Annotated in this window: 51 protein-coding genes and 1 pseudogene (2 of these 52 only partly in view); 31 read left to right on the forward strand and 21 right to left on the reverse strand. The window is 70.3% G+C overall.

Annotated features, from left to right (window positions below; translation table 11 throughout):
* Positions 1-720: the 5' portion of an MFS transporter gene (locus ACYVF7_RS24270; RefSeq protein WP_460344865.1), read on the reverse strand. It extends 498 nt beyond the left edge of the window; only the first 720 of its 1,218 coding nucleotides appear in the window; its start codon is at positions 718-720; the stop codon falls past the left edge of the window.
* 147 nt (positions 721-867) lie between these two features.
* Between ACYVF7_RS24270 and ACYVF7_RS24275 the strand changes: the two genes are divergently transcribed.
* The 3 genes from ACYVF7_RS24275 to ACYVF7_RS24285 all read left to right on the forward strand — a co-directional run bounded on the left by ACYVF7_RS24275 (position 868) and on the right by ACYVF7_RS24285 (position 3,425).
* On the forward strand, positions 868-1,323 hold the full coding sequence (locus ACYVF7_RS24275) for a MarR family winged helix-turn-helix transcriptional regulator (RefSeq protein WP_460344868.1): 456 nt from the start codon (positions 868-870) through the stop codon (positions 1,321-1,323).
* A 379-nt stretch (positions 1,324-1,702) separates the two neighbouring features.
* A complete protein-coding gene (locus ACYVF7_RS24280) occupies positions 1,703-2,362 on the forward strand; it encodes a hypothetical protein (RefSeq protein ID WP_460344871.1) in 660 nt (219 codons plus the stop codon).
* A gap of 127 nt (positions 2,363-2,489) precedes the next feature.
* Positions 2,490-3,425 (forward strand): hypothetical protein, encoded by a 936-nt coding sequence (locus tag ACYVF7_RS24285; RefSeq protein WP_460344874.1) that lies wholly within the window; start codon positions 2,490-2,492, stop codon positions 3,423-3,425.
* 56 nt (positions 3,426-3,481) lie between these two features.
* Here ACYVF7_RS24285 and ACYVF7_RS24290 read toward each other — a convergent pair whose 3' ends face one another.
* The 6 genes from ACYVF7_RS24290 to ACYVF7_RS24315 form a co-directional block, all read right to left on the reverse strand.
* Complete coding sequence (locus ACYVF7_RS24290; RefSeq protein ID WP_460344877.1) at positions 3,482-4,258, reverse strand: pectate lyase; 777 nt, start codon at positions 4,256-4,258, stop codon at positions 3,482-3,484.
* 348 nt (positions 4,259-4,606) lie between these two features.
* Positions 4,607-5,209: a class I SAM-dependent methyltransferase gene (locus ACYVF7_RS24295; RefSeq protein ID WP_460344880.1), complete on the reverse strand. Its 603-nt coding sequence runs from the start codon at positions 5,207-5,209 to the stop codon at positions 4,607-4,609.
* 99 nt (positions 5,210-5,308) lie between these two features.
* A complete protein-coding gene (locus ACYVF7_RS24300) occupies positions 5,309-5,533 on the reverse strand; it encodes a hypothetical protein (protein ID WP_460344883.1) in 225 nt (74 codons plus the stop codon).
* A gap of 181 nt (positions 5,534-5,714) precedes the next feature.
* Complete coding sequence (locus ACYVF7_RS24305) at positions 5,715-6,650, reverse strand: RNA polymerase sigma-70 factor (protein ID WP_460344886.1); 936 nt, start codon at positions 6,648-6,650, stop codon at positions 5,715-5,717.
* Positions 6,651-6,730: 80 nt separating this feature from the next.
* A complete protein-coding gene (gene qcrB / locus ACYVF7_RS24310; protein WP_460344889.1) occupies positions 6,731-8,101 on the reverse strand; it encodes a cytochrome bc1 complex cytochrome b subunit in 1,371 nt (456 codons plus the stop codon).
* Between the two features lie 114 nt (positions 8,102-8,215).
* Complete coding sequence (locus tag ACYVF7_RS24315; protein ID WP_460344892.1) at positions 8,216-8,806, reverse strand: TetR/AcrR family transcriptional regulator; 591 nt, start codon at positions 8,804-8,806, stop codon at positions 8,216-8,218.
* A 158-nt stretch (positions 8,807-8,964) separates the two neighbouring features.
* Between ACYVF7_RS24315 and ACYVF7_RS24320 the strand changes: the two genes are divergently transcribed.
* The 17 genes from ACYVF7_RS24320 to ACYVF7_RS24400 all read left to right on the forward strand — a co-directional run bounded on the left by ACYVF7_RS24320 (position 8,965) and on the right by ACYVF7_RS24400 (position 28,589).
* Positions 8,965-10,323, forward strand: a complete 1,359-nt coding sequence (locus ACYVF7_RS24320) for a carboxypeptidase regulatory-like domain-containing protein (RefSeq protein WP_460344895.1) — start codon at positions 8,965-8,967, stop codon at positions 10,321-10,323.
* A 24-nt stretch (positions 10,324-10,347) separates the two neighbouring features.
* Positions 10,348-11,016, forward strand: coding sequence for a nitroreductase (locus ACYVF7_RS24325; protein WP_460344898.1), 669 nt, complete (start codon positions 10,348-10,350; stop codon positions 11,014-11,016).
* A 53-nt stretch (positions 11,017-11,069) separates the two neighbouring features.
* Entirely contained in the window at positions 11,070-11,693 is a 624-nt protein-coding gene (locus ACYVF7_RS24330) for a TetR family transcriptional regulator (RefSeq protein ID WP_460344901.1), read from the forward strand.
* A gap of 119 nt (positions 11,694-11,812) precedes the next feature.
* Positions 11,813-13,369, forward strand: a complete 1,557-nt coding sequence (locus ACYVF7_RS24335; protein WP_460344904.1) for an ABC transporter substrate-binding protein — start codon at positions 11,813-11,815, stop codon at positions 13,367-13,369.
* A gap of 2 nt (positions 13,370-13,371) precedes the next feature.
* On the forward strand, positions 13,372-14,328 hold the full coding sequence (locus ACYVF7_RS24340; RefSeq protein WP_460344908.1) for an ABC transporter permease: 957 nt from the start codon (positions 13,372-13,374) through the stop codon (positions 14,326-14,328).
* On the forward strand, positions 14,325-15,191 hold the full coding sequence (locus ACYVF7_RS24345; RefSeq protein ID WP_460344911.1) for an ABC transporter permease: 867 nt from the start codon (positions 14,325-14,327) through the stop codon (positions 15,189-15,191). Before ACYVF7_RS24340 ends, ACYVF7_RS24345 begins: the two co-directional genes overlap by 4 nt.
* Positions 15,188-16,675 (forward strand): dipeptide ABC transporter ATP-binding protein, encoded by a 1,488-nt coding sequence (locus ACYVF7_RS24350; RefSeq protein WP_460344914.1) that lies wholly within the window; start codon positions 15,188-15,190, stop codon positions 16,673-16,675. Before ACYVF7_RS24345 ends, ACYVF7_RS24350 begins: the two co-directional genes overlap by 4 nt.
* A gap of 50 nt (positions 16,676-16,725) precedes the next feature.
* A complete protein-coding gene (locus ACYVF7_RS24355) occupies positions 16,726-17,169 on the forward strand; it encodes an oligopeptide/dipeptide ABC transporter ATP-binding protein (protein ID WP_460344917.1) in 444 nt (147 codons plus the stop codon).
* Positions 17,166-18,767, forward strand: coding sequence for an arylsulfatase (locus ACYVF7_RS24360; RefSeq protein ID WP_460344920.1), 1,602 nt, complete (start codon positions 17,166-17,168; stop codon positions 18,765-18,767). The genes ACYVF7_RS24355 and ACYVF7_RS24360 overlap by 4 nt, the downstream gene beginning before the upstream one ends.
* Before the next feature lie 23 nt (positions 18,768-18,790).
* On the forward strand, positions 18,791-21,232 hold the full coding sequence (locus ACYVF7_RS24365; protein WP_460344923.1) for a beta-glucosidase family protein: 2,442 nt from the start codon (positions 18,791-18,793) through the stop codon (positions 21,230-21,232).
* Complete coding sequence (locus tag ACYVF7_RS24370; RefSeq protein ID WP_460344925.1) at positions 21,229-22,677, forward strand: sulfatase-like hydrolase/transferase; 1,449 nt, start codon at positions 21,229-21,231, stop codon at positions 22,675-22,677. Before ACYVF7_RS24365 ends, ACYVF7_RS24370 begins: the two co-directional genes overlap by 4 nt.
* 35 nt (positions 22,678-22,712) lie before the next feature.
* Positions 22,713-23,606 carry a formylglycine-generating enzyme family protein gene (locus tag ACYVF7_RS24375; protein WP_460344928.1) on the forward strand — a complete coding sequence of 298 codons (894 nt, stop codon included), beginning with the start codon at positions 22,713-22,715 and terminating at the stop codon, positions 23,604-23,606.
* Between the two features lie 15 nt (positions 23,607-23,621).
* Positions 23,622-25,400: a sulfatase gene (locus tag ACYVF7_RS24380; RefSeq protein ID WP_460344931.1), complete on the forward strand. Its 1,779-nt coding sequence runs from the start codon at positions 23,622-23,624 to the stop codon at positions 25,398-25,400.
* A gap of 14 nt (positions 25,401-25,414) precedes the next feature.
* Entirely contained in the window at positions 25,415-26,515 is a 1,101-nt protein-coding gene (locus tag ACYVF7_RS24385) for a cupin domain-containing protein (protein WP_460344934.1), read from the forward strand.
* The gene (locus ACYVF7_RS24390) at positions 26,512-27,324 is read left to right on the forward strand and encodes a fumarylacetoacetate hydrolase family protein (protein ID WP_460344937.1); all 813 of its coding nucleotides are present in this window, start codon (positions 26,512-26,514) and stop codon (positions 27,322-27,324) included. The genes ACYVF7_RS24385 and ACYVF7_RS24390 overlap by 4 nt, the downstream gene beginning before the upstream one ends.
* On the forward strand, positions 27,321-27,908 hold the full coding sequence (locus ACYVF7_RS24395; RefSeq protein WP_460344940.1) for a maleylpyruvate isomerase N-terminal domain-containing protein: 588 nt from the start codon (positions 27,321-27,323) through the stop codon (positions 27,906-27,908). Before ACYVF7_RS24390 ends, ACYVF7_RS24395 begins: the two co-directional genes overlap by 4 nt.
* 60 nt (positions 27,909-27,968) lie before the next feature.
* A complete protein-coding gene (locus ACYVF7_RS24400; protein WP_460344943.1) occupies positions 27,969-28,589 on the forward strand; it encodes an L-threonylcarbamoyladenylate synthase in 621 nt (206 codons plus the stop codon).
* Positions 28,590-28,595: 6 nt separating this feature from the next.
* Here the strand turns inward: ACYVF7_RS24400 and ACYVF7_RS24405 are convergent, their stop codons facing one another.
* Positions 28,596-29,330, reverse strand: a complete 735-nt coding sequence (locus tag ACYVF7_RS24405) for an alpha/beta hydrolase (RefSeq protein ID WP_460344946.1) — start codon at positions 29,328-29,330, stop codon at positions 28,596-28,598.
* A gap of 162 nt (positions 29,331-29,492) precedes the next feature.
* Between ACYVF7_RS24405 and ACYVF7_RS24410 the strand changes: the two genes are divergently transcribed.
* The 3 genes from ACYVF7_RS24410 to ACYVF7_RS24420 are packed head-to-tail and all read left to right on the forward strand — an operon-like array spanning position 29,493 to position 33,097.
* Positions 29,493-30,608: a sugar ABC transporter substrate-binding protein gene (locus tag ACYVF7_RS24410; protein ID WP_460344949.1), complete on the forward strand. Its 1,116-nt coding sequence runs from the start codon at positions 29,493-29,495 to the stop codon at positions 30,606-30,608.
* Positions 30,605-32,086: a sugar ABC transporter ATP-binding protein gene (locus tag ACYVF7_RS24415; protein ID WP_460344952.1), complete on the forward strand. Its 1,482-nt coding sequence runs from the start codon at positions 30,605-30,607 to the stop codon at positions 32,084-32,086. Before ACYVF7_RS24410 ends, ACYVF7_RS24415 begins: the two co-directional genes overlap by 4 nt.
* Positions 32,087-32,089: 3 nt before the next feature.
* Positions 32,090-33,097 (forward strand): ABC transporter permease, encoded by a 1,008-nt coding sequence (locus tag ACYVF7_RS24420; protein ID WP_460344955.1) that lies wholly within the window; start codon positions 32,090-32,092, stop codon positions 33,095-33,097.
* Between the two features lie 88 nt (positions 33,098-33,185).
* On the opposite strand, the gene ACYVF7_RS24425 is transcribed toward ACYVF7_RS24420, so the two are convergent.
* The 7 genes from ACYVF7_RS24425 to ACYVF7_RS24455 all read right to left on the reverse strand — a co-directional run bounded on the left by ACYVF7_RS24425 (position 33,186) and on the right by ACYVF7_RS24455 (position 38,005).
* Positions 33,186-33,383 carry a hypothetical protein gene (locus tag ACYVF7_RS24425; RefSeq protein WP_460344958.1) on the reverse strand — a complete coding sequence of 66 codons (198 nt, stop codon included), beginning with the start codon at positions 33,381-33,383 and terminating at the stop codon, positions 33,186-33,188.
* A 140-nt stretch (positions 33,384-33,523) separates the two neighbouring features.
* Positions 33,524-34,381 (reverse strand): ABC transporter permease, encoded by an 858-nt coding sequence (locus ACYVF7_RS24430; RefSeq protein ID WP_460344961.1) that lies wholly within the window; start codon positions 34,379-34,381, stop codon positions 33,524-33,526.
* Positions 34,381-35,319 (reverse strand): ATP-binding cassette domain-containing protein, encoded by a 939-nt coding sequence (locus ACYVF7_RS24435; RefSeq protein ID WP_460344964.1) that lies wholly within the window; start codon positions 35,317-35,319, stop codon positions 34,381-34,383. The genes ACYVF7_RS24430 and ACYVF7_RS24435 overlap by 1 nt, the downstream gene beginning before the upstream one ends.
* Positions 35,316-35,744, reverse strand: coding sequence for a lasso peptide biosynthesis B2 protein (locus tag ACYVF7_RS24440; RefSeq protein ID WP_460344967.1), 429 nt, complete (start codon positions 35,742-35,744; stop codon positions 35,316-35,318). Before ACYVF7_RS24440 ends, ACYVF7_RS24435 begins: the two co-directional genes overlap by 4 nt.
* Entirely contained in the window at positions 35,741-36,028 is a 288-nt protein-coding gene (locus tag ACYVF7_RS24445) for a lasso peptide biosynthesis PqqD family chaperone (protein WP_460344970.1), read from the reverse strand. Before ACYVF7_RS24445 ends, ACYVF7_RS24440 begins: the two co-directional genes overlap by 4 nt.
* The gene (locus tag ACYVF7_RS24450) at positions 36,009-37,883 is read right to left on the reverse strand and encodes an asparagine synthase-related protein (protein WP_460344973.1); all 1,875 of its coding nucleotides are present in this window, start codon (positions 37,881-37,883) and stop codon (positions 36,009-36,011) included. The genes ACYVF7_RS24445 and ACYVF7_RS24450 overlap by 20 nt, the downstream gene beginning before the upstream one ends.
* Positions 37,883-38,005, reverse strand: coding sequence for a lasso RiPP family leader peptide-containing protein (locus ACYVF7_RS24455; protein ID WP_460344976.1), 123 nt, complete (start codon positions 38,003-38,005; stop codon positions 37,883-37,885). The genes ACYVF7_RS24450 and ACYVF7_RS24455 overlap by 1 nt, the downstream gene beginning before the upstream one ends.
* A gap of 451 nt (positions 38,006-38,456) precedes the next feature.
* Here ACYVF7_RS24455 and ACYVF7_RS24460 point away from each other — a divergent pair, with 451 nt between their 5' ends.
* Together ACYVF7_RS24460 and ACYVF7_RS24465 are read left to right on the forward strand one after the other, a co-directional pair.
* Positions 38,457-41,141, forward strand: a complete 2,685-nt coding sequence (locus ACYVF7_RS24460; protein ID WP_460344979.1) for a galactose-binding domain-containing protein — start codon at positions 38,457-38,459, stop codon at positions 41,139-41,141.
* Between the two features lie 209 nt (positions 41,142-41,350).
* Positions 41,351-41,670: pseudogene (locus ACYVF7_RS24465) on the forward strand (histone-like nucleoid-structuring protein Lsr2).
* Positions 41,671-41,762: 92 nt separating this feature from the next.
* On the opposite strand, the gene ACYVF7_RS24470 reads toward ACYVF7_RS24465, so the two are convergent.
* Positions 41,763-43,355: a purple acid phosphatase family protein gene (locus ACYVF7_RS24470; protein WP_460344982.1), complete on the reverse strand. Its 1,593-nt coding sequence runs from the start codon at positions 43,353-43,355 to the stop codon at positions 41,763-41,765.
* 138 nt (positions 43,356-43,493) lie between these two features.
* On the opposite strand from ACYVF7_RS24470, the gene ACYVF7_RS24475 reads away from it, so the two are divergent.
* Positions 43,494-43,727, forward strand: a complete 234-nt coding sequence (locus ACYVF7_RS24475) for an EF-hand domain-containing protein (protein ID WP_460344985.1) — start codon at positions 43,494-43,496, stop codon at positions 43,725-43,727.
* A gap of 8 nt (positions 43,728-43,735) precedes the next feature.
* Here the strand turns inward: ACYVF7_RS24475 and ACYVF7_RS24480 are convergent, their stop codons facing one another.
* Positions 43,736-45,172 (reverse strand): NF041680 family putative transposase, encoded by a 1,437-nt coding sequence (locus ACYVF7_RS24480; RefSeq protein WP_460339899.1) that lies wholly within the window; start codon positions 45,170-45,172, stop codon positions 43,736-43,738.
* 407 nt (positions 45,173-45,579) lie between these two features.
* Between ACYVF7_RS24480 and ACYVF7_RS24485 the strand changes: the two genes are divergently transcribed.
* The 3 genes from ACYVF7_RS24485 (at position 45,580) to ACYVF7_RS24495 (ending at position 49,773) form a co-directional block, all read left to right on the forward strand.
* The gene (locus tag ACYVF7_RS24485; RefSeq protein ID WP_460358084.1) at positions 45,580-46,959 is read left to right on the forward strand and encodes an RNA-guided endonuclease InsQ/TnpB family protein; all 1,380 of its coding nucleotides are present in this window, start codon (positions 45,580-45,582) and stop codon (positions 46,957-46,959) included.
* A gap of 130 nt (positions 46,960-47,089) precedes the next feature.
* On the forward strand, positions 47,090-48,688 hold the full coding sequence (locus ACYVF7_RS24490; protein ID WP_460344988.1) for a SpoIIE family protein phosphatase: 1,599 nt from the start codon (positions 47,090-47,092) through the stop codon (positions 48,686-48,688).
* The gene (locus tag ACYVF7_RS24495; protein ID WP_460344991.1) at positions 48,685-49,773 is read left to right on the forward strand and encodes a cobalamin B12-binding domain-containing protein; all 1,089 of its coding nucleotides are present in this window, start codon (positions 48,685-48,687) and stop codon (positions 49,771-49,773) included. Before ACYVF7_RS24490 ends, ACYVF7_RS24495 begins: the two co-directional genes overlap by 4 nt.
* Positions 49,774-49,878: 105 nt before the next feature.
* Here ACYVF7_RS24495 and ACYVF7_RS24500 read toward each other — a convergent pair whose 3' ends face one another.
* The 4 genes from ACYVF7_RS24500 to ACYVF7_RS24515 form a co-directional block, all read right to left on the reverse strand.
* The gene (locus ACYVF7_RS24500; protein WP_460344994.1) at positions 49,879-51,096 is read right to left on the reverse strand and encodes a serine hydrolase domain-containing protein; all 1,218 of its coding nucleotides are present in this window, start codon (positions 51,094-51,096) and stop codon (positions 49,879-49,881) included.
* An 86-nt stretch (positions 51,097-51,182) separates the two neighbouring features.
* Positions 51,183-52,838 (reverse strand): AMP-binding protein, encoded by a 1,656-nt coding sequence (locus ACYVF7_RS24505; protein WP_460344997.1) that lies wholly within the window; start codon positions 52,836-52,838, stop codon positions 51,183-51,185.
* Complete coding sequence (locus ACYVF7_RS24510; protein WP_460345000.1) at positions 52,835-53,317, reverse strand: cupin domain-containing protein; 483 nt, start codon at positions 53,315-53,317, stop codon at positions 52,835-52,837. Before ACYVF7_RS24510 ends, ACYVF7_RS24505 begins: the two co-directional genes overlap by 4 nt.
* Before the next feature lie 72 nt (positions 53,318-53,389).
* Complete coding sequence (locus ACYVF7_RS24515; RefSeq protein ID WP_460345003.1) at positions 53,390-54,298, reverse strand: acyl-CoA thioesterase; 909 nt, start codon at positions 54,296-54,298, stop codon at positions 53,390-53,392.
* Positions 54,299-54,389: 91 nt separating this feature from the next.
* On the opposite strand from ACYVF7_RS24515, the gene ACYVF7_RS24520 reads away from it, so the two are divergent.
* Positions 54,390-54,806: a RidA family protein gene (locus tag ACYVF7_RS24520; RefSeq protein WP_460345006.1), complete on the forward strand. Its 417-nt coding sequence runs from the start codon at positions 54,390-54,392 to the stop codon at positions 54,804-54,806.
* Positions 54,807-54,919: 113 nt separating this feature from the next.
* On the forward strand, positions 54,920-57,028 hold the 5' portion of the coding sequence (locus tag ACYVF7_RS24525) for a bifunctional salicylyl-CoA 5-hydroxylase/oxidoreductase (RefSeq protein WP_460345009.1). Its footprint extends 249 nt past the window's final position; 2,109 of the gene's 2,358 nt are visible here — the first part of the coding sequence; it begins with the start codon at positions 54,920-54,922; its stop codon lies off the right edge, out of view.

The following is a 57,028-nucleotide window of genomic DNA, read 5'->3' on the forward strand; positions in this document are numbered from 1 at the left end:
CAGCCAGGTCACGGAGGTGTCCGCGAATCCGGCGACGCGGGTCATCATCGGCGCGATGTAGGTGATGGCGGCGAACACGCCGCCGAAGCCGAGGACGGTCATCGCCATCGCCAGGAGCACCTGCGTGTTGCGGAAGGCGATCAGCTCGTGGCGCAGGCGGACTCCCTGCGGGCGGGGCTGCTCCGGTATGAGCCTGGCGATGCCTGCGAGCCCGACGACGCCGAGCGCCGCGACGATCAGGAACGTGACGCGCCAGCCGAAGTGCTGGCCCACCAGCGTCCCCATCGGCACGCCCACCACGTTCGCGACGGTCAGGCCGGTGAACATCAACGCGATGGCGCCCGCCTTCTTCTGCGGCGCGACCAGATCGGCCGCGACCACCGAGCCGATGCCGAAGAACGCCCCGTGCGCCAGTGAGGCGACGATGCGGCCGGCGAACATCACGCCGAAGGAGGGGGCGAGCGCGGAGATCAGATTGCCCACCGTGAAGAGCCCCATCAGCAGCATCAGCATGCGCTTACGGGGGACGCGGGTGCCCAGGACCGTCATCAGCGGCGCGCCGATGAGGACGCCGACGGCGTAACCGGTGACCAGCAGGCCTGCGGTCGGGATCGTGACCGAGTAGTCGGTGGCGACCTCGGGCAGCAGGCCCATGATCACGAACTCCGTCGTGCCGATCCCGAAGGCACCGATCGCCAGGGCCAGGAGTGCGAGGGGCATGGGTGACCTTCCAGCGGATGTTGCGTACACGTCTAACGCGCTCCGACAATAGTTGCACGAGCCGTTACTTGCAAACGCCTGATATTGCAGCCGTGTCCTATCATGGGCCGTGCGCGGATGCCCACGCTTGTCGCAGCAGGAGGACCCATGACCGCCACGGACGCCGGTCTCGCTCATGGCTGGTACGCCCTGTCCGCGCTGCAGCAGCGGATCGAGACGCACATCGAACGCGCGCTGGAGAGCGGCCACGGCCTGAGCGCGCGCGAGTACTCCCTGCTCGACGTCCTCAGCCACCAGCACAACGGGGAGGGCGGCCACCTGCGCATGCACCAGGTCGCCGACGCGGTGGTCCTCAGCCAGAGCGCGGCCACGCGGCTGGTCTCACGCCTCGAGGACCGAGGGCTCCTGTCCCGCTACCTGTGCCCGACCGACCGCCGCGGCATTTACACCGACGTCACCACGGCGGGCCTCGCCCTGCTCGCCGACGCCCGCCCGACGCACGACACGGCGCTCCGCGAGGCCCTCGACCGCGCGGCCGGCGATCCCCGGCTGCAGCCGCTCGTCGAGGCCGTCGAGGCACTGGACGGCCCAACGGCGCCCTGACGGAGCGGTTCCCGTCGTTCACCGGGAGAAAGCGCGCGGGCGCGGCGCATGAAATGAATTCGCGAATCATTCGGATGGTCTTACCGGCGAATTTCAGGTGCAGCGCACTAGCCGGTGCAGGTCAACGATTGGAACAATCGGACGCGTGAAGTCTGCGATGACGGCTGCGGAGTGGGCGGCCGTGCAGGTCTCTGCCGTGAGAGACGAGCCGGCGGCCCGCCTTGCCCTCGTCAAGCGCAGTTATAACGGCCCGTTCGGTCAGGCCCCACGCCATTTGCCGTATCGGCGGGCGGCGATGTCGTTCATGCGATGGCAGCTCCGGCGCGGCGTGTTGGAGCCGCCGCACGGTATTCGCCCTGGTAGCCCGTGGTGGCGTGCGGTGAACGAGCGGCTGCTGCGCGACGGTTGTGAGGCCGTGGCGATCAGCGGCCGGCTGCCGGGTCCGGTGTCCGCGCACACCGTCAATCACTGGATGTCGTTCGCGAACCACCCGACCGCCCGGCGCTGGTATCGGGCGCATAACGCGAGCGTGGTCGCCGCCTACCTCGAACATCGTGAGCTCGCCGAGGCCGAGAACGCCGCTGAGCGGTTCTTCATGAACGTCGTGCTCTGCCGGGTTCTTTTCACGCACGCACTCGTCGCCGCGCCCCGCCTGTCGCTCGGATGGCTTCGCTCCCTCGCACCCCTGCTGGGGGATCCCAGACTGGGGATGGCCGGGATCTTCCTGAGCTTGTCCCGCGTGCTGCCCGACGCGTATCCGCTCACCGGGGACGTCGGCTCCTACCTCGATCGCGAACTCGGGTTCGGCCGCATGCTGGACTACGGCGTGATCGTGCCCCGGCTCCAGCAGCTCTACGAGTGGTCCGCCCAGGAGCTCGACGCGCCCGGCCTGCTCGGGTGCATCCGCGACGGGAGCATGACCTACGCGTGGCCCTTCGAGGATCGCGGTGTCTGGCACCGGAGGCACTCCCTCACCGTACGGACGGTTCGATACGTGCTGCCGACGCGGCACTCTCGGCGGTTGACCGACAACACCTAGGTTCCTGACTCGCCTTGACCGAACGGTGATCAAATCCTTATCGGATCATTATTCGCCCCATTCATGATCACGATGTCCATTCCCGCCAGAAAGGGACATCGTGCGTACACCCCTACGCCGCGTCACAATGGCCGTCATCGCCGGTATGGCCATGTTCGGCGCGCTCATCCCCGTGGCCAGTGCGGCCACGCCGTCAACCGCCACCCGTCCGGCTCCGCCACGGACCCGCTGGGCGGTCAACCACTCCTCGACTCGAGCGGTGCGCTCGTACTGGACCCCGCGGCGCCTGGCCGCGGCAAGGCCCGCTCCGCTTCCCGCGCGTCCCCGCTCCGCGGGGATCACCGCTTCTCCCGGCGGAACGCCGCGCACCATCCACGCGAGCCGTCCCGCTCGCGCCGCAGGCGGGATACAGGCCAATGCCAGCGTATGGTCGACGGTCGGACGCCTGTTCTTCCACAACCCGGAGAACGGCGGCGACTACGTCTGCACCGCCAACGTCGTGACCAGCAACAACCAGGATGTGATCGCCACGGCGCGTCACTGCGTCATGGATATCAGCACCGGCGCCTGGTACAACAACTTCCAGTTCGCGCCGACCTACAACAAGGGCAACGCCCCGTACGGCTGGTGGACCTGGCGGTCGGCCGGCGTCCGTATCGACGACACCAGCCCCGGTGGTGACAACGCCTTCATCGTGCTCAACACCGGCGGTAACAGCGGCATGCACGTCCAGGGCGCGGTCGGCGGTTCGGGAATCGGCTTCAACTGGTCGACCAACAATTACGCGCACGCGATCGGCATCCCCGCGAGCGTCGACTACGCGGTGTGGTGCGAAGGCACGCCGGCCGACAGCTACAACGGCGGCGTGCACATCCCCAACTGCCAGGGCCTGAGCGGCGGAGCCAGCGGTGGCCCGTTCATCGTCAATTATCAATCCGACGGGTCGGCCGTACAGACCGCCAGCTTCTTCGGCAGCTGGGGCTCGGGCACCGACGGCAACTCCTACTTCGCCTACTACCGCGACGCCGCCTGGAACGTCTACAACGGCGCCCAGAACGCCTGAACCAACGTCGCGGCCCCGAATCTCCCGTTCGGGGCCGCGACGATCGATGAACCGTCTTACTGGTACGTGACGTCGGACTTGGTGACGTGGCAGTACGAGTCGCCCCACCCGTCCTTGAGATACGTGGGCTCGCTGCCCTTCGGTGCGCCCTTGTACTCGGCGCAGACATGCGCGCTCTTGCCGTTGATGAGCGTGATGTGGGTCAGGGTGGCCTGGTCACCCCAGTTGGTGTTGATGCCGACGACGTACTTGGCGCTGTCCAGGATGACGTTGTCGACGACCACCTGCCGCTTGTACGACGTGGAGCAGTTACCGCATGCCCGGTACAGCTTCCCGATCGTCTTCGCGTAGAAGTTCGAGATGTGCACGGTCCCGGAGCCGTTGTGCTGGAACACCTTGTCCGAGGCCGACTTGGCGCCGCCCCCGATGACATAGGAATCGCCGTTGGTGCCCTTGAAGGTGGCGGCGTCCTCGCCGACGTCCTCCCACCACACGTTCTGGATGGTGCACCGGCCCTCGCAGTGCACGCCGTCGCCGGCGGGGGAGCCGATGATGACGTTCTTCAGCGTCGCGCCGTCGGCCAGGTCGAACATCGCGGGCTGACTCTCGCCCTGGCCGCCGTCCCCGACGCAGCAGTAACGCTTCATTCCGCCGTCACGCGTCCCGCTGACCGAGATGGTCTTCGTCACCGTGACGTCGCCCGTCTTGGTCGGCCACGTGGGAACGGTCGCGGCCGACGCGGTCTGTGTCACGACGAACGCCGCCGTGACCGCCACGATGGCTACCCAGATCGCCGCGAACAAGCCGGCTCGCCGCCTGCTTCGTGGGTGCATCGCTGCCTCTCCTCTCTCGCTCGCGGCGCACGAGGTGCCACTCGTGCGCATGCGGACGATTGGATTGGGAAAGCGTTTTCCCGATTGCGGCAGAGCGTATGTGGCGTCGATGATCGACACAACGCGCAGGCCGGGGAACAATTACTGGATCACCGGGAACCGCCCGCATATCCGCATGCCCTGGTGAGCGGATTCCTCCAGCGCTCACGGGGTACGTCACCGCGTTTCGCCGCCGCCGTCCATCCGTGCGACGACCACCCCGGGCTTGAAAGTTTCAGGGCTTCGATCGGTCCGGTGCGGCGATCGCATATGTATCGCTCCCCATAACACTTTGCCGGCCGATCCTGCTCAGTCCCGCGGCTTGCGCCAGACGATGCTGTAGCGCCACAGGAGGTGCCGGCGGTACCGGGAACCGGGCAGGATCTCCGCGGCCAGCGCTCGCATTTCCGTGTACGTCACCGGCGGCGGCCACACGACGGGGGACGGGTGGTGCCAATGGCCTTTCAAGGCACGGTGGAAGGTGCCGACGACGACGGAGGCGAGGTCGCGCGGCAGGTCGCCGGGCATGGTGCCGCGTGCGAGGCCGACGACGGCCAGGACACCGCCGGGGCGCACCAGGTCGCGCATGCGGGTCAGCCCGGCGGCGGCGTCCACGTGGTGCAGGGTGGCCACCGACGCGACGACGTCGAACGAGGCGGGCTCGAAGGGATGGGTGAGGAAATCATCGCGGATGTAGTCGACGTCGTCCGGGTACTCACGGGCCTGGTCGAGGCTGGGCGCGTCGAGGTCGATGCCGGTGACGTGCGGCACGGTCCGCCGAAGCGCGCGGGCGAGCATGCCCTCGCCACAGCCGATATCGAGGGCGCGCTGGGCGCCATCGGGGACCGCGCCGAGAATGCGGGGGTGGTAATGGATGTTGTGGTTCCACCGCCTGCCGTTCTTCGCTGTCATGCGATCATCCTGCCGGACACGGCGACACGAGGTCCTGGTCATGATCGACAAGGGATGGACGGACGCGGAGTGGCCGCGGTGCCGCCACCGGTGGGCGCGTCAAACGCCCTGGTCACCGGGGCGTGAGTCGTCTTCCAGCGCCTGGATCGCGCCGAGCAGGCCGCGCAGGCCTGTTCTTTCGCGCTCGGTGTCGGCGGGGTCGAACAGCCAGTCGGCGACCGGTACGTCGGTCTCCGGGTCGCTGGTCTCGGTCACGGTCAGTTCCTCCTCGACCTCGATCTCCAGCTCGTACAAGACGCCGTCTTCGCCGTTCGGGGTGCTCATGATCGTCCTTTCGGCCGTGGGGTGCGGCTCCGCCGGGGCACCGTTCAGCACCGGTCGCCAGCTAAGACCGGACAGCCGCACCGCCTGTGACAGCCTTCGCGGAATTCGTTCGTCACAGATCGGGGCCCGCATTGCCGGACGCGGCGACGATGTGACCCTGACCTGGCCTTATCGGCGGCGGTCAGGCACGTTCGGAGCCGGACCCGGGGTCCGGCGACTCCGGCCGCGTGCGGGAGATCCCCGCGAGCTTGGCGGGGTTCATCACCCACATGATCTGGTCGATGCCCTGTTCCGACGCGCTGACCGTCAGCAACACGACGGCGGTGTCATCGCGTGAGACCAGCACGCCTGGCCGTCCGTTCGCTTCGACCCACGCGGTCGCCGTTCCAGGCCAGAACTTTGATGCCCATCCCGCGATGAACTTCGCGACCTGGGTTCGGCCGACCATGGGTCGCCGCGCGGCCTCGCGTGCGACTCCTCCGCCGTCGGAGTAGCTGACGACGTCGGCGGCGAAGAGCTCTTCCAACGCGGCCAGGTCACCGGTCTGGGCCGCCGCCAGGAAGGTCTCCAGCAGGCGCCGGTGCGCCCCGGAGCTCACCGGCGTGCGGCGCCCGGCGGCCAGATGTCTGCGCGCGCGGCTCACCAGCTGGCGGGTGTTGGCCTCGCTCAGCTGAAGGATCTCCGCGATCTGTCCGTAGGGGTAGTCGAAGGACTCTCGGAGCACGTACGCCGCGCGTTCGGTGGGTGAGAGTTTCTCCAGCAGGAACAGGACCGCCAGCTCCAGTTCCGCACCCAGCTCGGCTCCGGCCTGCGGATCGGCGCTGGTGTCCACGGGCTCGGGAAGCCACGGGCCGACGTAGGCCTCCCGCCGCTTGCGAGCCGACTGTGCGACGTTGATCGCGAGCCGGGTCGTGGTCGTCGCGAGGAACGCCGCCGGATCCAGGACGGCCGTGCGGTCGGTGGTCTGCCACCGCACCCAGGCCTCCTGCACGACGTCCTCGGCCTCGGCCGAACTGCCGAGCATCCGGTACGCGATCCCGAACAGACGCGGCCGCAACCCGACGAAGACCGAAGCAGCCTCATCCAGTGCGCCCGAGTCCCCCGACTGCGCGACCACGATCACCTCCCCACGGCGCCTCCGTTCGCCCAGCCTACAAAGGCCCTGTGATCGCACGACCCCCGGCACCGCCGGTGCGCTCAGCTCGTCGGATGGGGGGAGGACGTGCCGCCGGGAGCGAGTTCGGTCGATGGTCGGTCCGGAGGGCGTGTGACTTCTTCGAAGCCACCGCTGGGGAGTTGCCGGATCAGTCCGGTCTCAACACCATGCTCTGCCTCGTCGCGTTCCCGTTGCCGCAGTCCGAGGCAGAGTCGCCGGGTGACGACGAAGGCCAGCGGCGGCCCCGCGATCACGGCGACGCGGAAGAAGACGGTGAGCGCGGTCAGCGACAGATCGAAGTGCGTGGCGAACTGGTCGTTCGAGGCCGCCGCCCACAGGAGCCCGTAAAAGGTCACTCCGGAGGCGCCGAGCGCCGTCCGGTTCGCCGCATCGCGTGGGCGATCCAGCAGGTCGTGCGCGCGGCGGTCACCGGTGATCCGGCGCTCGATCACCGGATAGGCGGCCAGGAACGTGAAGAAGATCCCCGGGACGATGATCCCGGGGACGAGCACCGCGAGGGTGAGGGGGTGCCCGAACACCGTGGGTTCCCAGTTCGGCATGATCCGCAGGCCGCCGTCGAGGAAGCCCATGTACCAGCCGGGTACGGCGCCCGAGGTGATCGAACCGGGCTCGAAGGGGCCGTACAGCCAGATCGGGTTGATCTGTGCGACCGACCCGAGGAACACGAGGGTCGCGCAGGTGGCGGCGAAGAGCGCTCCGAGGGCGACCAGGCGAGTGCGGCGGCTGATGGGGCGCGGCAGCCGGTTCGGAAAACGGGTGTGTCCATGCCGCCGCACGAGCGCGTAGCGCAGCGCCAGCAGCGCGACGATGAGCACGCTGACGATGAGATGCGCTCCGTACAGGCGGGGGATGATCTTTTCGCCGGGGAAGTCGCCGCCGAACAGCCAGAGCGTCAGGTAGGTGCCGATCAGCGGAATCGACTGCATGACCCCCTGGATGAGGCCGAGGCTGCCGCCGGAAAGCTGGTCGTCGGGCAGCACCGTGCCGGTGACGCCGGCGCCCATCCCCAGCACCAGCAGCCCCACCCACGTCAGCCAGTTGAGCAGGCGGGGGCGACGGAACGCGCCGGTGAAGAACATGCGCAGCAACTGCAGCGTCACCGCGGCGATGAAGATGAGGGCGGCCCAGTGGTGGATCTGCCGCACCAGCAGGCCACCGCGAACGTCGAAGCTGAGATTCAGGGTCGAGGCGTACGCCTCGCTCATCCGGACGCCCCGCAGCGTCGGATACGCGCCGCCGTAGACGGTCCGCTTCATGCTGGGGTCGTAGAACCACATGAGGAAGCAGCCGGTGAGGAGCAGCACGATGAACGCGTACGCGGCGATCTCAGCGAACATGAACGACCAGTGGCTCCGGTCCGCTCCCCGTGCGTACCGCGACCTACGACTCATCGGTCCCCCAAATGTCAGCGTCGAACGGGACGTCACACATGAAGACCGATCCGCGCTCACATTTGTGACATCACTGACCCCGATGTGTCGCAGGTCATGCCGCCTGCCTCAAGGTCAGGAGGCGGGGACGGTGAGGCCGGTGGCCAGGTGGTCGAACGCCTGGCCGATGAGCAGTCGCAGGCCCTCGAGCCCCGTATCCGGAGACCAGGCGGTGAAGGCGACGCGGAAAACCGAGATCGTCGCTCCCGCGAGCAGCCGCGGATAGAGGCTGTCCGCCGGGCACCCGATGCGATCGGTGAGTGTGTCGACGAGTCTGGTCTCGACGCGGAAGGACGCGTCCACGATCTTCGTCCTCAACTCGGGACACGCGCTGAACAGCTGCTTGCGCGCGGGCCAGCCGGTCTGCGCGGCGAAGCTGGGCAGGGTGTCGTCCATCGCTCGGCGCAGGGCGGTGAGTGGTGGTTCGTGCGACGGCCGCGCGGCGACTCTCGAGGCGAACTCGTCACTGAGGCGCTGGTCCCAGGCGAAGACCGCCGCCTCCTTGCTCTCGAAGTAGTTGAAGAAGGTCCGGCGGGAGACCCGGGCGGCTTCGCAGATGTCGTTCACGGTGACCGCCGAGGGACCGTGCTCCAGGAAGAGCCGGATGGCGGCGGCGCGCAGGGCCTCGCGAGTCTCGGTCTTCTTACGCTCACGTAGCCCTGGCACCGCACCCTGCACGTTGATCGAGTCCTCTCGCCGCCGACGAGCGCCAGCGTACTCTCGGCAGAGTGGTTGCACCCGTGCATTAATGCATCAGTGCACAATTCGCTAAGCTCGCCCGTATGGCATCTGCGCATGCAAAGAGGACACCTGCCGGCGGGATCGTGCGAACACTCGTGATGGGGCTCTGGCTCCCCGCGATCTTCCTGGCCGGACTGCTCTGTTCCTTCCTGCCGGCCTTCCACCACCCGACGCCGCACCACATCAAGATCGCGGTCGCCGCTCCGCCGGCCGCGACGGCGCAGCTGCAGCAGCGACTCGACACCGCGGTCCCGGGCGGCTTCACCCTGCGGGCGGTCGACTCCGCCGCCGAGGCGCGCTCCGCCGTCCTGAACGGCGACGCGGTGGCGGCGTTCGCGCCGGCTCCGCACCATCCGCAGCTGTACGGCGCCAAGGCGGACGGTGTCGCCATGGAGACGATCGTTCACCAGGTCTTCACCGCCGCGGCCCAGAGCGCCGGCGCCACCCTCGACTTCCACGAACTGGTCCCGACCAGGCCGGGCGACACCATGGGCACCAGCCCGTTCTACCTGCTGATGGCCTGCACTCTCCCCGCCTACTTCCTGGTGGTCACCATGCAGCGCGCGGTGGGCTTCAGCCGTCGGGCGCATGTGGCCACGTTGGTCGGAGGCGGCGCCGCCGCCGCCCTCGCCTGTTACCTCACCGGCGCGTACGGGATGGACGCGATCCCGCACCATCCGCTCGCCCTGCTGTACCTGTTCATGCTGACGCAGTCCGTATCGCTGACGTCCTACGGACTCGTGTCCTTTCTCGGCCCGCTCTTCCCAGCGGCCTCCGTCACGCTGTTCATCATGCTCAGCGTGCCCTCCAGCGGCGGCACGGTCCCCGTCGACCTACTCCCGGACTTCTTCCGCTTCATCCATCCCGTCCTGCCGATGGGCAACGCCGCCGACGCCCTGCGCAACGTCGACTACCTGGGCGACCGGCAACTGGGCCGGCCCACCACGGTGCTCTGCGCGTGGATCGCGCTCGGTGCCGCTCTCATCGTGCTCGGGTACGTCAAGCACCTGCGCCGGCTCGTCCGCGAGGCGCGAGCCGGCGTGACGGAATATGTCCCGGTGCCTCCCGCGGAAGATCCCACCGCGGAACTCCCCGAGCCGGTCGCCCTCCCTCCGCGCCGGCACCATTTCGGCGAGCAGCCGCCGATGCTGACCGGGAGGGTCAGTGGTACTTTCGGAGAACCGCTGCCGGGCGTCACGATCACGGTCACCGATCCGCACGGCCGCCAACTCCTCCATACGCGTACGGACCGTAACGGCGAGTACGCGGCCACGGGCTTCCACGACGGTTTCGCCGTCGTCGTCGCCGGTGCCCCCGGCCGTCAGCCGGTCGCCACGCGCCTGCTGCTCAGCCCGGAAACACCTCTGAACCAGGACTTCGTCCTGATGCCGCACCAACCGGCCGTTCCAGGACATGCGAGCAGCCATCGAGCGACCACTTAGTTCCAAGTGATGGGTAGGTAGGCGATGTTGGACGTCTATGAGGCGGTAACGAGTCGACGGGCGGTTCGCGGATTCTCCGACAGGTATGTCCGGAGGGAGGTGCTGGAGCGCGTGCTGTCCGCCGCGGCCTGGTCGCCGTCCGGATCGAACCTCCAGCCATGGCACGCCTACGTGCTGACCGGTGGGCCGCTGGCCGAGCTCAAGAAGCGCGCCGGCGCGCGCGTCGCCGCAGGCGACCCTTGGGACGAGCGGGAGTACGAGATGTACCCGCCCGAACTGAAGTCCCCGTACCGCGAGCGCCGGTCCGCCTTCGGCCAGGAGCGCTACAGCGCACTCGGTATTCCCCGCGAGGACTGGGAGGCGCGCCAGAGGGCGGCCTCCGCGAACTGGGACTGCTTCGGCGCACCCGCCGCCCTGTTCTGCTACATCGACCGCGACCTGGGCCGGCCCCAATGGGCCGACGTCGGCATGTATCTACAAACCGTCATGCTGCTGCTCCGCGCCGAGGGGCTGCACAGTTGCCCTCAGATGGCGTGGTCGGTGTATCGCAAGACCGTCGCCGAGATCCTCTCACCCCCCGACGAGCTCATCCTCTTCTGCGGCATGTCGATCGGGTTCGAGGACGGCACGGAGGGTCACGTCCGTACGGGCCGGGCGCCGCTCGACGAGACGGTCACGTTCGTCGAGAGTTAGCACGCCCAGGCGCCCGGCCGCCGTACGGATGACCGTTGGCTACCTTTCTTCGTATGTCATCGAATGGTGCGTCCTCAACGTCCCGGGGGTATGCGAAGGGCCGTGCTCGTCGCCGGGAGATCCTCCTCGCCGCGCTCAACGCGTTCGCCGAGCAAGGCTTCCGGGCGACGTCGATGCGGGAGATCGCGGAGATGGTCGGGCTGAGCCAGGCCGGCCTGCTGCACCACTTCTCGTCAAAGGACGAGCTGCTGGAAGAGGTGCTGCGGCTACGGGATGAAGAGCAGGAGGCGTTCAACGAGCGGTTCGGGCGCCGCGACGGCCTGAACGCGGTCCGGTACCTGATCGACCTGGTCGAGCTGAACGCCCGCCAGGTCGAACTGGTCCGGCTCTACACGGTGCTGGCCGGGGAGTCGGTGGGGGCCGGGCATCCGGCGCGGCCGTACTTCCTCCAGCGGTACACCACGATCCGCGAACGCGTCGCGAGCCGCCTGCGGGACGCCCGCGACTGCGGGGAGATCCGGGCCGACGTCGACCTGTCGGCCGCGGCCTCGGTGCTCATCGCGGCGATGGACGGCCTGCAGATCCAGTGGCTGCACGACCCGGACGCGGTGGACATGAGGACGGCGTTCGCGGACTTCCTGGAGGCCTACCTGCGCGGACTGGCGCCGGAACCGTAAAAGTAACGAAGCGGTAACAAACTATTCACTTGATTGGTTTTCTCTGCCTACACTCCATCGCACCCACCTGACGTGGGCGGATGTGGCGCCGGCGACGGCGCAGGAAGGCAGGGCCACTCATGGAGTTCGGCTCGACAGGCCGGGAACTCTCCCGGCGGGCCGCGCTGCTCGGCATGGCCGGGGTCGGCGCGGCCGGTGTCGCCGGATGCCGGCTGGCGGTGGACGAGGCCCGCGGCGCCGTGGGCGGCGGTCCCCGCCGCGGCGGCACACTCGTCATGGGCGTGAACATCGACGCCAAACCCGCAGCCGTGCAGTCACAGGGACCCATCAGCATCGCCTGGCGCGGCCTCGTGTTCGAGCCGCTGACGTCGTACGACTCCGCGGGCGTGCCGCAGCCGGTGCTGGCCCGATCGTGGGAGCTCGGCGACGGCGGCCGTACGGTCACCCTGCACCTGCGGGACGACGTACGGTTCCACTCCGGACGGCCGATGACCGCGCAGGACGTGATCTTCTCCCTGCGCCGGACCACACAGCCGGTGGCGCAGTCGCAGGTCAAGCCGATCGCCCTGCTCATCGACGACATGAGCGCGCCGGACCCCCACACGGTGCGGCTCCGGCTGAAGCGGCCGGCCGCGAACCTGTTCGACCTCTTCCAGTACGCGATGATCGTGGACAGCGAGAGCGCGGCGGGCATCGCGAGCGGCCGGGCGATGATCGGCACCGGTCCGTTCGTGTGGAAGTCGTGGACGCCGGGGTCGCAGCTCACGCTGGTGCGCAACCCCGCGTACCGGGTGCCCGGGCGGCCGTACCTCGACCGCGTCGAGCAGCCGGTGTTCACGGACCCGACGGCGCTGGTGACCGCGGTGCGCGGCGGGCGCGCGCACGTGGTGTTCGGCATCACGCCGCTGGACGCCCGGGGGCTGTCGAAGGACGAGCGGTTCCACGTCAACCGGGGGATCTCGCTCGCGTACGTCTTCGGCCTGAACACCTCGACCCCGCCGTTCAACGACCCGCAGGTCCGGCGGGCGGTCGCGTACGCGATCGACCGCGAGCGCATCGTCAAGCAGGTCTTCGCCGGCTACGGCGACACGAGCAGCCTGTGGTGGAGCCGCAAGGAGCCGGGCTGGGACGCCGCGCAGGCCGCCGCGTACCGCTACGACCCGGCCCGCGCGAAGGCGATGCTCCGCCAGGCCGGGGTGGCGGGGACCCAGGTGACCATCGACGTGATCAACACCCTGGGGGTGATGAGCACGGCGCAGATCGTCCGCTACGACCTGGAGGCGGCGGGTCTGCGGGTGGCGACCAGGGTGTACGAGAACGTGGACTTCAGCAGTCGCCTGGTCAAGGGGGCGCTGGGGCAGGCGTACCTGAACAGCATCGGCATGGCGGACATGTCGGCGGCCACCATCGTCAGCGCCAGCCCGATGCTCACCCCCGGCCACAACCCGTCCCACTTCACCACGCCCGAGTACGGCGCCGCGGTCAACGCCGCGCTCACCGCCTCGGCCGCCGACCGCCCGGCGGCGGTGCGGCGGCTGGCCGCCTACATGGAGGACCAGGCGTTCATCCACTCGCTCGGCATGTCGAACTCGATCAGCGTGCAGTCCCAGCGTGTCCGGGGGCTCCGGTTCGACGTCGTGGGCAGCTTCCTCCTCGACAGCACTTACCTGGTGTGATCATGACGAGATTCCTGGTGCGCCGGCTTCCCTCGGCCCTGCTGGTGCTGTTCGCCACGTCGATCCTCGCGTTCGTTCTTCCCCGGCTGGCGCCGGGGGACCCGGCGGTGGCCGCCGCCGGCCCCGACGCCAGTGCGGCCGACATCGCCGCCATCCGCCGGGACCTCGGCCTCAACCGGCCGCTCGCCGAGCAGTACTTCCACTGGATGGGCGGCATCTTCACCGGTGACTTCGGGCGGTCGTACGCCACCGGCAGGCCGGTGACCGAGCTCATGGGCAGCCGGCTGGGCAGCACCATCCAGCTCGCCGTGCTGGCGGCCGTGTTCATGGTCGTGATCGGCATGGCGCTCGGAGTGGCCGCGGGCTCGGCCCGGCGCCGCTTCGCCAAGAGCGTGCTCGACGTGGCGTGTTCCGTGCTGCTCGCGGTGCCGCCGTTCCTCACCGGCCTGCTTCTGGTGCTGCTGCTCGGCGTGGCCTGGACCGTACTTCCGGTGAGCGGCGAGGTGTCGATGTTCACCGACCCGGAGATCGGCGTGCAGTACCTGCTGCTGCCCGCCTTCGCGCTGGCCCTGCCGCAGGCCGCGCAGATCGCCCGGCTGCTGCAGAGCGCGATGTGGCAGTCGCGGTCGGAGGAGTTCGTGCAGACCGCGATCGCCAAGGGCGCCTCGCCCCTCCGGGTGACGTTGCGGCACGTGCTCCGCAACTCCATGGCGAGCGCGCTGGTGAGCCTCGGGATGCGGATCGGCGAGCTGCTCGGCGGAGCCATCGTCATCGAGGCCATCTTCGCCCGCAGCGGCCTCGGCGCACTGGCCGTGACCAGCGTCAACCAGCGCGACTACCTGGTACTGCAGGCGATGATCCTGTTCGCGGTGGCCATCGCGGTGATCTTCCAGCTGCTCACCGAGATCGCGCTGTCCGTCCTCGATCCCCGAATCCGGTTGGAAGGCGCGACCGCATGACGACGACCATTCAGGCGGCACCACCGGTCGCCCAGGAGACGGTACGGGAGGGCTGGCGGCGCTACCTCACCGCGGTGCGCAGGCCGCGGGGCGCGTTCGCCCTGAGCCTGCTGGCCCTGCTCGTGCTGGCGGCCCTGCTCATACCGCTGTTCTCGCACGGCTACGACCAGCAGTCCTCCGACACCTTCCTGTCCCCGTCGTGGCGGCACCCGTTCGGCACGGACGAGCTCGGCCGCGACGTGTTCACCCGGACCCTGTACGGCCTCCGCTCCGACCTCGTGCTGCTGTTCGTCGGCGTGCCGGTCAGCATGGTGCTGGGCACCACGCTCGGCGTCCTCGGCGCCGTGTCCCGGACGGCCGGGATGTTCATGCAGCGGGTGTTCGACATCATCATCGGGTTCCCCAGCCTGATCCTCGGCATCGTGATCGTGCTGATCATGCAGCCCGGCCTCTGGGCCCTGCTGGTCACCATCGTGATCTACGGCCTGCCCGGGTTCGGGCGCCTGGCACGGGCGGCGATGCTGGCGCAGGAACGCCGAGAGTACGTGCAGGCCGCGCGGGTGCTCGGGATCTCGCGGCGGAAGGTGCTGGTCCGGCACATCCTGCCGAACTCCATTGACGCGATCATCGTGCACGCCGCGATCTCGATGGTGACCGCGGTCTTCCTGGAGACCGGGCTGTCGATCGTCGGCCTGGGCATCCAGCCGCCGCAACCCTCACTGGGCATGCTGCTCAACACCGGGGTCCGGTTCCTGTCGCTGGCACCGATGTACGTGCTCGGGCCGACCCTGGTCCTCATCCTGCTGGCCCTGTCGTTCAGCCTGCTCTCCGATGCCCTCAACGAGGCGGTGACGCGGAAATGACCGTGTTGGAAGTCAACGACCTGCGGGTCCAGTTCGGATCGACCGTCGCCGTCGACGGGGTGTCACTGCGGGTGGACCGTGGCCGGATCGTCGCCCTGGTCGGCGAGTCCGGTTCCGGCAAGTCGGTCACCGCCCGCACGATCATGCGGATGGTGCCGGAGCCCGGCCGGATCACCGGCGGGACGGTGCGGTTCGAGGGACGGGACCTGCTCACCCTGCGCGAGCGCGAGATGCGGTCGATCCGGGGCCAGCGGATCGCGATGGCGTTCCAGGACCCGCACGCGTCGCTGAACCCGGTCGCGACGGTCGGCGCCCAGGTCGCCGAGGCGCTCATCGTGCACGGCACGCCGCACCGGAAGGCCCGGGAGCACGCCGTGGAGCTCCTCGCGCTCGTCGGCATTCCGGACGCCGAACGCCGGGCCGGGGAGTACCCGCACCAGTTCTCCGGCGGTATGCGGCAGCGGGTGGTCATCGCGATGGCGCTGGCCCACGAGCCGGCGCTGCTCGTCGCCGACGAGCCCACCACGGCGCTGGACGTGACGGTCCAGGCGCAGATCCTGCGGCTGCTGGCCGAGCTGCGCGACCGGATCGGGGTCGCGGTGCTGCTGATCACCCACGACATGGGCGTGGTCGCCGAGCTGTGCGACGAGCTCGCGGTGATGTACGGCGGCCGGATCGTCGAGACCGGGACGGTCGCCGACGTGTTCGCCGCGCCGGCCCACCCGTACACGCGGGACCTGCTGCGGGCGATGCCCCGGCTGGACGACGTCGCCGGGCGGCGCCTGTTCGCGATCCCGGGGCAGCCGCCCGACCCGGCGACGCTGCCGCAGGGCTGCGCCTTCCACCCGCGTTGCGCCCGCGCCGAGGACACCTGCCGCACCACGCGGCCCGCCCTCACGTCCTTGGACGGCGGACGCGAGGCCGCGTGCTGGTTCCCCGTGACCGAGGACCAGGCCGCCGCCGAGCCCCTGGAAGCGACCGAGCGGGCCGTCGCCGCCGACCGGCCGCCGGTCCTGGAGATCGACGGCCTGCGCGTGAACGTCGGCAGTCGGCGCGGCCCGGTGTACGCCGTCGACGGCGTGAGCCTGCGGGTACGCGCCGGCGAGACGGTCGGCCTGGTGGGGGAGTCCGGCTGCGGCAAGTCCACCCTCGCCCGTACCGCGGTGGGCATCAACCGGGCCGCCGCCGGCACCATCACGATCCAGGGTCAGGACCCGGGCACGGCCTCCCATCGCGCCCTGCAGTACGTGTTCCAAGATCCCTACGCGTCCCTCAACCCCCGCCGCACCGTCCGGCAGGTGCTCGACGAGGCCCTGGAGGTGCGCGGCGTGCCGCCGGCCGAGCGCCGGGAGCAGTCGGTGAAGCTGCTGGAGCTGGTCGGGCTGGCCGAACGGCACCTCGACCGGTTCCCGCACGCCTTCTCCGGCGGTCAGCGGCAGCGCATCGCCGTCGCCCGGGCGCTCGCGGTCGAGCCGCCGGCCTGATCCTCGACGAGCCCGTCTCGGCCCTGGACGTCTCGATCCAGGCGCAGATCATGAACCTGCTGGCCGACCTGCGTGACCGGCTCGGCCTGGGCTACCTCTTCATCGCGCACGACCTGGCGGTGGTGCGCAACATCAGCGACCGCGTCGCGGTGATGTACCTCGGCAAGATCGTGGAGACCGGGCCGGCCGAGCGGCTGTACCGGGAGCCGCTGCATCCGTACACGGTGTCCCTGCTGTCGTCCTCTCCCTCGGTGGACGCGCCGAGGGAGAGGATCGTGCTCACCGGCGACCTGCCCAGCCCGAAGAACCCTCCGTCGGGCTGCCGGTTCCGTACGCGCTGCCCGATCGGCCCGCTGGCCCACCCCGACCGCACGATCTGCGTGGAGAAGGCGCCGGAGCTGCCGCCCGGCGCGGACGACCGGCACGGGGCGGCCTGCCACTTCCCGGGCGAAATGCACAAGAAGCTGCTCGCGGAAGGAGCGCTGGCCGGATGACCGATCGACCGGACATCGTGCTGATCCTCGCCGACGACCTCGGCTACTCCGACCTGGGGTGCTACGGCGGCGAGATCGAGACGCCCAACCTCGACGCGCTCGCCCGCGACGGCGTGCGCATGACCCACTTCACGACGACCGCCCGGTGCAGCCCGTCGCGGGCCTCGCTGCTGACGGGCCTGCACCCGCACCAGACCGGGATCGGCGTGCTGAACGGCGACGACGGGCCGGGCGGCTACCCGGGAAGCCTCAACGACCGGTGCCTGACCATGGCCGAGGTGCTCGGGGCGGCCGGATACGCCACGTGCATGAGCGGCAAGTGGCACCTCGCCCACGCGATGGACGAACCGTCGGATGCATGGCCCACCCGGAGGGGGTTCCAGCGGTTCTACGGCACTCCCGGCGGGGGCGGAAACTACTTCGCGCCGTTCCGGCTCACCCGGGGGGAGCAGGACGTCTCGGAAGAGGCGCGCACCGACCCGGACTTCTACTACACCGACGCCATCACCGACGCCGCGGTCGACTTCGTCCGGACGACCCCATCGGAACGGTCGCTGTTCTGCTACGTGGCCTACACCGCGCCGCACTTCCCGCTGCACGCGCGGGAGAGCGACATCGAGCGCTGCGCCGGCCGGTACCGCGAGGGCTGGGACGTGGTGCGGGCGCGCCGCGTGGCGAAGATGCGGGACCTGGGGATCCTCCCCGAGGACGTCGCGCCGAGCCCGCGCGACCCGGAGGTCCCGGCGTGGGAGGACGTCGAGCACCTCGCGTGGGAGCAGCGGCGGATGGAGGTCTACGCCGCGCAGGTCGAGTGCATGGACCGCGGGATCGGCCGGATCGTCGAGGCGCTGCGCGCCGCCGGGAGGCTGGAGAACACCCTGCTGGTCTTCCTGTCCGACAACGGCGGCTGCGCCGAGGAGTTCCCGGTCGGGCTCGGCAGCGAGTACGCCGCGCGCGGGTTCAAGGCCGTGCCCGCCGCCACCGGTGACGGCCGCGAGATCTACGTGGGTAGCCGGCCGGACCGTATGCCGGGCGGCGAGGACGTCTACATGATGTACGGGCGGGGCTGGGCGAACGTCTCGAACACGCCGTTCCGCATGTTCAAGCGGTGGGCGCACGAAGGGGGCATCGCCGACCCGTTCATCGCGCACTGGCCGCGTGGGCTCGGCGAGCGCGCGGGCGAGATCGTCCACACGCCGCACTACCTGCCCGACTTCATGCCGACGGTGCTCGAGGTGACCGGGGCCTCCTACCCCGACTCGTTCCCCGGCCGGTCACCGCTGCCGCTGGAGGGGCACAGCATGTTCGGCTCCTGGCACGGCACGCCGGATCCGGGGGAGCGGTACCAGTTCTACGAGCACATCGGCAACGCCGCCGTACGCCGCGGGCGATGGAAGCTCGTCCGCGAATACCCCGGCGACTGGGAGCTGTACGACCTCGACGCGGACCCGGTCGAAGGCGCCGACCGCGCCGCCGACCACCCGGACCTGGTGCGCGAGCTCGCCTACGCGTGGGCCGAGTGGGCGCATCGCTGCGGAGTCGTACCACGGGAACGGATCCTCGAGCTCACGCGCTGGGGCATCGCCGCCCGCGTCTGACGATCACCACCGAAAGGAATTCGATGCTGGACGCCCTTGTCGCCGAGCTCGACCTGGAACAGAAGGTAAGGCTGCTCACCGGGGGGACCTTCTGGGGCACACACGCCGAGCCGGCGGTGGGACTCCGCTCGATGCTCATGTCCGACGGCCCGTCCGGGGTACGCGGTGAGCACTGGGACGAACGCGACCCGTCGCTGAGCCTGCCGTCGGCCTCGGCGCTGGCGGCCACCTGGGACGTCGCCTTCGCGGAGCGGTACGGCGCGGTGCTGGCGGCGCAGGCGCGCGCCAAGGGCGTGCACGCCGTGCTCGGGCCCACGATCAACCTGCACCGCAGCCCGCTCGGCGGCCGGCACTTCGAGTGCTTCTCCGAGGACCCCCTGCTGTCCGGCGCGCTGGCCGTCGGGTTCGTGCGCGGTGTGCAGCGATACGGCGTCGCCGCGGTGCCCAAGCACTATGTGGCCAACGAGTCCGAGACCGACCGGTACACCGCCGACGTGCGCGCGGACGAGCGCACCCTTCGCGAGATCTACCTCGCGCCGTTCGAGATGGCCGTGCGCGAGGGCGGGGCCTGGGCGGTCATGTCGGCCTACAACTCGGTCAACGGCACCACGATGAGCGAGAACGACCTGCTGCGCGACCCGCTCTCGACCGAGTGGGGCTTCGCCGGCCCGGTGGTCTCGGACTGGACGGCCGTGCACAGCACCGAGGCCAGCGCGCTCGCCGGACAGGACCTGGCGATGCCCGGCCCGAACGGTCCGTGGGGCGCCGCCCTGGTCGAGGCGGTACGAGCGGGGCGCGTGCCGGAGGCGGTCATCGACGAGAAGGTACGCCGCATCCTGTGGCTCGCCGCCAAGGTCGGCGCGCTGGGCGAGGTGACCGCCGCCTCGATGACACCGCCCTCGGACGACGGGTTCGCGCGAGAGGCGGCCGCGGACGGCATGGTGCTGGTGCGCAACCAGGGCGAGCTGCCCTGGCCCTCGGCGGGCCCGGGGTCGATCGCGGTGATCGGGCAGGCGGCCGAGGTCGCGCGCACCCAGGGCGGCGGCAGCGCCCGGGTGGTGCCGCTCGCGGTCGTGCCGCCGCTGCGAGGACTGCGGGAGGCACTGCCCGAGGCCGAGATCCGGTACGAGCGCGGCACGGTCATCACCGACGGCCCCCTGCCGCTGCCCCTGCACACGCTGACCAACCCGGTCACCGGCGAGCCCGGCGTACGAGCCCGCTTCCTCGACGCGGACGGCAACGAACTCCTCGCCGAGGACCGCGGCTCGACCGATCTCCTCTGGTTCGGCGGCGGCCCGCCGGAATCTACGACGCTGGAGCTCAGCACGCGGTACCGGCCCGAGGCGACCGGGCGCACGCACCTCGGCGTCGCCTCTGTCGGCCGCAGCACCATCTTCGTCGACGGCGCCGTCGTGCTGGAAGCCGACCTGACCGGCGGGGACACGATCATGGGGGCCGGGCTGTTCGCCCCGCCTTCGACCTCGGCGCCCGTGCACCTCACGGCGGACCGGCCGGTCCTGCTCCGCGTCGTGCACGACCTGACCTCCCGCGTCGGCGGCCGTACCTCGTCGGTGTCGCTGTCGTTCGGCGTCGAGGTGCGCGCCGACGACGAGGACGCCGAGATCGCCCGCGCCGTCGAGGCCGCGCGCACGGCCGAGGTCGCGGTGGTGGTCGTGGGCACCACCGCCAAAGTCGAGAGCGAGGGCGTCGACCGTACCTCGCTGGTGCTGCCCGGCCGGCAGGACGAGCTCGTGCGCGCGGTCGCCGCCGTCAACCCGCGGACCGTGGTGGTGGTCAACTCCGGCGCTCCGGTGCTGATGCCGTGGCGGGACCAGGTCGCGGCGATCCTGCTCACCTGGTTCCCCGGGCAGGACTTCGGGCACGCGCTCGCGGACGTCCTCCTCGGCGTCGCCGAACCCGGCGGCCGGCTGCCCACCACCTGGCCCGCCGCCGAGGCCGACGTGCCCGTGCTGTCCACCCGTCCCGTGGACGGCGGGCTCGACTACGCCGAGGGCGTGCACGTCGGTCACCGGGGCTGGCTGCGGGCCGGCCGCGAGCCCGCGTATCCCTTCGGCCACGGCCTGGGCTACACGACCTGGCGCTTCGACGATCTCGTGGTGCCCGAGTCGGTCGACGCGGGCGAGCCGCTGCCGGTGACCGTGCGGGTCACCAACACCGGGGACCGTGCCGGCAAGCAGGTGGTGCAGGTCTACCTCTCCCGGCCGGAGAGCGAGATCGACCGGCCGATGCGCTGGCTGGCCGGGTTCGCCGTGGTACGGGCCGAGGCGGGGGAGACCGTCGAGGCGGACGTCGAGGTCGGCGCGCGTGCGCTGGCGCACTGGGACGGCGCGTGGCACTACGAGTCCGGCGCGTTCCTGGTGCATGCCGGAGCCTCGAACACGGATCTGCCGCTGACCGGAAAGGTGGAGACGCTGCGGGTCCCCGACCGGAAGGATGCGAAATGAGCGCCGGGCGGCCGAACGTCGTCGTCTTCGTACCCGACCAGCTGCGGGCCGACGCGGTGGGCGCCTTCGGCAACCCGCACGTCCGGACGCCGAACATCGACCGCCTCGCCGCTCGTGGCGCCCGCTGCACCAACGCCTTCGTGCAGCATCCGGTCTGCTCGCCGAGCCGCGCGTCGTTCCTCACCGGCTGGTACCCGCACGTGGCCGGCCACCGCACGCTCACGAACCTGCTGCGCGCGGACGAGCCGAACTTCCTCAAGACCTTCCGGGACAACGGCTACCACGTCACCTGGGTGGGGGAGCGCGGCGACACCTTCGCGCCCGGCGGGACCGAGGCCAGCGTCGACGAGTACGGCTTCGCCGTCGAGCCGGCCGGCATGCGCTGGGCGAAGGACCTCGAGTACGAGAGCGACCTCGCCGCGCGCACCTTCTACGCGGGGCGGGTCGAGGACGCCGTCGACTTCGACGAGGCCGCGATCCGCACCGCCGAGGCCTGGCTGGCCGCCGCCCCGCGGGAGCCGTGGCTGCTGTTCGTCCCGCTGCTCGCGCCGCACGTGCCGTTCAAGGCGGCGGAGCCGTGGTTCTCGATGTACGACCGCGACGCGATGCCGGACCCGGTCCCCCCGGCCGACGGCCCGGAGCCGTCCTTCCACCAGCCCCTGCGCGACGCCTATGGCCTCGAACGCGCGACGCCGGAGCACTGGCGGGAGATCACCGCGACGTACTACGGCATGGTGTCCCGGATGGACGCCCACCTCGGCCGCGTCCTGGACGCGGTCGAGCGGGCCGGGCACGCCGACGACACGATCACCGCCTTCTTCGCCGACCACGGCGAATACCTCGGCGACTACGGCCTCATCGAGAAGTGGCCGACCTCGATGACCGCGAACATCACCCGGGATCCGCTGATCCTGGCCGGGCCGGGCATCCCCGCCGGCGAGGTGGTCGAGGACATGGTCGAGTTGATCGACGTGTTCCCGACCCTGCTCGACGTGTGCGAGGTGCCCGTCGACACGCACCGGCACTTCGGCCGGAGCCTCGTTCCCCGGCTGCGCGGCGAGGGCGCGCCGCACCGCGAGTACGCCTTCAGCGAGGGCGGCTTCACGCTCGAAGAGGAGGCACAGCTGGAGCGTCCCGGCTTCCCGTACGACCGCAAGGGCGACCTGCAGCACGCGGACCCGCGGCTCGTCGGCAAGGCGACCGCCGTCCGGGACCGCTCGTGGACGTACGTGCACCGGCTGTACGACGCGCCGGAGCTCTACGACCGGATCGCCGACCCGGACGAGCGGATCAACCTGGCCGGACGGCCGGAGTTCGCGCAGGTCGAGGAGCGGATGCGGAGCGAGCTGCTGCGCCGGCTCATCGAGACGGCCGACGTCGTGCCGCTCGCCCCGGACCCTCGCCGGCCGAAGGTCGACCTGCCCACGCCGGGGGCGGAACGATGACGGCTAATGTCCAGAGGGGAGTGGAAGGAGCCCTTATGGACCACTGTTGTGCCCCGTCCCGGCCAGATGACGGAACCGCGCCCGTCCCCACCGCGGTCTCCAGCGGCGGAGGCGATCTCGGCGAGTTGATCGTGCTGCCGGGTGGAACGTTCCGCATGGGCACCGACGACAAGGACGGGTTCCCCGAAGATCATGAGGGGCCGGTCCGCGAGGTGGTCGTGGCGGCATTCGCGATCGACCCGTACTGCGTGTCCAACGCCCGGTTCGCCGAGTTCGTCGAGGCGACCGGGTACCGCACGGACGCCGAACGGTTCGGCTGGAGCTACGTGTTCGCCAAGTTCCTGCCCGGCCAGGTGCGCAAGACCGCGCCCCGGCCGCCGCAGACCCCCTGGTGGTGTGGTGTGCCCGGTGCGTACTGGCGGCATCCGGAAGGGCCGGACAGCGATTTGGACGGCAGGTCGGACCATCCCGTGGTCCACATCTCCTGGCGCGACGCGAACGCCTACTGCCAGTGGGCGGGCGGCCGGCTGCCCACCGAGGCCGAATGGGAGTACGCCGCGCGCGGCGGGCTGGACCAGGCCCGCTACCCCTGGGGCGACGAACTCACCCCGGGCGGCGAACACCGCTGCAACATCTGGCAGGGCCGCTTCCCCGTGCACAACACCACCGAGGACGGCTACGCGGGCACCGCACCGGTGGACGCGTACCAGCCCAACGGCTACGGGCTCTACAACACCTCGGGCAACGTCTGGGAGTGGTGCGCGGACCCGTTCGCCGAAGGCATGTCGGAACGGTCCATGCGGGGCGGCTCGTACCTCTGCCACGAGTCGTACTGCAACCGCTACCGCGTCGCCGCCCGCACCGCCAACACACCCGACAGCTCCGGCGGCAACCTCGGTTTCCGCTGTGCCGCCGACGTCCAGCTCTGAAGGAGGGCGAGACCCATGAAGGCGATCATGGTGATGTTCGACAGCCTGAACCGCCAGATGCTCCCGCCCTACGGCGCCGACTGGGTGCACGCGCCGAACTTCAGCCGCCTGGCCGAGCGGACGGCGACGTTCGACAACTGCTACGCCGGCAGCATGCCGTGCATGCCCGCCCGCCGCGAGCTGCACACCGGCCGGTACAACTTCCTGCACCGCAGCTGGGGGCCGCTGGAGCCGTTCGACGACTCCGCGCCCGAGATCCTCGGCGACAACGGGGTCTACACCCACCTGGTCACCGATCACCAGCACTACTGGGAGGACGGCGGCGGCACCTATCACAACCGGTTCAGCACCTATGAGTTCTTCCGCGGTCAGGAAGGCGATCGCTGGAAGGGCCACGTCGCCGACCCCGAGCTGCCCCCGATGCTCAAGCGCCGGATGCTCCCCTACGTCCGGCAGGACTGGATCAACCGCCAGTACCTCGCCGACGAGGTCGACCATCCGCAGACCCGCACCTTCGACGCGGGGCTGGAGTTCATCCGCACCAACCACGGCGACGACGACTGGTTCCTGCAGATCGAGACCTTCGACCCGCACGAGCCGTTCTTCAGCTACGAACGGCACAAGAAGCACTACCCGCACGACTACGACGGCCCGCTGTTCGACTGGCCCGACTACCAGCAGGTGCTGGAGACGCCCGAACAGGTGCAGCACCTGCGCTACGAGTACACCGCGCTGCTGTCCATGTGCGACCACTCGCTCGGCCGCGTGCTGGACACCATGGACGAGCTCGGGCTCTGGGACGACACGCTGCTGATCGTGTGCACCGACCACGGGTTCCTGCTCGGCGAGCACGGCTGGTGGGGCAAGAACGTCGCCCCGTGGTTCGACGAGACCATCCATACGCCCCTGTTCATCTGGGACCCCCGCAGCGGCGTCCGGGACGAACGACGCGAATCCCTGGTGCAGACGATCGACCTCGCGCCGACGCTGCTGGAGTTCTTCGGCTTGAATCCGCCACCGGACATGCAGGGCGTACCGCTGCGCGAAACGGTCGCGGCGGACACGCCGGTACGCGAGGTGGGGCTGTTCGGCGCGTTCGGCGGCCACGTCAGCGTCACCGACGGCCGGTACGTCTACATGCGATCGTGCGCCGCACCGGACAACCGGCCGCTCGTCGAGCACACCCTGATGCCCACCCACATGCGAGGCCGCTTCCGCCCGGAGGAGCTTCGCGGCGCCGAGCTGGCCGGACCACTGCCGTTCACCAAGGGCGTGCCGGTGCTCAGGACCGCGGGGCACGCCATGGCCAACCCGTACGCCTTCGGCACCCTGCTGTTCGACCTGGCCGAGGACCCGGACCAGGAGCACCCGCTCGCCGACGACGAGCTCGAACTCCGCATGGCCGGCCTGCTCGTGGAGCAACTGCGGGCGAGCGACGCGCCGCCCGAGCAGTACGAGCGCCTCGGTCTGCCGGAGAGCGGCCCGGTCACCCCGGACCATCTCCTGGTGCGCGCCCAGTGGGAGCAAGTGCGGGCAAGCCGGCAGGGCCCGGCCCGCGCGGAGGAGTTCGCCTGTCCCGACGGCCTCGAGATCCCGCTGGGCCGACTGCTCGCCGACGAGGACTCGGCCGCGGCCCTGCGCCGTCAGGTGCCGGACCTGGTCGACGGCCCGCTCGTCGGCATCGCCGGTCACCTGACCCTGCTGCAGATCGCCGCGTTCGCCATCGGCCTGCTGCCCCGCGACCGCCTGCACGCCGTCGCCGACGAACTCGCGGGTCTTCGTTCCCCACTGTGAAGGAGTTGTCCGTCATGCCAGTCGATGGATCGCCGGTGACGATCGTCGCGACCGACGCCGACGACCAGCCCACCCGTACCCCCGATCTGGAAGAGCTGTACCGCGGGTTCGAATCCGAGCTGCTCATCCCCCTGTGGACCGAGATCGGCGACCTCATGCCGTTGTCGCCGCGGTCGAAGGCGGTTCCGCACCTGTGGCGCTGGAGCAGGCTGCTGCCCATGGCCGAGCAGGCCGGGCGGCTCGTGCCGGTGGGACGCGGCGGCGAGCGGCGGGCGATCGCCCTGGCCAACCCGGGCCTGGACGGTCGGCCGTTCGCCACGCCGACGCTGTGGGCGGCGATCCAGTACCTCAACCCGGGTGAGGACGCCCCTGTGCACCGCCACACCCAGAACGCGTTCCGGTTCGTCGTCGAGGGAGAAGGGGTGTGGACGGTCGTCGACGGCGACCCGGTGGCGATGCGCCGGGGCGACTTCCTGCCGCAGGCGGGCTGGCACTGGCACGGCCACCACAACGTCACCGACCGGCCCATGGCGTGGATCGACGGGCTCGACATCCCCTTCCAGCACCTCGTCGACGCCACGTTCTTCGAGTTCGGGCCCGACGAGGTCGAGACCCGCGAGGCACCGGACCGGTCGCGCTCGGAGCGGCTGTGGGGGCATCCGGGGCTGCGGCCCCTGACCCACCTCCGGCCCACCCCGGCGACGCCGCTGCTCGCCTACCGGTGGGAGCACACCGACCGGGCGCTGGCCGAGCAACTGGCGCTGGAGGCGGAAGGCGATCGGGTCACCGTGGAGCCGGGCCACGCCGCCGTGCGCTACACCAATCCCACCACCGGCGGCGACGTCATGCCGACGCTGCGCGCCGAGTTCCACCGGCTGGCACCCGGCACCGAGACCGCCGCCTCCCAGGAGGTGGGCTCGTCGGTCTACCAGGTGTTCGACGGCACCGGCCAGGTCACCGTCGGCGACGAGACCTGGACCGTCGAGCGCGGCGACCTGTTCGCGGTGCCGTCGTGGCAGCCGCTGACGCTGGCCACGGAGGGCGGCCTGGACCTGTTCCGCTTCAGTGACACCCCGATCTTCGAGCGTCTGCACCTTCAGGAGACCACGCAGTGAAACTCGCGACCATCCGCACCGGCGACGGCACCCGCGCCGCCCGCCTCACCGCCGACGGCTACGTCGACCTGGGCTGTTCCGACGTCGGCGATCTGCTCGCCCGTACGGACCGGCCCACTGCGGGGGGCACGGTGTACGCCGACGCCGAACTGGCACCCGTCGTGCCGCGGCCCGGGAAAGTGCTGTGCGTGGGGCTCAACTACCGTACGCACATCCTGGAGATGGGCCGCGACCTGCCCGAACACCCCACGCTGTTCGCCAAGTTCGCCGAGGCGCTGATCGGCGCCCGCGACGACATCCAGCTCGCGCCCGAGTCGTCCGCGGTGGACTGGGAGGCCGAGCTGGCGGTGGTGATCGGCGCGACGGTACGGCGAGCGTCCGCCGAGGAGGCGGAGCGGGCCATCGCCGGATTCACCGTGATGAACGACGTCACCATGCGGGACTGGCAGTTCCGTACGAAGGAATGGCTGCAGGGCAAGACGTTCGAGGGCACCACACCGCTCGGGCCGGTGCTCGTCACCCCCGACGAGCTGCCCGGCGGCGTACGGCCCCGTCTGTCGATCACCTGCCGCGTCGACGGCGAGATCATGCAGAAGGCCGACACCGGCGACCTGGTGTTCGACCCGGTCGACCTGGTCCGCTACGCCTCCACGATCCTCACGCTGCGGCCCGGGGACGTCATCGCCACCGGCACGCCCGGCGGTGTCGGCCACGCCCGCAAGCCGCCCCGTTACCTGTCCGACGGCACCACCGTGGTCACCGAGATCGAGGGCATCGGACGCCTGGAGAACACGGCGAGGACGCCGTGAGCTCCCGGGCCTGGATGGACCTGGGCACCGAGCTGTTCCTCGGCGTCGTCGACCGGCTGACCGACGACGAGCTGTCCGCGCCGACCGGGCTGCCCGGGTGGACGCGGCGGCACGTCGTCGCCCACGTCCACGGCAACGCCGAGGCGCTGCGCCGCCTGCTCGACTGGGCCGCGACCGGGGCGGAGAACCGGATGTACGCCGGTCCCGCGCAGCGCGACGCCGAGATCGGCGCCATGGCGGCGCTGCCGGCCGGCGAGCTGCGCGTGCTCGTCCACCGGTCCGCCCGGGCCCTGGCGGCGGACATGGACGCCCTGCCGGAGGCGGCCTGGCGCCGCACGGTGATCACCGCCCAGGGGCGTACGGTCCCCGCGAGCGAGATCCCCTGGATGCGGGCGCGGGAGGTCGCGGTGCACGCCGTCGACCTGGACGATGGCGTGGGCTTCGCCGACCTGCCCGACGGTCTGGCCGCCGCCCTGGCCGCCGACGCCGTGGCCAGGCACGCGTCTCGCGGGTCGGCCGCGGACCTGGCCGCGTGGCTGACCGGGCGCTCCGCCGAGGCGCCCGCGCTCGGTTCCTGGCTGTGACCTTGGGAAGTGGCGGGTTTCGGGTGGTCGACCTGCGGCTTCGCCCCCTAAGCTTCGCAAATGGCCAGGTACTTCGACGTGCATCCGGACAACCCGCAACCTCGGGTGCTCCGCCAGGTGGTCGACATCCTTCGCGCGGACGGGCTGATCGTGTACCCGACCGATTCGTGCTTCGCGCTCGGGTGCCGTCTGGGCAACAAGGAGGGCATCGACCGGATCAGAGAGATCCGCCGCCTCGACAGCGGCCACCACTTCACCCTGGTCTGTAAGGACTTCGCGCAGCTCGGCCAGTTCGTTCAGGTCAGCAACGCGCTGTTCCGCTCGATCAAGGCGGCGACCCCCGGCAGCTACACCTTCATCCTGCCGGCGACGAGGGAGGTGCCGCGGCGGCTGCTGCACCCCAAGAAGAAGACCGTCGGCGTCCGGATCCCCGATCACGCCGTCACCCAGGCCCTGCTGGCCGAACTCGGCGAGCCGCTGCTGTCGAGCACCCTGCTCCTGCCCGACGAGGCCGAACCGATGACGCAGGGCTGGGACATCAAGGAGAGACTCGACCACGCGGTGGACGCCGTCATCGACTCCGGCGAGTGCGGTGCCGTGCCGACGACGGTGATCGACTTCTCCCAGGACGAGCCCGAGATCGTCCGCAGAGGCGCGGGAGATCCGGCCTTCTTCGAGTGACGGCGCTCATGCCCGGTCCGCTCGGATCAGGGCCGCGAAGTCACGGAGGACGTCGTCCCGTGCCCGGAGGGCGGCCGGTATCGCGTGCACGAACTCGAGAAAGCCGTGGACGGTCGCGGGCACGCTGATCTCCGTCGTCGGCACACCGGCCGTCCGCAGGCGGTCGGCGTAGGCGACGCCCTCGTCGCGCAGCGGGTCGTACTCGGCCGTCACCACGACGGCCGGGGGGAGACCGGTGAGGTCCGGCGCGTGCAGCGGCGCGGCGAACGGCAGCGTCCTGGTGGCCGGATCGGGCAGGTACGCCTCGATGAACCAGCGCATCGCGTCGGCGGTGAGGTAGTGGTCGTCGGCGAACGTCGTGTACGACTCCGTGCTCATGGTCGGATCCGTGACCGGATAGACGAGCAGCTGGGCGTGGAGCGGGATCGCGGCGTCGCGCGCGCGTAGCGTCACGGCCGCGGCGAGGTTCCCGCCGGCGCTGTCTCCCGCGACGGCCAGCCGGGCGCGGTCGATGCCCCGGGGCCGAGCTCCGGGATAGGCGTCCCCCCGCCGAGCCGATCGATGAGCCGTCTGACGTCGGGGGCAAGTGCCATCACGCGTCTCCCGTCCGTGGCGCAAGTGTGGGCTAGAAGTTAACAGCGCTGCTGTTAACTCATCAAGGTCGTCCTCATCGTTCTTGCGCTGCCGCCCATACGCGACGGCATCCCGTAGATGATCAAGGATTTCCCGCTCTAAATGCACTTTCGTCAGTTGCGGTAGGGCCTGAAGCGGGTGCCGTCATTCTCCCGATGGACGCGATCCTGTTACGAGATCTTCTCAACGTTGGGGTTTGTGTGTTAATTATCTAGGCCAGTGGTGAGTAGTGAACATCAAAACCTGTGATCCTGTGCAGGAGGTCCCGCCATGCCCCCCATCTCCTCCGACGTCTCCCGCCGGCGACTTCTCCGGACCGGAGCGCTCGGCCTCACCGGTCTCGCGGCGGCACCGATGCTCGGCGCCTGCTCGACGGCGGGTGGATCCGCCTCGAGCAAGACGGTCGCCTGGGAGACCGGGTACCTCTCGTTCTTCTTCTTCGTGGTGCTCCAGGAGACGGTGAAGCGCGAGTCGAACAAGCACGGCCTCACCTTCGTCGGCAAGAACGCCAACGGCGACTCCTCGGCCCAGGTCAACGACTGGAACAGCCTCTTCCTGCAAAAGCCCCGATACCTCATCTCGGACGCCCTGGACTCGGAGGTCCTCGTCCCCCTCACCAGGACGGCGAACACCAAGAAGATCCCCATCGGCATGGTGGACACGCCGCTGACGGGCGGCGACGTCGACATCTCCGTGACGTTCGACAACCGCCAGTCCGGCGTCATGGCCGCGGAGAAGACCGCCGAACTGCTTAAGGCGAAGAACGGCTCCCCGAAGGGCACCGTGCTCAACGCCTACGGCAGCCTGACGGCCGTCGCCCTCCGCGACCGCAAGGAAGGGTTCGAGTCGACGCTCAGGGCCAAGTACCCCGAGATCAAGATCGTCTCTCGTCCGCAGAACAACGACCACGCGCAGGCGCTCTCGGTCGTGAACACGACCCTTCGCGAGTATCCGGCCCTCGACGCGATCCACGTGCCCACCGACATCTTCCTGCCGGACGCGCAGAAGGCGATGCAGTCGCAGGGCCGGCTGTTCCCCGTCGGCCATGCCAAGCACATCATCCTGACCAGCATCGACGGCTCGCCGAACGCCCACGAGTGGATCCGGAGCGGCCAGCTCGACGCCGACATCTCCCAGGATCCGATCGCGTACGTGCAGATCTGCATGGAGATGCTGGAGAAGTACGCGGTCAAGGGCAAGGACGTGCCGGTGGGGCCGTACGAGAACAAGAACTACTTCTGGGAGAAGGCGACGGTCGCCAAGAGCAAGTCCGGCCCGCTCATGACGATCCCGCCCTACTACGTCACGAAGGAGAACTCCCAGGACCCCCGCCACTGGGCCAACATCGTCACCGACCAGTGGAAGCTCAAGGAGACCCAGTCGTGACGATCACTCCGCTGCTGGTCGCGGACGGCGTCACCAAGGTCTACGGCGCCTCGCGCGCGCTCGACGACGTCACCGTGACCATCAACCGGGGGGCGATCCACGGCCTGCTGGGCAAGAACGGCGCGGGCAAGTCCACCCTGGCGGGCATCACCGCCGGGGTGGTCCGGCCCGACCACGGCACGCTGACGTTCGACGGCCGGGACGTCACGCACGAGTCCGCCGCGGCGCGGCAGAAGCACGGGATCCGCCTGCTCGACCAGCACTCCGAGGTGCTCGCCGACCTCACCGTGACGGAGAACCTCCTGCTCGGAGCGCTGCCGCGGCGACGAGGGCTGATCGACTGGCGTACCGCCGTCGCGAGCGCGGACGAGATCCTCGACGAACACGATCTGCGCATCCCGCCCCGTCGCCTCGCCGGTGACCTGTCGCTCAGCGAGCGACGCCGGCTCAGCATCGTGAAGGCGCTGATCGGCAACGGGCAGCTGGTCATCCTCGACGAGCCGACCACGGGGCTGACGATCGGCGAGCGCCGTGACCTCATGCGGTGGGTGCGGAGTCTCGCCGACCAGGGCCGCACGTTCGTCTACATCTCCCATCACAACGACGAGGTGCGCCAGCTCTGCACCGAGTACACCGTCCTGCGGGACGGCAGGGTGGTCGCGGACGGCACGATGGAGAACCTCACCGCCGCGCGGCTCTCCACACTGGTCAGCGGCGAGGACGTCACCGAGTTCCACCGCCGTCGCCGTCAGGGCGCCGACGACCTGCTCAGCATCCGGGGCCTGCGGTACGGCGCCTGCGGGCCGATCGACCTCACCGTCCGCGCCGGAGAGATCGTCGGCCTGGTGGGCCTGCCGGGGTCGGGAGCGCAGGAGCTGCTGCGGGTGCTGGCCGGGCTGACGCCGGCCACGGGCGGCGAGGTACGGATGGGCGGGCGCGCCGTCGACCTGAGCCGGCCGCGATCCTGCCTCGACGCGGGGATCGCCTACCTCACCGACGACCGGATCGGCGAGGGGGTGGCGGCCCAGATGTCCATCGCCGACAACATCCACCTCGGCCACTGGCCACGCGGCCGGTACCGGTTCCTGGACACCGGCCGCATGGCCGTGCGGTCCGACCGGATCCGGCAGGCGATGTCGGTGCGGATGGCGGGGCCGCGGCAGGAGATCCGCCAGCTCAGCGGCGGCAACCAGCAGAAGGTGCTCATCGGCCGCCTGCTGACGCGTGAGCCCAAGGTGCTCGTGCTGGACGAGCCGACCGTGGGCGTCGACGTCGCCGCCAAGGAGGAGATCCACCGCCTCGTCGACCAGGCGACCGAGGACGGTGTCGCCGTGCTCGTACGGGCGTACGACCCAGACGAGACGGCGCGCCTCGTGGACCGCGCCGTTCTTTTCTCCGGCGGATCGATCACCGGAGAGCTCGTCGGCGACGACCTGACCCTGTCCGCCGTCGCGACCGCACAGCATGTTGGAGAGTGACCGATGACCCAGACCGTGGACGCCAAGGAAGCGGTGAGCGTGCGGCGGCGCGCCGATTTCGACCCTCTCAAGTTCGGCCTCGACAACATCGTCTGGGCGTTGATCATCGTCTTCAGCCTGGTGACCGGGCTGTTCAACGCGTTCTTCCTGACCACCGCCAACCTCCAGAACGTCCTGATCCAGGCGACGCCGCTCGGCCTGCTCGTCCTGGCCGTGTCCTTCGCGCTGCTGATCGGCGAGATCGACCTGTCGGTCACGGGCAACTTGGCGTTCAGCGGCATGATCGGCGCGCTGCTCATCCAGCACCTGCACATCCCGGGGATCCTGGCGATCCTGTGCGTCATCGCGACCGGCGCGGTCATCGGCCTCGTCAACGGCGTCTTCGTCGCCCTGCTGCGGATGAACTCGCTGATCACCACGCTCGCGATGGGCCTGTTCCTGCAGGGTGCGGTGCTCGGGCTGACGAAGGCGCGGACCCTCGTCATCAACGACGCGACCTACACCTACCTCGGCAGCGCCACGGTCGGCGGCTGGCCGCTCATGCCGATCGCCCTGCTCCTGGCCTTCGCCGCGGTCGCCGTCGTGCTGCGGAGCACACAGTGGGGCCGCAACCTGTACGCCACCGGCGGCAGCCTCAAGGCGTCGATCGTCGCGGGGATCGCGGTCCGCCGGATCCGGCTCAGCGCCTTCCTCGCCGCCGGAGCGCTCGGCGGCGTCGCCGGCTTCCTGTCCTCGACGTATCTCGGCGGGGTCAACGTCACGGTCGGCAACAGCCTTCTGCTGTACGCGGTGGCGGCCCCGGTCATCGGCGGCGTCTCGCTCACCGGCGGCCGGGCGCGCGTCTCGGGGATGCTGGGCGGCGCGTTGCTGATCAGCGTCATCCAGGTGGGACTGCAGCTCGTCAACGTGTCGGCGTACTACATCCAGATGATCGGCGGCGCGATGATCCTCATCGCCATCGCGGTCGACGCTCTCCGCGTACGCCGCTCTGAGCAGGGTCGCTCCGTCTGACGGCGGTCACGGGCCAGGCGACCCGCCGGCCGGGCACGCGACGGAGGCGTGCCCGGCCGGTTCCGTCATGGGATTCGGCGGGGAGATGTCACTTGCTGGGCTCGGGGGTCTTGCACGAGATCTTGGGGTTGACTCCCGTGTAGTTGAGGGGGCCGGCGATGATCGTGACGAGGAGCGTGCCCGCCTGGGAGCAGTTCTTCGGCCCGCTGCTGTAGTAGTGACGTTGCCCGGCGGCGATGGCACCGATGATGAGCCACAGGATGACCACGGCCGTGGTGATTCTCATCGTTACTCCAACGACTACGCCGACCGCGATCGGCACCGATGGGAATCGGGTCGGCCACACGTCGGCGGATGGCGAATGGGACGCCGGGCTTGTACCCAGATATTGGTCGAATAGGGCTGTCCTGCCGCTGCGCTCGGCTTTTACGCGGTACGGGAGAAACGGCGGGCGGCCTGCGTCAGGGCGATGAGGCCGACGACGGCGATGACCGCCAGCTCGGCGACGATCGGGGGATGCCAGGGGAGGGTGGACGGCATGGCCGCGTTGGCGGGCAGGTACGCCTGGATGGTGCGGCGCAGCACGTCGGTCATGTAGAGGAGCGGGTTGATGATCATCAGGGTGAGGAGCCAGCCGGGCACCCGGGTGGTCGGGAACAACATGCCGGACAGGAAGGTCATCGGGAGCACGATGGCGCCGGCCGTGGCGTAGAAGGTGTCCCTGTCGGTGATGGTGACGGCGAGCAGCGCGGTGAGCGCCGTCAGGACCAGGGACAGCACGGCCATTTCGAAGATCAGTGTGGCGAGCAGGAGAGGGTCGTAGGGGACTCCGGCGACGGGCGCTAGGACGAGGACGGCGGTGCCCTGGCCGATGGCGATGGTCGCGGCGCCCAGGCACTTGCCGAGCAGCAGGGTGGTGCGGTGGACGGGGGCGACGAGCATCTCGCGCAGGAAGCCGCCCTCGCGGTCGCGGACGATGGAGCCGGCGGAGCCGACGGCGGCGATCTGGACGGCCAGGAGCAGGACGCCGGGGAACAGGAACGTTCGGTAGTCGCCGCGGCCGGTGTGGCGGACGAGGCTGCTCAGCCCGGTACCGATGATGAGGAGATACAGCACCGGCTGCAGCAGGGTGAGCGTCAGGTGGACGCGGTTGCGGACGTATCGGGTCGTCTCGCGCCGCCACAGGGCGAGGGCGGCGCGTAGTTCGGTGACCGGCGACCAGCCGGCGTCGTCGACGGCGTGGTCGCCGGTCGCTCTGGGTGCGATGCGCGGGTATCCGGGCATCAGCGGTCCGCCCTGGTGACGGCGTGGCCGGTGTAGTGCAGGAAGACGTCGTCGAGGCTGGGGTGGATGACCTCGATGGAGGCGATGGGGACGCTCAGGGCGGCGCAGAGCCGGGGGACGGCGGTGTCGGCGCCCCGCAGGCGCAGGTGCAGCCCGTCGGCTCGCAGGGCGGCGGCCAGGCCCAGCTCGCGCGCCAGCGCGGCTTGGGCGAGCGTGTCGTCGCTGGTCCGCAGGTGGACGTGGTCGGTGCTGAGGGCCGCCTTGAGGGCGGTGGGCGTGTCACAGACGACGATGCGGCCGTGATCGATGATCGCCATCCGGTCGCAGTGTTCGGCCTCTTCCAGGTAGTGCGTCGTCAGGAAGATCGTGATCGGTTCCTGCCGGCGTAGGCGGCGCAGGTGGTCCCACACGCGGGTCCGCGCATGCGGGTCGAGGCCGAGGGTGGGCTCGTCGAGGAACAGGACGCGGGGCCGGTGCAGCAGGCCGCGGGCGATCTCCAGGCGGCGTGTCATCCCGCCGGAGAAGGTGGCCGGGCGGGTCCGGCGGTGGGCGGCCAGCCCGACCAGGTCCAGCATCTCGGTGATGCGGGCCCGCGCGGTCACGCGTGGCATCCCGTACAGGGTGGCGTGGACGCTCAGGTTCTCCTCGGCGGTCAGGTCGTCGTCGACCGTGGGCTCCTGGAAGACCACCCCGATCCGGCGGCGCACGGCCGCGGGGTGAGTGAGGACGTCCGCGCCCGCGACAAGGGCGCACCCGGCGGTCGGGCGGGCCATGGTGGTCAGCATCGCGATCGTGGTCGACTTGCCCGCTCCGTTGGGGCCGAGGAAGGCGAACATCTCCCCGGTCCGTACGGTCAGGTCCACGCCGTCCACCGCGGTCAGGTCGCCGTAGACCTTGGTCAGCCCCCGGGTGACGATCGCCTCCCGCACCGGTGTCATGAAGGTGCGGAGGTCGTCGGCGGAACGGTGATGGTGGGGGTGTGGTAGCCCGGCGGGTAGGGCTCGTCGATCGGATGGCCGTCGGCCTCGACCCAGGCGTGCGCGAAGAAGGGGTGGAGGCGTACGCCGGTGCGCCAGGTGGGCCAGGTGCCGCGCAGACGGCACAGCAGGGCGGTGGCGATGGAGCGGGGCAGGCAGCCCTCGCCGGCGCAGGACAGGCTCACCGCGATGACGGCGTCACGGGCGGCCTTGGCCTGGGCGGCGGTGGCCGGACGGGCGCCGCGCCGGGCCACGGCGAGGACGGCGCGGATGCGGGCGGGAGGCCGGCGGGCGATCACCTGGGCGGCGGCGACCGCGAGCAGCGCGGCGGGGCGGTGCCGCCAGGACAGCCGAGGCCGCCTTTCGTGGACGTAGGAGACGCTCATCGCCGCTCCAGCAGCCCGGCGCGGGTCAGGTGGGCGATCAGCTCGCTGGTGTCGGTGTCCGCGCGGGCGGCGGCGTCGGGGTAGGCGGCCGCCAGGCGTTCGGCGACCTCGGCCGGGTCCGACCCCTCCAGCAGCCCGGCGACGATCAGGTGGGCGGTGGGATTGAGGTGGTAGTAGCGGCCGGTGCGTTCGTCGAGCAGCACCGCCCCGTTCCGCCCGCCGCCATCGCCCGGCTCGGGGCCGGCAGGGGTGAGCGTGACGTGGTCAGGTAGGCGCATCTTCATGGACCGGTCCTCCTTTCCGCCGGCCGACGGCCGGGCCGGTGCCCGTGTTCTCGGCACCGGCGGACTGGGCGCGCAGCCAGTTCTCGACGGCGACGAAGGTGATGAGGGGGAGTGCCGGCCGCCCGGTCTCGGCCGGGGTCCGGGTACAGACGTCGCGGAGGGCCTCGGGGTCGGCCAGGCCGTACTCGGCCAGAAGTGACCCGTCGGCCAGGGCGAGCACCTGGTCGCGGTGCGCGCGCAGGCCCTCGTAGAAATCGGCGGAGAAGTCGGCCTTGGTGGTGCGCGTCAGGCATTCGGGCGGCATATATGGGCGCATGGCGGCCACGGTGAGGGCTTTGTAGACGCCGGGGACCCCGCGGTGGTCCAACCTGACGGCCAGGGCCGCGCTCATGACGTGGTCGTCCAGGAAGGGGACGTGCGTGGCGGCGCCGACCCGGCAGGTGAGGTCCCGCAACGCGGCGTAGGTCGGCGCGGTCCTGCGCACGTTGGAGATGGTCTGGTGCTGGGCGCGCTCGGCCGCGTAAGGGTGGGCATCGGTGCCACGTAGCCGTCGCGTGACCGCGTCGACCGCGGCCGGACCGGCCCAGGCGGGCAGCCGCAGCGGCATCTCCCAGCCGAAGTCCGGGTGGTGTGTCGGCGGCTCCGGCGCGGTCAGCAGCTGGATCTGGTCGGCCAGCCACTCCGCGTAGGTGCGGCGGTCGGCCAGCGCGCGGAGACACGACCGGAGCGGCCAGCGCTCCCGGGCGCGGCCGGCGCGCAGGCGCGGCCACAGCGCGGCCGGCCTGGCATGGGCGAGATCGTGCAGATGGCAGTGCGGAACGACGGTGAGCTCATCTCCGCCGTGACCGGTCAGGTGGACGCGGGCACCGTGTGCGGCCAGGAGGGCGGCCGTGCCGATCTTGCACGCCAGGGGGTGCAGCGGGAACATCGGCTCGTCCAGGCCGCGCACCGGAGTCGCCACCTCCGCGAACCAGCGGGCCGGCTCACCCGGCCGGGTTCTCACGTGCTCGCCGCGCAGATGCCGCAGCGCGCGCCGGGCCCATGCGGCGTCGTCATGGGCGGGGTCGCCGACCCCTCTGGCGAAGGTGACCAGCCGGCCGTCACGGCGGCGTACGGCGGCGTCGGCCAGAAAGCTCAGCGGGGTCGAGTCCAGCCCACCGGACAGGTCACAGGCCACCACCCCGCCCGGGGCGACCCGCGCGTTCACGGCCTCTTCCAGAGCCGCGGCGAACGCCGGTGCTCCCCGGCCGAGCGGCACCTCCGGCTCGGGCGGAACCCACCAGGCCCTCAGCCGGAGCCCGTCCGGGTCGAGGTGGGCGGCACTGCCCGGCGGGACCGCGCCCACCCCTTCCCACAGCGGCATGGCCAGGGGAGCGGGGACCAGGCCCAGGAGCCGGACGGCCAGCGCCTCCACGTCGACACGCGCTCCCGTCAGCGCGGCGAGCACGCTCGCCCGGTCGCCGGCCACCACCGCGCCGCCCAGGCGGGTGAAGAAGACCCGCCGCACGCCCGAGGCGGTGCCCTGCACCCGCACCCGGTCGCCCACGACGGCGACCAGATGGAAGCTTCCGGGCAGGCGCGCGGCGACGACGTCGGCGTCTTCGAGGCAGAAGATCCGCGCCGCCACGTTCTCCAGCCACGTGGCGGTGACCGGCGTGTCGCCGATCACCGCCAGCCGGACCCGGCCGGCCTGGGCGCGGACCACGGTGTGGTCCACCCCGCCGGGCGAGGCGGTCACGAGGCACGGCCGACCGGACGCGTAGTCCAGAACCGTCCCGCCTCCCAGCAGCCGCCTCACGCCGGCGCCCGCAGCGCTGTCGGGCAGCACCACGAACCAGGTGACAGCGGCATCCATCAACTGCGGCCGCCGTAGTCGTCCATGCCGCTCGCGTAGCCGCCGCGTGTCACGACACCGAACACGCCGAGTTCGGTCACCCGCGGGGGCTCATACGCCGTTGGCTTCGTAATGCGGTCCATGAATGTTCCCCTCCTTTCGTTGGTCCCATCGTTTGTGCGCCCGTCGTCCTACCCGCGAGCAGCAGACATCAACTTTTAGTAGGGTAAAGGTTACGGTTGGTAAATAAAGCGGATAATCCGTCTATAAATTGATTTACAGCGCAATTTGCTCGCCAAAGTGGCGGAGCGCCCCATCGCCCGGCGTGGCCGCGAGCGGTCCGGGTGAACGCCGAGATCGCGCGTCGGGGTCTTGACCTCGGCTTCCGTCTCCTCCTAGTCTCCGGCTACAAACATCGGATGTATCGGGCGGTATGGAGGTCGAACCATGCGCTGAGACGCCGGGCCTCCGCCACCCGTCGCCGCGACGACATCGTCTTGACAACTGCTGCACTGTGCCGCCCAACGGCGCCGACAGGGCAGGCGCTCACTCCAGAACCGACCGATTGACGCAGGCCGCACCGTGGGAGATCCGATGTCCGTACCCGCACGCTTGGCCTCCGGCCTCGCCCTCACTCTGCTGACAGGCGCACTGGGTGTGGTCGCCACCTCGTCCGCGGAGGCCGCGCCGGCCCGGACGCTGCTGTACGCGGCTCCGGGCGGATCCGGACAGGCGTGCACCCGGGCACGGCCCTGCTCCGTGCCCGGCGCGCAGGAACGCGAGCGGCAGGTCCTCGGCACCGCCAAGGGCACGGGCGGGGACGTCGTCGTGCTGCTGGCCGACGGCACGTACCGGCTCACCGCGCCGCTCCGGTTCGGGCCGGACGACTCGGGCCGCAACGGGCACCGGGCGATCTGGGCCGCCGCGCCCGGCGCCCACCCGGTGCTGAGCGGAGCGACCCAGGTGCGAGGCTGGCGCCTGACCGACCCGGCGAAGCGCGTCTGGTCCGCTCCGGTGCCCACCGATCTCGAGACACGTCAGATCTACGTCGACGGCCGCGAGGCGCCGATCGCGCAGACCACCCCCGCTGAGCAGGGGGTCACGTTCGCCGCCGCCGACGGCGGCTACACCACCTCACCGGACTGGGCCGCCGGATTGCAGGGTCAGATCGGCGCCGCCGCCATGGCCCGGGTCGAATTCGTCTACACCGCGGGCAACGGGGACTGGACCCAGTCGCGCTGCCGCGTCGCCTCGGCCGACGGCGCCACCGTGCGGATGCAGCAGCCCTGCTGGCGGAACATCACCGCCCGCCCCGTGTTCACCCAGGCCTCCGGAAGCCTGCCCAACATGAAACCGGGTACCGCGCCGACCCGGATGGAGAACGCCTACCCGTTCCTGCACCCCGGACAGTGGTATCTCGACGCGGAGCGGCACGTGCTGGACTACGTCCCGCTGCCGGGCCAGGACATGGCCCGTCTGGACGTCGAGGCGCCCCGGCTGACCTCGCTGGTCACCGGCACTGGCACGCTCGACCGGCCGGTCCACGACATCACGTTCACCGGTCTGCGGTTCGCGTACGCCACGTGGAACGAGCCGAGTTCGGCCGCCGGGTTCGCCGACGTGCAGGACAACCTACGGCTCACCGGCGATGACCCCGCCCACCCGCAGGGCACCTGCACCTTCGGGAACCCGCCGGGGAGTTGCCCGTTCGGCTCGCTGACCCGGGAGCCGGGCGGCGTCCAGTGGCATGCCGCGCAGGACGTGACCTTCGCGGGAAACAGCTTCACCGGCCTGGGCGCGGCAGGCCTGGTGTTCGAGTACGGAAGCCGGCACAACACGGTCCAGGGCAACGTGTTCAGCGGGATAGCGGGCAACGGCGTGATCCTCGGTGACACCGCCGACCCGCACCCGTCCGACGTGGGCGCGGACGACCGGGAGATCAACGAGTACAACACCATCGACGACAACCTGATCGAGCACGTCGGCACCGACTACCCGAGCGCCGCGGCCATCACGCTGTTCTTCGGCCGGCACACGTCGGTGACGCACAACGACATCCGGGACGTGCCGTATACCGGGATCAGCGCGGGCGTCATCCAGGGGCACGTGGACAACGTCGATCATCCGGACAACACGACGAACGTCAACAGCGACAACACGATCAGCGGCAACCTCATCCACGGCTTCATGCAGGTGCTCAGCGACGGCGGCGCCATCTACGTCGAAGGACACCAGGGTCAGACGATCCGCGCCGCCGACGGCACGGTCGACCGCGCCGCGAGCATCGCGCACGGTTTGCACGCCCAAGGCAACGTCGCCTACGACCAGGGCAACGTCAACTTCACGTGGTACGACGACGCCGGAGCGGAGTGGATCCACTGGGACGGCAACGTCGAGTGGAACGGCAAGCTGTCCCAGGGCGGCTGCCAGACCACCGGGCACTTCGACGTGACAGGGAACTACTCGGCGCAGCCCATCGGCCAGTACCACTGCAACCCGCCCGGTGGCACCGACGTCACCTACACGGACAACGCGACGCTGCCCCTGCGGCCGATGGCGACCGACCTGCCGGCGGAGACCGTGGGCGCCGCCGGTCTGCGGGCGGGCTTCCGTGACCTCGTGACCGGCCGGCCGCCGCTGGTCCGCTACGCCCAGGCCGCGGGCCGCACGGTCTTCGTGGCAGGGGACGGGTTCACGGCCGGTACGCGGGTGAGCTTCGCCGGAAGGCCCGCCGGCGGCGTGCGCGTGCTCTCGCCGGCCTTCCTCGTGGCCACGGCGCCGTCCGGTACGCCCCCGACCGCGGTGACCGTCACCACGCGGGCCGGAACGGCATCCGGTACAGTGCCTCCGCCGAATGTGGCGCTCGGCAAGCAGGTCGCGCAGTCCTCGACGGTGTCCCCCAATTATCCCGCGAGCTATGCGGTGGACGACGATCTGAACAACTACGCGGGCACGAAGACGGAGGCGCAGCCGTGGTGGCAGGTCGACGCGGGAGCCTCCTACCCGATCGAGCGGATCGCGGTCTACAACCGGGCGGACTGCTGCGCCGCCGGGCTCGCGGACTACTACGTCTTCGTCTCCGACGTGCCTTTCTCATCCACCTCGCTGAGCGACACTCTCGCTCAGCCGGGGGTATGGTCCCACCACGAGACCGCACAGGCCGGGCGGCCGACCACGATTCCCGTCGGGCGCGGCGGTCGATACGTCCGGGTCCAACTCGCCGGGACCGGCCAGCTCGCGCTCGCCGAGGTCCAGGTCCTGACCGCGCCCGGACGGTGAAACCGGGACCGCCGCCCGAGACGACGCGTTCGCGGGAGGCGAGTGCCCCGGCGGCGGCCCGAATGTGACCAGGACGAATGACAGGCTTCATTCATGGCCGGGAGCGGAGAAGTGGCTCCGCAGGCCATGAAGGACCTTTCATGAGAGTTTCATGATGGGCCGAACTGCTTACGTTACTATTGTTCCCCCGAAACCAGGGAGGGAGCAAAATGGCGCAGCAAGTCATTAAACGCCTTATCGACGATCTGGATGGCGACGAAGCCGAAGAGACCGTCTCGTTCGCCATCGACGGGGTCACGTATGAAATCGACCTCAGTGCAGAAAACGCGCGAATACTGCGTGACCGTCTGTCGCCGTTCGTGCAGCGTGCACGGCGGTCCGGTGGCGTCCGGCAGCAGGGAAGTCGTGCCGTTGCCGCCGCCGGCGCAGCGCGGACATTCGCGCGTGGGCGAAGGCCAGCGGAATCGAGGTCAGTGAACGCGGCCGGATCCCGTCGACGATCGTCGAAGAGTATCAGCGAGCACACTGACGTCGTTTAGTCCCACGCTGCGGCGTGTGTCGATCTGGAGCGGCACCGGACGGGGTATACGCCCGCGCCCGGTGCGTCGCTCGATCAGGCGATCACGCCCGGTGCCCGCCGTGCGGCTTGCGGAGCACGAACCGGTCCAGCTCCTGGTAGTCGGCGGAGCCGAGGTCGGCACCGTAGTGGGTGACGGTGATCTCGGTGTTCCCGCCCGGGGCGTGCGGCTCGAAGTCGAACGCGGCGAAGCCGTACGGGCGCTGCAGGTCCCGGTACGCCGACCAGGGCGCGGGCTCGGTGGTGGTCTTGGAAGCGCGCTGGGTCGTCGGGTCGCCGGGGCCCACGTCGTAGATCACTACACCGTCGTGCGGTGAGTCGAACGCCGACCACGGCGTCGCGGAAGAGTGCCCGCCGCCCCCGATGATCATGTGCACGGCGCCCTTGGTGGTGTCGATGACGGAGGCATCGGTGGCCTGCGGCGCCGGCGTGAGCACCGAACTGCCCGGCAGCACTCCCTTGACCGGGAAGGTCCGCTCGAAATGATGCTCGTGTCCGGCCACGACGAGGTCGACGCCGTACTTGTCGAAGAGCGGGAGGAACTCCCGGCGAATGCCGAGATCGGCGCCGTTGAAGTGCGCGGAGGACATCGCCACCTGGTGCATGCAGACGATGATCCAGTCGATGGCCGGATCCTTGCTCGCCGCGCGGAGCGTCCGCTCCAGCCAGGCCTTCTGCGCCCCGTGGCTGTATCCACGGATGTAGGGGTCGTACCCCTTCGCCTTGTAACCGGGGACGTTGTCGCGCCGGTACGCGCTGAACGCGCCGTCCTGCAGGCACACGTCGTCATTGTTGATGGAGATCACCCGGATCGGGCCGACCGTGAAGGCGTACCAGTTGCCGGCGAACTCCCGTGATCCGTTGCCCGGCAGCGTGAAGCGGGTCTGGTACGACAGGTAGCCATCCGGGCCGTTGCCGACCTCGTTCTCATGGTTGCCTGCGGCGGGCATCCACGGGCGGTTGCGCGCCGAACGCTGGTTGTTGTTGAAGAAGGACTGCCACGTCTGTACGGGCGCGTCACTGACGTTCGCGTAGCACAGGTCGCCGTTGAGCAGGTGGAACAGCGGGTCGAGCCGCTCCACAGCGTCGACGATGTAGCCGGCGTTCGGCGTGGCCGGCCCGAGCCCCTTGCCGACCTTGGCCGGAATGGCCTGGTCACCGAAGCTGGTGAACCGGAAGCCCTTGGACCGGCCGCGGGGCGCCGTGCGGAACGACCCGTCGAGCGGCGCCCCGCCGCGGTGCGCCACGTGGTACTCGTAGCGGGTGTCGGCGGCGAGCCGGGGCAGGACGGCGTGGTAGGTGAAGACGGTCTCCCCAGTGAGGGCCTCCGTGTAGACCCGCTCCTCGGCCTCGATCTCCGAGCCGAGCCCATGGCCCGGCCTGCCGAGCCGGACGACCGGCCGGCGGACCCGCTGCGGCGCGGCCCAGGACACCGCCATCTCATGCGCGGCGTCCGCGCCGAACTGCAGGTGCAACTGCTCCGGCGCCGGCGCTCCGGCCTGGTCCGGGGTGGTGACCAGCGCTGCGGCGCTGCCGGGCCGGCCCAGGACCGGCGCGGCGATGGCCAGCCCGCCCAGCCCGCGCAGCACCTGCCGCCTCGCGACCTGGTCGTGTGACTCGTTTCGGGACTCGGCCATCAGGACTCCTTCTCGATCGATACCCGGGAGCACGATCGTCGTCGCTGGTAATCGACGAGTGAACCGATCGTCTCAGGTGCGTGAACACTGTGGCGGTGGTTACGATCGGGGCCACAGTGGCTCTGGTGGAAGGGAATCATGTCCGATCAGTACGAGGCGGTGTTCGCTCGATATGACACCGATGGGGATGGGCGGCTCACCGTCGACGAGGTGACCGCCGCGATCGCGGGGATGTTCCCGGCGGCCGAGGTGAACGATCTGTCGGGGATCGTCAAGGCGCTGTTCGCCGAGTACGACACCGATCACGACGGGCTGCTGTCGGTGGCGGAGTTCGTGCCACTGGCCGAGAACCTCCCCGAACTGGGCGCTTAGCTTGTTCTTTAACCTGCCTGGCCGAAGCGGGCGGTGAGGGTTTTCTCGCGTTTGATCGTTTTGCCGACGTCGTGGACGGGTGCTGGGCGGTGGTTCTTTGAGCCTGGTGGCCTGCCCGGGCCGGGTTTTGAGGGTTTCGGTGCGCTGGCCGGACAGCCGATGGTCGCGCGGATGTTCCGGAAGCCTCGCCGGACGCGGGCCGGGGTGAGCCGGCCTGGTGCGGCGGGTCGTTCCCAGGGGCGCCGGAGGTCTTCGGTGAGGTGTCGAGCGAGCCGGAGTTGGGTGTGGGCGGTGATGACGAGCCAGGTCCACCGGTCGGCGGCCTCGGGCGTGCGGATCTTCGGGGTGGTCCAGCCGAGGGTCTGTTTGAACAGGCGGAAGGTGTGCTCCAGGTCGAATCTGCGCAGGAACGCCTGCCAGAGCCGGTCCAGGTGAGCAGAGCTCGTGCTGGTGGCTGAGGACCATAGCCAGACCGGCTTGGGGTCCCGGTCGCCGGGCAGGTGCTCGACCTGCAGGCGGATTAGCGTTCCTTCGACGATGGGCAGCGGGCCGCCATGCTTCAGCCAGGCGGCGCGGTGGGTCAAACGTGGGTGGAGCCGGTCCCATGACATCGCGGTCGCGGTGCCGTACCGGGTGGTCTGGGTGGTCGTGGTGTGGTGCGGGGCGGGCCAGGTGGCGGTGTCGCCGAGCGCGAACTCCCCGCCGTGCTTGGGCGGACGGCCGATGAAGTGAGGGTCGCGGGGCGGCGCGGGCAGCCGCAGCACTCGATCCGAACGAATCCGGCCCAGCAACTCCACGGGCAGGTCGGCCAGCAGGAAAGCCAGCCGGGTGACGTCGTATCCGGCATCGGCCACGATCACGATGTCTGGATCTCCCGCCTTCCATTGGCCGGCGTCCAGGAGCCGTTCGATGACCTGGCGGAGCTGGGCGGCGGTGACGGCGGTGGCGTCATCAACCGGGCCGAGCCGGACCACATCCAGCACCGCCGTCCAGGAGGTGCGGCCAGTCTCCAACGCGGCCACGAACGAGTACGGCCAGCCCGGAACGAACTGCGACTGGGTCTTGGCCCGCCCATAGACGTGGCAGAACAGCCGGTCCGCGCTGGTCGCCGCGTCCGGCCGCAGCCACGGGGACACATCCACCGCCAGCACGATCCGGCCATCGGCGGCTCGCGGCAGTGGCAGCGCCGATAGCGCCCACCGCAGCCTGGCCACGTCCACGCGGCCGGAGTTCAACCCGTCATACAACGCGCCGTGTCCACGGCGATGCTCTGGCGTCAGCGTCAGGTCGACCAGCGACCTGACCGCTCCATCGGCGCACAGCAGCGCATCGGTGAGCTCGAACAGCGCGTCCGCTCGGGCGGTCAGGCAGTTATAGAAATCGCCCCGGAATCGGGACAACACGGGCAAGGACTCGACGCGAGCAGCGTCATCCAGCAGACTCATCCTCACGGCCTTGGCTTGATCATCAGCGTCTCGACAGCGCACATGATCAACCCAAGGCCGCTCTGCTGTCCGCCGAACACCAAAACCCCCGGCCGGCTCAACGAGCCGACCGAGGGTGCAGGTTAAAGAACAAGCTTAGGGCCTGTCTCGAAGCCCCGCCCGCTACGGACGGGGACGTCGAGACAGGCCCTTGACCCGACAGCCCGTACGGCCGAGGCCGCGGACCGGGCACCTTCGTCGAGCGGCTAGCGCCGTGTCCAGAATCGTTGTTCGTGAAATGAGCGTTTGCGATCATCGATTCGCGCGGTATGAAGTTCGGAGCCGCCGACCGTTTCTGTTCTGTCGTAGGCACCTGCTGTAATCGTCTCGTGCCTCGACGTAGTGATCCGGATGCTGCTCGGGTGGTGATGCGCACCGCCCGGGTCGGCCTGCGCCTCACGCCTGCGCAGCGGGAGCGGTGTTTCGGGCTGCTGGCCTCGGCTGGAGACGTGTGGGCGTGTGTGCTGGATGTGAACCGGTGGCGGCGCCAGCGCGGCCTGCCCCTTGTGGTGTCGTATCAAGCGTTGTGCCGGGAGTTGTCGGCGGCGGGTCCGGGCACGTTCGGTGAGCTGGACACTAGAGGGGCGCGGTCGGTGCTGCGCCGCTACAGCGATGCCTGGTTCGCCACTGTCAAACACCGCAAGGACGGGGATGCCTCGGCCCGGTTCCCGCGCCGCAAACGCCGCCTGATGCCAGTGCGGTACTACCACGGCACGTTCAGCCTGGAGGGCCGGCGGTTACGGCTTCCCGTCAGTCGCGGGTGTCTGCCGTTGTGGGTGCGGCTGGACCGGGAGGTTCCGTACCCGATCGAGCAGGTCCGGTCGGTCACCCTGCTTAATGAGGGCCGCCGGTTGTTCGTCGAGGTGACCGCCGAAGTCCCCGTCGCCACCTACGAGCCCGGGTGCGAGCCGGATCCCGACCGGGTGGCGGGGGTGGATCCGGGGGTGATTCATCCGTTCGCGGTGGCCGGACCGGATGGAGAGGGTTTGGTGGTGTCGGGGCGGGCGATCCGCGCCGAGTCCCATCTGCATCTCAAAGACGGCAAATATCGCCGCCGGACGATGGCTTCGCGGGCCCCGAAGCCGGGGCAGGTGGGTTCACGGCGGTGGCGGAAGTTCCGGGCCCGACAGCGGAAGCTGGAGGCCCGGCACAAGCGTCGGGTGAGGCAGGCGCAGCATGAGGCGGCCAAGGCCGTGGTCGGCTGGGCGGTGCAGCGCCGGGTCGGGACGCTGGTGGTCGGTGACCCGCGTGGTGTGCTGGACCTCAAGGCCGGGCGGCGGCACAACAGACGCGTCAATGATTGGCGGGTCGGCTACCTGCTTCGCTGTTTGAAGGACAAGGCCGAACAGGCCGGGATCCGCGTCGTGCTGGTGGATGAGCGCGGCACGTCCTCGACCTGCCCTGCCTGCGACTGGCGGGTCCCCAAACCCACCGGCCGCCGCTTCACCTGCGTGCATTGTGGTTTCCGTGGGCACCGCGACCTGGTCGGCGGCGCCAACATCGCCCGACGCAACCCGGGCGGCACCATCACCACCAAGAACGAGTTTCCGGTGGTGATCACGCACCGTCGAGCCGGACGGCACCTCCCCGGTACCGGACCGGCCCGGCGTGATCCAAGACGACGCCCCCATCACGGCACCGTCAACGGGTCCATTGGCCGGCCGCGGCCCGCCCCACCCCCGTGGGGAGTCGCTCGCCCTGGGCGAGGATCAACCAACACCGTCGATTCGACGAGCAACGTTGGTTGACGCGGCACTAGCGTGGCAGATGAGCCATCGACCGTTTCGATCCGAAGGGTGGCGGGGGCCCGCGAGACCGGGGGCCCGACGCGTGGACGTTTCCAGCGCTGCTTCCGCGGACCGGCAGGGCCCAGGACGGGTGACCGGCGCCTTGTGGGGCGCCGCCCCGTGCCCGGTGGTGATCGCCGACGCCGACGGCCGGGTGGTCGAGCTCAACGCGGCCGCCGCCCGGCTGTTCCCACGCGCCCGTCCCGAGGCGAGCCTCGCCGCGACGATGCCCGACTGGCTGGCGGAGGCACACCGCGCCGCGTACCAGCCCGGCGCGGCGGCCGAGCCTGTCCGGGGGCAGGCGGGGGAGCGCGGCTTCGAAGCGCACCCGACCCGCGTACCGGACGGGAACGTGATGTGGTGGCTGGTCGACGACACCGACCGGCGGCGGGCCGAAGCCGAGCTGACGGCCGAGCGGCGGCGCGCGACGTTCCTGGCGGAGACGTCCACCGCGCTGCTGTCGACCTTGAACGTCGACCGGTGCGCGGAGGCCGCGGTACGGCTGGCGGCCGGGCACCTGGCCGATGCCGCGGTGCTGGTCATGCCCGGCGTGGGAGACCGGCTTCCGGTGGCCTTCGCGATCCGCGGCGCCGGCGTGTCCCGCCGTACGGTGCAGGCCGACCCCGTCGACGTGCCGGGGTTGAGCGAGGCACTGCAGGGCCTCCCACCGGTGCCCTCCCGGCGGATCGATCCGGGTGAGCTGCCGTCGTGGGTCGTGCCGGAGGCCTTCGGCGGGCCGGTCGGCGCGGTGACGGTGACGCCGCTGCCCGGTTACGGCGTCCCGGTCGGCGCGCTCATCCTGCTGCGCCGCGGCGACCGGCCGTCGTTCAGTGCGGACGAAGAGGTCTCCGTCCGCATCTTCGCGGCGCGGGCGGGTGCGGCCCTGTCGGCGGCCCGCATGTACGCCGAGCAGGCCGCGATCACCACGATCCTCCGGCGCGACCTGCTGCCGCCCCGGCTGCGCCGCGTCCACCGCGTGGACTTCGCCGGCGCGTATCGCGCGTCGGTGCGCGGCGAGCTCGTCGGCGGTGACTTCTACGATCTCTACCCCGGTGCCGATGAGGCCGCCGAGTCCCTCGTCGTCCTCGGCGACGTGTGCGGCAAAGGGCTGGAGGCGGCGGTCACCACCGGCCGGATCCGTACCGCGGTCCACGCGCTGCTGCCCATGGCCGGCGACCACATGCGGATGCTGACCCTGCTCAACGAGGCGCTGCTGGACACGGAATCGAGCCGGTTCGCCACCTTGGTACTGGCGTCGGCGGTACGGGCCGGTGATCGTGTCCGGCTGAGACTGACCAGCGCCGGCCATCCGCCGCCGCTCATCGTGCGGTCCGACGGCGGTGTCGAGAAGGCCGCCACCCAAGGGGACCTGATCGGGGCGTTCTCCGGCATCGAGGCGACGACCGCCCGGGTCGAACTCGCGCCGGGCGAGCACTGTGTGCTGTACACCGACGGCATCACCGAAGTCCGGGGCGGCCCGCTCGGCGAGGCCGCGTTCTTCGGCGAACAGCGGCTGATGAACGCCTTGTCCGAATGCGCGGGGATGCCGGCCGAAGCCATCGTGGAACGCGTGCAGATGCTCGCGGCGCAGTGGGCCGGGAGCCGGGAACACGACGACATGGCCATCGTCGCGATCAGCGCGCCGCGCGGCGGACGGGGGGAGCCCCGAGGCTTGGAGAGCCGGCCGTGACCGCTTCGACTCCGGGCCGCAGCGTCACCGAGGTCCTTTCCGCCCGGCTGTGGGACGCCGTGCGAGAGGGCGACGAATACGCCGCCGTGGAGGTCGTGCTGCCGGCGGTGGACGCCGGTCTGGATCCCGAGTCGGCGCTGTTGGACGTGATCGCGCCGGTGCAGACGAAGGTGGGCACCGAATGGGCGGCGAACCGGATCGGCGTCACCCAGGAGCACGCCGCGACGGCCGTCAACGACCGTGTCATCGCCGCCGTCGCCCACCACGCGGTCCCGCCCCGAGAGCCGCGTCGGGGCCGGGTCACGGTGTCGTGCGTCGATGGGGAGTGGCATGCCCTGCCCGCCCGCCTGCTGGCGGAGACCCTGCGGCTGCGGGGCTGGCACGTCGACTTCCTCGGCGCGCACGTGCCCGTCCCGCATCTGATCGACCACCTGCACCGTACGGGACCCGACGCTCTGGCCCTGTCCTCGTCCATCCCGACCCGCCTGCCCACCGCGCACGCCACGATCATCGCGAGCCAGTCCGCGGGCGTCCCGGTCATGGCGGGCGGCGCGGCCTTCGGCCCCGGCGGCCGCTACGCCGACCGGCTCGGCGCCGACGGCTGGGCGCCTGACGCCCGCGCGGCGGCCGGCCGCCTCGAGAAGATCGTCGCCGGTCCTTTCGCCCCGGCGCCCGCCCGTCAGCCGCTGGACGACCTGCCGCACCTGGCCGACCAGGAGTACACGCTGGTCACGCGCGGCGCCCACCGGCTCGTCTCAGCGGTCCTCGCCGAACTGCCGGAACGGTTCCCTGCCATGGCCGGCTACAGCGACCGGCAACGTCAGCACACCGCCGAGGACCTCGCCCACATCACCGAGTTCCTCGGAGTCGCCCTCTACGTGGACGACTCCGGCCTGTTCACGCGATTCATCGCCTGGGCCGGCGACATCCTCACCGCGCGTGGCGTTCCCGCCCACTCGGTGGCCCTGGCGCTGGACCTGCTGGCCGAACGGCTCACGGGCTTCCCCCGCGCCGTCGGCCTGCTCCGCGACGGCCGCGCCACGCTGGAGGGCATCGCGACCGCTCGGCCGGGAGCGTCGGCGTGATCGGCGCTCACGCCCCGGGGCGCCCGGCCGGCACGCGAAGTCCGCCGCCTGCCCGTCCCGGAGGACGGAGGGCAGGCGGCGGATCGGTGCCAGGCCGGGGACGCGTCAGGAATGCGCGAGGGACGGGTCGAAGGCGGCAGCGGCGATCTTGAGGACGTAGGGCGACTCCGAGCCGTCCTTGTTGCCCGTGGGGTTCATCGAGTACACCAGGACGCGGCGCAGGTCGCGGGTGGCGAACATGCCGCTGGTGTAGCCGGGGCGCGAGCCGGTCTTGCCCCAGCCCGTCACGCCGTTGGGCATGGTCACGCGCATCAGGCCCGCGCTGTAACAGGCGCGACCTGCGCCGGGCCCGATGTTGCAGTTGTTCTTGTCGGCGTACTCGACGTTCGGCACGGTGAACATGGCGCCGAGCACGGAGCGGGGCACCACGCGGCCCTGGAAGATCGCGCGGATGAAGTGGGTGAGGTCGGCGCTGGTGGAGATGATCCCGCCTTCGGCCCACGGGTAGGGGCTCTGCTCGGACACGTCGTCCAGAACGGTCTTGCCGTTCGTGGTCACCGCGACGTAGCCGTGGGAGTGGGAGCCGGGGAGGCGCGGGTCATGCCGGTCCAGGACGTAGGTGCCGCGCAGGTGCAGGGGGCGGAGGATCCGCCGCTGCACCTCGTGGGCGTAGGAGCGCCCGGTGATCTTCTCGATGAGGAGCCCGGCGACGAAGTAGTTGGTTCCGTTGTAGTGCTGCCGGGTGCCGGGCGCGAACTCCATCGGGTTCTTCACCGCGTCGGCGACGATCTCCTGCGGTGTCCAGCTGTCGAACCGGTGGTCCACGAACCACTGGTTCGGGTCACCCTGCGGCTCGCCGAGACTGCCGCCGCCCGGCAGGCCGCTGGTGTGGTCGAGGAGCTGCCGGACCGTGATCTTCGGGTAGGAGGCGGGCAGCAGGCCCGGCAGGTAGTGCTGGACGGACTGGTCGAGGTCGATCTTGTGCTCGGCGACGAGCTGCAGGACGACCGAGGCGGTGAACACCTTGGAGATGCTGCCAGCCCGGAACCGGCCGTCCGCGGGCACGGGCGTCCCGGTCCGGACGTTCCCGACGCCGGAGGTGCCGCTCCAGTGCCCGGCGGGCCCGGTGACCTTGACCATCATGCCCGTCACGGTCGCGTTCGGCAGCCCCGCGATCGCTTCGCGCATCGCCGCCGGGTCCAGCGGCGGCAGCGTGCCCGTGGCCGGGGGAGTGGCCGAAGCGGTCACGGTGCCGGCCGCCACGGAGACGGCCAGAACGGCCCCGGCGAGCACCATCGGTCTTCTCGTTCGTGCTTTCTTCATAAGATCGATTAGACCGACGGGCAGGGTGCGATGCCCATGGTGCAGTCTTCCGTCTCCGAGGTAACGCTGGATACACCCTTCCGGAGTCAGGCCGACGCGGACCGTTCGCTCTCCAGGATCCGGCGGAGCGCGAAGTGCTGCAGTTTGCCGTTCGCGTTGCGCGGCAGCGAGTCACAGAACCGCACATCGCGCGGGTATTTGTAGGGGGCCAGGATCCGTTTGACGTGATCCTGGATCTCCTTGGCCTTGGCGGCGTCGCGCGTCACGCCGTCGCGGAGCACCACGAAGGCGCACACGACCGAGCCGCGCTCGGCGTCGGGGCGGCCGATGACCGCGGACTCGAGGACGTCGGGGTGAGTGTCGATGGCGGCCTCGACCTCGGGACCGCCGATGTTGTAGCCCGAGGAGACGATCATGTTGTCGCTGCGGGACTGGTAGAAGAAGTAGCCGTCCTCGTCCTTGTAAAAGACGTCTCCGGTGATGTTCCAGCCGCCCAGGACGTAGTTCCGCTGCCGCTCGTCGTCGAGGTAGCGGCAGCCGATCGGGCCGATGACGCCCAGCAGGCCCGGCTTTCCGGGGCCGAGCTCCGCGCCGTCGGGGCCGAGGACGGCGGCCCGGTATCCGGGCACCGGCTTGCCGGTCGCCCCGGGCCGGATGTCGTCACCGGCGGCCGCGATGAAGATGTGCAGCATCTCGGTCGCGCCGATGCCGTCGATGATCTTCAGTCCGAGCGTGTCCCGCAGCTTCTCCCACGTGTCCTGGGGGATGTGCTCGCCCGCCGACACCCCGGCCCGGAGCCCGGCGAGCCGCCGTTCCTGCCCTTCTCGCAGGATGGCCCGGTACGCCGTGGGCGCGGTCGCGAGAACGGTGACGCCCTCCCGCTCGACGATCTCCGCGAGCTGCAGCGGGGTGGCGGACTCGGTCAGCAGCGTGCAGGCACCGGCCCGCAGGGGGAAGACGACGAGCATGCCGAGGCCGAAGGTGAAGGCCAGGGGGGCGGAGCAGGCGACCACGTCGTCCGCGACCAGCTTCAGCACAGGACGGCCGAAGGTGTGGTCGATGGACAGGATGTCCCGGTGGAAGTGCATGGTGATCTTCGGCGTGCCGGTGCTGCCGGAGGTCGGTCCGAGGAGCGCCACGTCATCGGCGGACGTCTCCACGTCGGTGAACACGCCGGACTTGGCCGCGGCGCGGGCGATGAGATCCTCCGGACCGGTGCCGCCGTACTCCACGACCGTCAGCGACGGCAGCGCGGTGTCCCGGACGGCGTACGCGTCCTCGGCGCACCGGTGGTCGACCAGGGCGATCGAGGGCCGGGTCCGTTCGGCGATCGGGGTGATCTCCCGGGCGCGCAGCGCGGCCATCGTGGTGACGACGACGCCACCGGCCTTCAGCACGCCCAGCCACGCGGCGACCGTCCACGGGTTGTTGGGCGAGCGGAGCAGGACGCGCTGCCCCGGAACCAGGCCGAGGTCCTCCGTCAGCACCTGCGCGACCTGGTTGGCCCGCGTCCGCAGCTCGCCGTACGACCAGATCTCCCCGGCCGGCGTACGCAGCGCCGGCCGGTCGGCCCCGAACGTCGCGATCGGCACGTCGACGAGCTCGGTGGCGGCGTTGAGCCGGTCCGGGTAGCGCAGGTCCGGCGTGGTGAACTCGATCGTCGGCCACAGATGCGGAGGAGGCAGGTGGTCGCGCGTGAAGGTGTCCACGTGCGCCGACGGGCCCGGCGGGGAGGTCGTCATCGGGCCGGCCAGTCGCGCAGGTCCGCGTCGGCGACGTCGGGCAGGTTGACGACGATGTTCTCCGGGGTGCGGGTGGTCATCCACACCAGCGGATCGGTCCGTGAGACGTTGCACTCGACGTGGGGCATGAACGGCGGCACGAAGACCCAGTCGCCTTCCTCCATGTCCACATAGTCCTCGAACTTGTCGCCGAAGTAGATGCGCGCCCGGCCCGACAGGACGTAGCCCCCGGTCTCGGCCTCACCGTGGTGGTGGGAGACCGAGCGGTAGCCGGGCTCGTTGCTGACCTTGCCGAACCACAGCCTGGTGGCCGGGGTGTGCTGGATGCTGACACCCGACACCCGGACGGCCCCACCGGAGTCGGCGGTGTTGACGTTCTCCGACCCGCCGCGCGTCACCACGGGGGCGACGAGGCCGCTGGGCAGCCGGTACATCGAGTTGTCGCCCTCGAGGCGGTACTTGCTGAAGTCGGGTTCCATGGGGTCGGCTCCGTTCCGGTCGGTCGTGGGGTCGGTCGGTGGTGAGGCTGGTGCCGATGCCGGCGGTCCTGGTCAGGACGTACGGATGACCCCCTCCTGCACGACCGTGGCCAGGTGCCGTCCCGTACGGCTGAAGAAGCGGCCGAGCCCGAGGCCGCGACCGTCCTGGGCCGCTCCCGCCTCCTGCGCGTAGAGCAGCCAGTCGTCCATCGGCTCGTGGCGGTGGAACCACATCGCGTGGTCGAGGCTCGCCGTCATGAGCCCGGGAAGCGCCCACGGAAGGCCGAGGACGCGGAGGATCGGCTCCAGGATCGTGTAGTCGCAGACGTAGGCGAGGGCCGCGAGGTCCCGTGCTCGCGAGGTGAGGCCCGCGACGGGCCGGAGCGCGTCGAAGGGCTTGACCCAGATCGCCTGGTGCGGGACCGGCCCGCCTTCCACCGTGAGGTAGACCGGGCCCGGTACGTGCCGCATGTCGAAGCTGCGCCCCGACGACCAGTACGCCTTCGACTCCTTGGTCATGGTGCCGCCGGCTTCGCCGTCGGGCTCGACCGGCTCCAGGTAGGCGGCGCTGGTCGGCAGCGCCTCCGGATCCGGGACGCCCGCGGGCATGGCCGCGGCGTATTCACCCCCGTGTTCCAGGGTGTGGAAGGAGGCCATGGCGATGTAGGCGAGTCTGCCGCCGGAGTAGCCGCGGACGTGCCGGGTGGAGTAGCCGCGCCCGTCCCTGAGGCGTTCGACCTCGTAGCGGATCTCGGCGCCGACCTCGACCGGTCGCATGAAGTAACTGTGCATCGAGTGCAGCGTCCGGTTGTCGCCGACCGAGCGCATCGCCGCGACGGCGGCCTGGGCGACGAGGTCGCCCCCGTAGGCCTTCGGCCACGGGCAGTCCTGTGACGTGGCGACATAGGCCTCGTCGAAGTGCTCCGCGGCCGTAGGGGTCAGCCTGAGCGCCGCCGTGAGGATCTCCGAGGTAGGGGTCATGCGAGCCGGAATCCCTTCGTACGTGGTATGCCGTATTCTTCACGACCGTCATATATTGTCAATAACGTGCTCGAACAGAGGGAGGACCCCTGTGAAGCCCATCGCCGTCAACCCCGCCGTCCTGCCCGCGCCGAGCGGCTACTCGCACGGCACGCTGCAGGGGAACACGCTCTACCTGGGCGGGCAGACCGCGCTGGACGCGAACATGCGGATCGTCGACGGCGGCATCGTCGAGCAGTTCCGGCAGGCGTTCGGCAACCTGCTGACCACGCTCCGCGAGGTGGGTGGAGAGCCGGAGGACCTGGTCAGCATCACGATCTACCTCACCGACATCGCCGACTATCAGGCGCACGGAAAAGAGATCGGCAAGGTCTGGCGGGAGCTGGCCGGACCGGTCTATCCGGCCATGGCGGGCATCGGGTGCACCGAGTTGTGGCAGCCGGAAGCCATGATCGAGATCCTCGGCACCGCCGTGATCCCGGACGAGCGCCTGAGGGTGCCTGCGTGATCCCGTGATCGCGGCCCAGGGGACGGGTGCGCTCAAGAGAATTACGTTTTCTTGACGGTCGTCGAATATGCGCGATACCTTCGCATCGTCCGTCGTCGCAGGAGGAGGACATCGTGCGGATTGCGGTCATCGGAGGAGGCCCGGGCGGTCTGTACTTCTCGGTGCTGGCGAAGCAACTGGGGCCGCACCACGAGATCACCGTCTGGGAGCGCAACGCCCCGGACGACACCTTCGGATTCGGCGTGGTGTTCTCCGACGAGACGCTCGGCGGGATCGAGCACGCCGATCCCGGCATCTACCGCCGGATGGAGGCGGAGTTCGCCCGCTGGGACGACATCGACGTCCACTACCGCGGTCAGGTGCTCACCAGCGGAGGCCACGGCTTCGCGGCGCTGAGCCGAAAGCGTCTGCTGGAGATCATGCAGCGGCGCTGCCGCGAACTCGGCATCGCCGTCCACCACCTCACCGAGGCGCCCGACGTCGCGCATCTCGCCGCGACCCACGACCTGGTGGTCGCCGCCGACGGGCTCAACTCGGCGGTCCGGTCGAAGTACGCCGACTCCTTCAACCCCGATCTGGAGCAGCGCGCCTGCAAGTACATGTGGCTCGGCACGGACAAGGTGTTCGACGCGTTCAAGTTCTACATCCGTGAGACCCCGTACGGCGTGATGCAGGCCCACGGATACCCGTTCGACGCCCACGGCAGCACGTTCATCGTCGAGATGCACGAGGACGTCTGGCGCAGGGCCGGCTTCGACGCGTCGGCCGCCCGGGACTTCGCTCCGGGGGAGTCGGACGAGACGTCGATCGCGCGGGTGAATGAGATCTTCGCCGAGGAGCTGGGCGGCTGCTCTCTCCGTGCGAACAACAGCAAATGGATCAACTTCGCCACCGTACGGAACGAGAACTGGCGGCATGAGAACGTCGTGCTCCTGGGCGACGCCGCGCACACCGCCCACTTCTCCATCGGGTCGGGCACCAAGCTGGCCATGGAGGACGCCTTGGCCCTGGCGGCGTGCCTGCACGAGCGGCCCACCCTGGACGAGGCGCTCACGGCGTACGAGGCCGAGCGCAAGCCGATCGTCCGGTCCACCCAGCGGGCGGCCCAGGCGAGCCTGGAATGGTTCGAGAATCTCGGACAGTACGTCGGCCAGGAGCCCGAGCAGTTCGCGTTCAACATCATGACCCGCAGCCGGCGGGTCACCTACGACAACCTCCGGCTGCGCGACCCCGAGTTCGTCGCACGCGTCGACGCCTGGTTCGCCGAGCGGCAGCCACACCGACCCGGAGACGGGCCGGCGACACCGCCGATGTTCCACCCCTTCCGCCTCGGCGACCTGGAGCTGGTCAACAGGGTCGTGGTGTCACCGATGGACATGTACCGGGCGGTCGACGGCGTACCGGACGACTTCCACCTGGTTCATCTGGGAGGCAAGGCGCTCGGCGGCGCCGGTCTGGTCATGACCGAGATGGTCTGCGTCTCCGAAACGGGGCGCATCACGCCCGGCTGCGCCGGCATCTGGACCGAGGAACAGACGGCCGCGTGGCGCCGGCTCACCGACTTCGTGCACGGCGAGAGCGCGGCGAAGATCGGCGTCCAGATCGGCCATTCCGGACGCAAGGGCTCCACGCGCCTCATGTGGGAGGGGATCGACCGGCCGCTGCCCGAGGGCAACTGGGAGGTCGTCGCGCCGTCCGGCCTTCCGTACCAGGAAGGGGTCAACCAGGTGCCCCGCGAGCTCACCCGCGCCGACCTGGACGAGATCGAGCGGCAGTTCGTCGACGCGGCGCGGCGTGCGGAGGCCGCCGGCTTCGATCTCCTCGAACTGCACTGCGCGCACGGCTATCTGCTGTCCTCCTTCATCTCCCCGGTGACGAACCGCCGCACCGACGAGTACGGCGGCGACCTCGCCGCCCGGCTCCGCTACCCGCTCCAGGTCTTCCGCGCGATGCGTCAGGTATGGCCTCGGCACAAGCCGATGACCGTGCGGATCTCGGCGACCGACTGGGTCGACGACGGCATCACCGGAGACGACGCCGTGGAGATCGCCCGCGCGTTCGCGGAGGCCGGTGCCGCGGCCATCGACGTGTCCACCGGTCAGGTGACACCCGACGAGAAGCCGGCCTTCGGCCGGTCGTACCAGACGCCGTACGCCGACAGGATCCGCAACCAGGCCGGCATCCCGACGATCGCGGTCGGCGTCATCTCCTCGTACGACGAC

Source organism: Actinoallomurus acanthiterrae (assembly GCF_054775715.1).

Coding starts and splice junctions, on each gene's coding strand:
- ACYVF7_RS24275 (WP_460344868.1), top strand. CDS start 868: ATGACCGCCACGGACGCCGGTCTCGCTCATGGCTGGTACGCCCTGTCC.
- ACYVF7_RS24285 (WP_460344874.1), top strand. CDS start 2,490: ATGGCCGTCATCGCCGGTATGGCCATGTTCGGCGCGCTCATCCCCGTG.
- ACYVF7_RS24290 (WP_460344877.1), bottom strand. CDS start 4,258: ATGCACCCACGAAGCAGGCGGCGAGCCGGCTTGTTCGCGGCGATCTGG.
- ACYVF7_RS24295 (WP_460344880.1), bottom strand. CDS start 5,209: ATGACAGCGAAGAACGGCAGGCGGTGGAACCACAACATCCATTACCAC.
- ACYVF7_RS24300 (WP_460344883.1), bottom strand. CDS start 5,533: ATGAGCACCCCGAACGGCGAAGACGGCGTCTTGTACGAGCTGGAGATC.
- qcrB (WP_460344889.1), bottom strand. CDS start 8,101: ATGAGTCGTAGGTCGCGGTACGCACGGGGAGCGGACCGGAGCCACTGG.
- ACYVF7_RS24325 (WP_460344898.1), top strand. CDS start 10,348: ATGTTGGACGTCTATGAGGCGGTAACGAGTCGACGGGCGGTTCGCGGA.
- ACYVF7_RS24330 (WP_460344901.1), top strand. CDS start 11,070: ATGTCATCGAATGGTGCGTCCTCAACGTCCCGGGGGTATGCGAAGGGC.
- ACYVF7_RS24335 (WP_460344904.1), top strand. CDS start 11,813: ATGGAGTTCGGCTCGACAGGCCGGGAACTCTCCCGGCGGGCCGCGCTG.
- ACYVF7_RS24340 (WP_460344908.1), top strand. CDS start 13,372: ATGACGAGATTCCTGGTGCGCCGGCTTCCCTCGGCCCTGCTGGTGCTG.
- ACYVF7_RS24345 (WP_460344911.1), top strand. CDS start 14,325: ATGACGACGACCATTCAGGCGGCACCACCGGTCGCCCAGGAGACGGTA.
- ACYVF7_RS24350 (WP_460344914.1), top strand. CDS start 15,188: ATGACCGTGTTGGAAGTCAACGACCTGCGGGTCCAGTTCGGATCGACC.
- ACYVF7_RS24355 (WP_460344917.1), top strand. CDS start 16,726: ATGAACCTGCTGGCCGACCTGCGTGACCGGCTCGGCCTGGGCTACCTC.
- ACYVF7_RS24360 (WP_460344920.1), top strand. CDS start 17,166: ATGACCGATCGACCGGACATCGTGCTGATCCTCGCCGACGACCTCGGC.
- ACYVF7_RS24365 (WP_460344923.1), top strand. CDS start 18,791: ATGCTGGACGCCCTTGTCGCCGAGCTCGACCTGGAACAGAAGGTAAGG.
- ACYVF7_RS24370 (WP_460344925.1), top strand. CDS start 21,229: ATGAGCGCCGGGCGGCCGAACGTCGTCGTCTTCGTACCCGACCAGCTG.
- ACYVF7_RS24375 (WP_460344928.1), top strand. CDS start 22,713: ATGGACCACTGTTGTGCCCCGTCCCGGCCAGATGACGGAACCGCGCCC.
- ACYVF7_RS24380 (WP_460344931.1), top strand. CDS start 23,622: ATGAAGGCGATCATGGTGATGTTCGACAGCCTGAACCGCCAGATGCTC.
- ACYVF7_RS24385 (WP_460344934.1), top strand. CDS start 25,415: ATGCCAGTCGATGGATCGCCGGTGACGATCGTCGCGACCGACGCCGAC.
- ACYVF7_RS24400 (WP_460344943.1), top strand. CDS start 27,969: ATGGCCAGGTACTTCGACGTGCATCCGGACAACCCGCAACCTCGGGTG.
- ACYVF7_RS24410 (WP_460344949.1), top strand. CDS start 29,493: ATGCCCCCCATCTCCTCCGACGTCTCCCGCCGGCGACTTCTCCGGACC.
- ACYVF7_RS24420 (WP_460344955.1), top strand. CDS start 32,090: ATGACCCAGACCGTGGACGCCAAGGAAGCGGTGAGCGTGCGGCGGCGC.
- ACYVF7_RS24425 (WP_460344958.1), bottom strand. CDS start 33,383: ATGAGAATCACCACGGCCGTGGTCATCCTGTGGCTCATCATCGGTGCC.
- ACYVF7_RS24430 (WP_460344961.1), bottom strand. CDS start 34,381: ATGCCCGGATACCCGCGCATCGCACCCAGAGCGACCGGCGACCACGCC.
- ACYVF7_RS24435 (WP_460344964.1), bottom strand. CDS start 35,319: ATGACACCGGTGCGGGAGGCGATCGTCACCCGGGGGCTGACCAAGGTC.
- ACYVF7_RS24440 (WP_460344967.1), bottom strand. CDS start 35,744: ATGAGCGTCTCCTACGTCCACGAAAGGCGGCCTCGGCTGTCCTGGCGG.
- ACYVF7_RS24445 (WP_460344970.1), bottom strand. CDS start 36,028: ATGAAGATGCGCCTACCTGACCACGTCACGCTCACCCCTGCCGGCCCC.
- ACYVF7_RS24450 (WP_460344973.1), bottom strand. CDS start 37,883: ATGGATGCCGCTGTCACCTGGTTCGTGGTGCTGCCCGACAGCGCTGCG.
- ACYVF7_RS24455 (WP_460344976.1), bottom strand. CDS start 38,005: ATGGACCGCATTACGAAGCCAACGGCGTATGAGCCCCCGCGGGTGACC.
- ACYVF7_RS24460 (WP_460344979.1), top strand. CDS start 38,457: ATGTCCGTACCCGCACGCTTGGCCTCCGGCCTCGCCCTCACTCTGCTG.
- ACYVF7_RS24470 (WP_460344982.1), bottom strand. CDS start 43,355: ATGGCCGAGTCCCGAAACGAGTCACACGACCAGGTCGCGAGGCGGCAG.
- ACYVF7_RS24475 (WP_460344985.1), top strand. CDS start 43,494: ATGTCCGATCAGTACGAGGCGGTGTTCGCTCGATATGACACCGATGGG.
- ACYVF7_RS24480 (WP_460339899.1), bottom strand. CDS start 45,172: ATGAGTCTGCTGGATGACGCTGCTCGCGTCGAGTCCTTGCCCGTGTTG.
- ACYVF7_RS24485 (WP_460358084.1), top strand. CDS start 45,580: ATGCGCACCGCCCGGGTCGGCCTGCGCCTCACGCCTGCGCAGCGGGAG.
- ACYVF7_RS24500 (WP_460344994.1), bottom strand. CDS start 51,096: ATGAAGAAAGCACGAACGAGAAGACCGATGGTGCTCGCCGGGGCCGTT.
- ACYVF7_RS24505 (WP_460344997.1), bottom strand. CDS start 52,838: ATGACGACCTCCCCGCCGGGCCCGTCGGCGCACGTGGACACCTTCACG.
- ACYVF7_RS24510 (WP_460345000.1), bottom strand. CDS start 53,317: ATGGAACCCGACTTCAGCAAGTACCGCCTCGAGGGCGACAACTCGATG.
- ACYVF7_RS24515 (WP_460345003.1), bottom strand. CDS start 54,298: ATGACCCCTACCTCGGAGATCCTCACGGCGGCGCTCAGGCTGACCCCT.